At 70.5% G+C, this 55,994-nt stretch carries 56 protein-coding genes, 4 tRNA genes and 1 pseudogene (1 of these 61 cut by a window edge); 26 read left to right on the forward strand and 35 right to left on the reverse strand.

Translation table 11 applies throughout. From position 1 onward, the window contains the following. Positions 1-162, reverse strand: partial view of a hypothetical protein gene (locus AB8735_RS17605; protein ID WP_372408360.1) — the beginning only. It extends 306 nt beyond the left edge of the window; only the first 162 of its 468 coding nucleotides appear in the window; it begins with the start codon at positions 160-162; its stop codon lies off the left edge, out of view. A 102-nt stretch (positions 163-264) separates the two neighbouring features. Between AB8735_RS17605 and AB8735_RS17610 the strand changes: the two genes are divergently transcribed. The 15 genes and pseudogenes from AB8735_RS17610 (at position 265) to AB8735_RS17680 (ending at position 12,314) form a co-directional block, all read left to right on the forward strand. Beyond that, positions 265-1,005 (forward strand): hypothetical protein, encoded by a 741-nt coding sequence (locus AB8735_RS17610; protein ID WP_372408362.1) that lies wholly within the window; start codon positions 265-267, stop codon positions 1,003-1,005. A 40-nt stretch (positions 1,006-1,045) separates the two neighbouring features. Next, positions 1,046-2,128, forward strand: a complete 1,083-nt coding sequence (locus AB8735_RS17615) for a phage tail protein (RefSeq protein WP_372408363.1) — start codon at positions 1,046-1,048, stop codon at positions 2,126-2,128. 43 nt (positions 2,129-2,171) lie between these two features. Beyond that, complete coding sequence (locus AB8735_RS17620) at positions 2,172-3,359, forward strand: hypothetical protein (protein ID WP_372408364.1); 1,188 nt, start codon at positions 2,172-2,174, stop codon at positions 3,357-3,359. Positions 3,360-3,454: 95 nt separating this feature from the next. Beyond that, on the forward strand, positions 3,455-4,309 hold the full coding sequence (locus tag AB8735_RS17625) for a phage tail protein (RefSeq protein WP_372408365.1): 855 nt from the start codon (positions 3,455-3,457) through the stop codon (positions 4,307-4,309). A 54-nt stretch (positions 4,310-4,363) separates the two neighbouring features. Further along, entirely contained in the window at positions 4,364-5,497 is a 1,134-nt protein-coding gene (locus AB8735_RS17630) for a hypothetical protein (RefSeq protein ID WP_372408367.1), read from the forward strand. Then, positions 5,494-6,636, forward strand: a complete 1,143-nt coding sequence (locus AB8735_RS17635) for a hypothetical protein (RefSeq protein WP_372408368.1) — start codon at positions 5,494-5,496, stop codon at positions 6,634-6,636. The genes AB8735_RS17630 and AB8735_RS17635 overlap by 4 nt, the downstream gene beginning before the upstream one ends. Then, a complete protein-coding gene (locus AB8735_RS17640; protein ID WP_372408369.1) occupies positions 6,617-7,339 on the forward strand; it encodes a hypothetical protein in 723 nt (240 codons plus the stop codon). The genes AB8735_RS17635 and AB8735_RS17640 overlap by 20 nt, the downstream gene beginning before the upstream one ends. 29 nt (positions 7,340-7,368) lie before the next feature. Next, entirely contained in the window at positions 7,369-8,856 is a 1,488-nt protein-coding gene (locus tag AB8735_RS17645) for a phage tail protein (protein ID WP_372408371.1), read from the forward strand. 25 nt (positions 8,857-8,881) lie between these two features. Beyond that, on the forward strand, positions 8,882-9,202 hold the full coding sequence (locus AB8735_RS17650) for a hypothetical protein (RefSeq protein ID WP_372408373.1): 321 nt from the start codon (positions 8,882-8,884) through the stop codon (positions 9,200-9,202). 91 nt (positions 9,203-9,293) lie between these two features. Then, on the forward strand, positions 9,294-10,154 hold the full coding sequence (locus tag AB8735_RS17655; RefSeq protein ID WP_372408374.1) for a peptidoglycan-binding protein: 861 nt from the start codon (positions 9,294-9,296) through the stop codon (positions 10,152-10,154). A gap of 20 nt (positions 10,155-10,174) precedes the next feature. Next, a pseudogene (locus tag AB8735_RS17660) lies at positions 10,175-10,726 on the forward strand (glycoside hydrolase family 25 protein); the annotation flags it as partial. Next, complete coding sequence (locus AB8735_RS17665; protein WP_372411866.1) at positions 10,709-10,999, forward strand: peptidoglycan-binding protein; 291 nt, start codon at positions 10,709-10,711, stop codon at positions 10,997-10,999. The pseudogene AB8735_RS17660 and the gene AB8735_RS17665, both read left to right, overlap by 18 nt. Further along, positions 10,996-11,220, forward strand: a complete 225-nt coding sequence (locus tag AB8735_RS17670; protein ID WP_372408376.1) for a hypothetical protein — start codon at positions 10,996-10,998, stop codon at positions 11,218-11,220. The genes AB8735_RS17665 and AB8735_RS17670 overlap by 4 nt, the downstream gene beginning before the upstream one ends. Further along, complete coding sequence (locus AB8735_RS17675) at positions 11,217-11,468, forward strand: hypothetical protein (protein WP_372408378.1); 252 nt, start codon at positions 11,217-11,219, stop codon at positions 11,466-11,468. The genes AB8735_RS17670 and AB8735_RS17675 overlap by 4 nt, the downstream gene beginning before the upstream one ends. A gap of 144 nt (positions 11,469-11,612) precedes the next feature. Next, the gene (locus AB8735_RS17680; RefSeq protein ID WP_372408379.1) at positions 11,613-12,314 is read left to right on the forward strand and encodes a hypothetical protein; all 702 of its coding nucleotides are present in this window, start codon (positions 11,613-11,615) and stop codon (positions 12,312-12,314) included. 91 nt (positions 12,315-12,405) lie between these two features. Here the strand turns inward: AB8735_RS17680 and AB8735_RS17685 are convergent, their stop codons facing one another. From AB8735_RS17685 to AB8735_RS17730, 10 genes are all read right to left on the reverse strand, one after another. Continuing rightward, positions 12,406-16,305: a DNA-directed RNA polymerase subunit beta' gene (locus tag AB8735_RS17685; protein WP_344031100.1), complete on the reverse strand. Its 3,900-nt coding sequence runs from the start codon at positions 16,303-16,305 to the stop codon at positions 12,406-12,408. 127 nt (positions 16,306-16,432) lie between these two features. Then, the gene (gene rpoB, locus AB8735_RS17690) at positions 16,433-19,915 is read right to left on the reverse strand and encodes a DNA-directed RNA polymerase subunit beta (RefSeq protein ID WP_344031102.1); all 3,483 of its coding nucleotides are present in this window, start codon (positions 19,913-19,915) and stop codon (positions 16,433-16,435) included. A 639-nt stretch (positions 19,916-20,554) separates the two neighbouring features. Further along, positions 20,555-20,941, reverse strand: a complete 387-nt coding sequence (rplL, locus tag AB8735_RS17695) for a 50S ribosomal protein L7/L12 (RefSeq protein WP_344031104.1) — start codon at positions 20,939-20,941, stop codon at positions 20,555-20,557. A 107-nt stretch (positions 20,942-21,048) separates the two neighbouring features. Next, positions 21,049-21,579 carry a 50S ribosomal protein L10 gene (gene rplJ / locus AB8735_RS17700; RefSeq protein ID WP_030368424.1) on the reverse strand — a complete coding sequence of 177 codons (531 nt, stop codon included), beginning with the start codon at positions 21,577-21,579 and terminating at the stop codon, positions 21,049-21,051. A gap of 279 nt (positions 21,580-21,858) precedes the next feature. Beyond that, positions 21,859-22,821 carry a hypothetical protein gene (locus tag AB8735_RS17705; RefSeq protein ID WP_372408381.1) on the reverse strand — a complete coding sequence of 321 codons (963 nt, stop codon included), beginning with the start codon at positions 22,819-22,821 and terminating at the stop codon, positions 21,859-21,861. 148 nt (positions 22,822-22,969) lie between these two features. Continuing rightward, on the reverse strand, positions 22,970-23,686 hold the full coding sequence (gene rplA, locus AB8735_RS17710) for a 50S ribosomal protein L1 (protein WP_344031109.1): 717 nt from the start codon (positions 23,684-23,686) through the stop codon (positions 22,970-22,972). Between the two features lie 81 nt (positions 23,687-23,767). Then, positions 23,768-24,202 carry a 50S ribosomal protein L11 gene (rplK, locus tag AB8735_RS17715; RefSeq protein ID WP_128507227.1) on the reverse strand — a complete coding sequence of 145 codons (435 nt, stop codon included), beginning with the start codon at positions 24,200-24,202 and terminating at the stop codon, positions 23,768-23,770. Positions 24,203-24,344: 142 nt separating this feature from the next. Beyond that, positions 24,345-25,187: a transcription termination/antitermination protein NusG gene (nusG, locus tag AB8735_RS17720; protein WP_344031112.1), complete on the reverse strand. Its 843-nt coding sequence runs from the start codon at positions 25,185-25,187 to the stop codon at positions 24,345-24,347. A 98-nt stretch (positions 25,188-25,285) separates the two neighbouring features. Then, positions 25,286-25,573: a preprotein translocase subunit SecE gene (secE, locus tag AB8735_RS17725; protein ID WP_199892286.1), complete on the reverse strand. Its 288-nt coding sequence runs from the start codon at positions 25,571-25,573 to the stop codon at positions 25,286-25,288. Between the two features lie 105 nt (positions 25,574-25,678). After that, a tRNA-Trp gene (locus tag AB8735_RS17730) sits at positions 25,679-25,751 on the reverse strand. Between the two features lie 230 nt (positions 25,752-25,981). Here AB8735_RS17730 and AB8735_RS17735 point away from each other — a divergent pair. Together AB8735_RS17735 and AB8735_RS17740 are read left to right on the forward strand one after the other, a co-directional pair. Continuing rightward, entirely contained in the window at positions 25,982-27,229 is a 1,248-nt protein-coding gene (locus AB8735_RS17735) for a pyridoxal phosphate-dependent aminotransferase (RefSeq protein WP_344031116.1), read from the forward strand. 85 nt (positions 27,230-27,314) lie between these two features. Further along, the gene (locus AB8735_RS17740; RefSeq protein WP_372408382.1) at positions 27,315-28,358 is read left to right on the forward strand and encodes an adenosine deaminase; all 1,044 of its coding nucleotides are present in this window, start codon (positions 27,315-27,317) and stop codon (positions 28,356-28,358) included. Between the two features lie 18 nt (positions 28,359-28,376). Here AB8735_RS17740 and AB8735_RS17745 read toward each other — a convergent pair whose 3' ends face one another. The 8 genes from AB8735_RS17745 to AB8735_RS17780 form a co-directional block, all read right to left on the reverse strand. Continuing rightward, positions 28,377-29,432 (reverse strand): UDP-N-acetylmuramate dehydrogenase, encoded by a 1,056-nt coding sequence (locus tag AB8735_RS17745; RefSeq protein WP_344031120.1) that lies wholly within the window; start codon positions 29,430-29,432, stop codon positions 28,377-28,379. Positions 29,433-29,456: 24 nt separating this feature from the next. Continuing rightward, a complete protein-coding gene (locus AB8735_RS17750) occupies positions 29,457-30,878 on the reverse strand; it encodes an MFS transporter (protein WP_372408383.1) in 1,422 nt (473 codons plus the stop codon). A gap of 87 nt (positions 30,879-30,965) precedes the next feature. Beyond that, positions 30,966-31,508 (reverse strand): TetR/AcrR family transcriptional regulator, encoded by a 543-nt coding sequence (locus tag AB8735_RS17755; protein WP_344031124.1) that lies wholly within the window; start codon positions 31,506-31,508, stop codon positions 30,966-30,968. A gap of 61 nt (positions 31,509-31,569) precedes the next feature. Beyond that, positions 31,570-32,004: a MaoC family dehydratase gene (locus AB8735_RS17760; RefSeq protein ID WP_344031126.1), complete on the reverse strand. Its 435-nt coding sequence runs from the start codon at positions 32,002-32,004 to the stop codon at positions 31,570-31,572. Further along, entirely contained in the window at positions 32,004-32,456 is a 453-nt protein-coding gene (locus tag AB8735_RS17765; protein ID WP_344031128.1) for a MaoC family dehydratase N-terminal domain-containing protein, read from the reverse strand. Before AB8735_RS17765 ends, AB8735_RS17760 begins: the two co-directional genes overlap by 1 nt. Positions 32,457-32,540: 84 nt before the next feature. Then, the gene (rpmG, locus tag AB8735_RS17770; protein ID WP_004571794.1) at positions 32,541-32,705 is read right to left on the reverse strand and encodes a 50S ribosomal protein L33; all 165 of its coding nucleotides are present in this window, start codon (positions 32,703-32,705) and stop codon (positions 32,541-32,543) included. An 85-nt stretch (positions 32,706-32,790) separates the two neighbouring features. After that, positions 32,791-32,863: transfer RNA gene (locus tag AB8735_RS17775), tRNA-Met, on the reverse strand. Positions 32,864-32,914: 51 nt separating this feature from the next. Beyond that, positions 32,915-32,987: transfer RNA gene (locus AB8735_RS17780), tRNA-Thr, on the reverse strand. Positions 32,988-33,189: 202 nt separating this feature from the next. On the opposite strand from AB8735_RS17780, the gene AB8735_RS17785 reads away from it, so the two are divergent. Both AB8735_RS17785 and AB8735_RS17790 read left to right on the forward strand, forming a co-directional pair. Continuing rightward, positions 33,190-34,479 (forward strand): amidohydrolase family protein, encoded by a 1,290-nt coding sequence (locus AB8735_RS17785; protein WP_344031130.1) that lies wholly within the window; start codon positions 33,190-33,192, stop codon positions 34,477-34,479. Between the two features lie 31 nt (positions 34,480-34,510). Next, a complete protein-coding gene (locus AB8735_RS17790; RefSeq protein WP_372408386.1) occupies positions 34,511-35,176 on the forward strand; it encodes an NAD(P)H-binding protein in 666 nt (221 codons plus the stop codon). A gap of 51 nt (positions 35,177-35,227) precedes the next feature. On the opposite strand, the gene AB8735_RS17795 is transcribed toward AB8735_RS17790, so the two are convergent. Further along, positions 35,228-35,309, reverse strand: a tRNA-Tyr gene (locus AB8735_RS17795). A gap of 234 nt (positions 35,310-35,543) precedes the next feature. Here AB8735_RS17795 and AB8735_RS17800 point away from each other — a divergent pair. After that, positions 35,544-36,032 carry a YajQ family cyclic di-GMP-binding protein gene (locus AB8735_RS17800; RefSeq protein ID WP_344031134.1) on the forward strand — a complete coding sequence of 163 codons (489 nt, stop codon included), beginning with the start codon at positions 35,544-35,546 and terminating at the stop codon, positions 36,030-36,032. 105 nt (positions 36,033-36,137) lie between these two features. On the opposite strand, the gene AB8735_RS17805 is transcribed toward AB8735_RS17800, so the two are convergent. The 4 genes from AB8735_RS17805 to AB8735_RS17820 all read right to left on the reverse strand — a co-directional run bounded on the left by AB8735_RS17805 (position 36,138) and on the right by AB8735_RS17820 (position 38,462). Next, the gene (locus tag AB8735_RS17805) at positions 36,138-36,641 is read right to left on the reverse strand and encodes a cupin domain-containing protein (RefSeq protein WP_372408388.1); all 504 of its coding nucleotides are present in this window, start codon (positions 36,639-36,641) and stop codon (positions 36,138-36,140) included. Positions 36,642-36,754: 113 nt separating this feature from the next. Continuing rightward, positions 36,755-37,225 carry a DUF3574 domain-containing protein gene (locus AB8735_RS17810; protein ID WP_372408389.1) on the reverse strand — a complete coding sequence of 157 codons (471 nt, stop codon included), beginning with the start codon at positions 37,223-37,225 and terminating at the stop codon, positions 36,755-36,757. A gap of 111 nt (positions 37,226-37,336) precedes the next feature. Further along, on the reverse strand, positions 37,337-37,975 hold the full coding sequence (locus AB8735_RS17815) for a hypothetical protein (RefSeq protein WP_372408390.1): 639 nt from the start codon (positions 37,973-37,975) through the stop codon (positions 37,337-37,339). A 94-nt stretch (positions 37,976-38,069) separates the two neighbouring features. Next, positions 38,070-38,462 (reverse strand): YccF domain-containing protein, encoded by a 393-nt coding sequence (locus AB8735_RS17820; protein WP_344031139.1) that lies wholly within the window; start codon positions 38,460-38,462, stop codon positions 38,070-38,072. Between the two features lie 207 nt (positions 38,463-38,669). On the opposite strand from AB8735_RS17820, the gene AB8735_RS17825 reads away from it, so the two are divergent. The 3 genes from AB8735_RS17825 (at position 38,670) to AB8735_RS17835 (ending at position 40,865) form a co-directional block, all read left to right on the forward strand. Then, positions 38,670-39,596, forward strand: a complete 927-nt coding sequence (locus AB8735_RS17825) for an NADP-dependent oxidoreductase (RefSeq protein WP_372408392.1) — start codon at positions 38,670-38,672, stop codon at positions 39,594-39,596. 14 nt (positions 39,597-39,610) lie between these two features. After that, positions 39,611-40,582 (forward strand): AraC family transcriptional regulator, encoded by a 972-nt coding sequence (locus tag AB8735_RS17830; protein ID WP_372408394.1) that lies wholly within the window; start codon positions 39,611-39,613, stop codon positions 40,580-40,582. Between the two features lie 88 nt (positions 40,583-40,670). Then, entirely contained in the window at positions 40,671-40,865 is a 195-nt protein-coding gene (locus AB8735_RS17835) for a hypothetical protein (RefSeq protein ID WP_372408395.1), read from the forward strand. Here AB8735_RS17835 and htpX read toward each other — a convergent pair. From htpX to AB8735_RS17890, 11 genes are all read right to left on the reverse strand, one after another. Then, positions 40,862-41,725: a zinc metalloprotease HtpX gene (gene htpX / locus AB8735_RS17840; protein ID WP_344031147.1), complete on the reverse strand. Its 864-nt coding sequence runs from the start codon at positions 41,723-41,725 to the stop codon at positions 40,862-40,864. The genes AB8735_RS17835 and htpX overlap by 4 nt on opposite strands. Positions 41,726-42,052: 327 nt before the next feature. Further along, the gene (locus AB8735_RS17845; RefSeq protein WP_372408397.1) at positions 42,053-43,600 is read right to left on the reverse strand and encodes an NADH-quinone oxidoreductase subunit N; all 1,548 of its coding nucleotides are present in this window, start codon (positions 43,598-43,600) and stop codon (positions 42,053-42,055) included. Then, complete coding sequence (locus AB8735_RS17850) at positions 43,600-45,180, reverse strand: NuoM family protein (RefSeq protein WP_372408398.1); 1,581 nt, start codon at positions 45,178-45,180, stop codon at positions 43,600-43,602. Before AB8735_RS17850 ends, AB8735_RS17845 begins: the two co-directional genes overlap by 1 nt. A gap of 41 nt (positions 45,181-45,221) precedes the next feature. Beyond that, positions 45,222-47,213, reverse strand: a complete 1,992-nt coding sequence (locus AB8735_RS17855) for an NADH-quinone oxidoreductase subunit L (RefSeq protein ID WP_372408399.1) — start codon at positions 47,211-47,213, stop codon at positions 45,222-45,224. Next, a complete protein-coding gene (gene nuoK / locus AB8735_RS17860) occupies positions 47,210-47,581 on the reverse strand; it encodes an NADH-quinone oxidoreductase subunit NuoK (RefSeq protein ID WP_344031154.1) in 372 nt (123 codons plus the stop codon). Before nuoK ends, AB8735_RS17855 begins: the two co-directional genes overlap by 4 nt. Next, on the reverse strand, positions 47,581-48,171 hold the full coding sequence (locus AB8735_RS17865; RefSeq protein WP_344031156.1) for an NADH-quinone oxidoreductase subunit J: 591 nt from the start codon (positions 48,169-48,171) through the stop codon (positions 47,581-47,583). The genes nuoK and AB8735_RS17865 overlap by 1 nt, the downstream gene beginning before the upstream one ends. After that, positions 48,168-48,716 (reverse strand): NADH-quinone oxidoreductase subunit I, encoded by a 549-nt coding sequence (locus tag AB8735_RS17870; RefSeq protein WP_372408402.1) that lies wholly within the window; start codon positions 48,714-48,716, stop codon positions 48,168-48,170. The genes AB8735_RS17865 and AB8735_RS17870 overlap by 4 nt, the downstream gene beginning before the upstream one ends. Further along, positions 48,713-49,684, reverse strand: a complete 972-nt coding sequence (locus tag AB8735_RS17875; protein ID WP_344031160.1) for a complex I subunit 1 family protein — start codon at positions 49,682-49,684, stop codon at positions 48,713-48,715. Before AB8735_RS17875 ends, AB8735_RS17870 begins: the two co-directional genes overlap by 4 nt. Then, positions 49,681-50,958 (reverse strand): NADH-quinone oxidoreductase subunit C, encoded by a 1,278-nt coding sequence (locus AB8735_RS17880; protein WP_372408404.1) that lies wholly within the window; start codon positions 50,956-50,958, stop codon positions 49,681-49,683. Before AB8735_RS17880 ends, AB8735_RS17875 begins: the two co-directional genes overlap by 4 nt. Then, positions 50,955-51,575, reverse strand: coding sequence for an NADH-quinone oxidoreductase subunit NuoB (nuoB, locus tag AB8735_RS17885; RefSeq protein WP_344018471.1), 621 nt, complete (start codon positions 51,573-51,575; stop codon positions 50,955-50,957). The genes AB8735_RS17880 and nuoB overlap by 4 nt, the downstream gene beginning before the upstream one ends. Next, the gene (locus tag AB8735_RS17890) at positions 51,545-51,994 is read right to left on the reverse strand and encodes an NADH-quinone oxidoreductase subunit A (RefSeq protein WP_344018468.1); all 450 of its coding nucleotides are present in this window, start codon (positions 51,992-51,994) and stop codon (positions 51,545-51,547) included. The genes nuoB and AB8735_RS17890 overlap by 31 nt, the downstream gene beginning before the upstream one ends. A 143-nt stretch (positions 51,995-52,137) precedes the next feature. Here AB8735_RS17890 and AB8735_RS17895 point away from each other — a divergent pair, with 143 nt between their 5' ends. The 3 genes from AB8735_RS17895 to AB8735_RS17905 all read left to right on the forward strand — a co-directional run bounded on the left by AB8735_RS17895 (position 52,138) and on the right by AB8735_RS17905 (position 55,816). Then, on the forward strand, positions 52,138-53,316 hold the full coding sequence (locus tag AB8735_RS17895) for a sensor histidine kinase (protein ID WP_372408405.1): 1,179 nt from the start codon (positions 52,138-52,140) through the stop codon (positions 53,314-53,316). Between the two features lie 391 nt (positions 53,317-53,707). After that, a complete protein-coding gene (locus AB8735_RS17900; protein ID WP_372408406.1) occupies positions 53,708-55,042 on the forward strand; it encodes a sensor histidine kinase in 1,335 nt (444 codons plus the stop codon). Between the two features lie 114 nt (positions 55,043-55,156). Beyond that, positions 55,157-55,816 (forward strand): response regulator transcription factor, encoded by a 660-nt coding sequence (locus AB8735_RS17905; protein ID WP_344018480.1) that lies wholly within the window; start codon positions 55,157-55,159, stop codon positions 55,814-55,816. The last annotated feature ends 178 nt before the right edge of the window (positions 55,817-55,994 follow it).

The following is a 55,994-nucleotide window of genomic DNA, read 5'->3' on the forward strand; positions in this document are numbered from 1 at the left end:
ACCTGCGCAGCGCGCTTTGACGGTCACCCCACGCTTCCTCAATATTCGATCGGTGAAGAGCGGCCGAATCCCGAAGGGAAAGACCCCGACAGCAAGGATGACCAAAACTACGAAGACATCCACCACAATAAAAACGTTTTCAATGAACCCACTTTTCACCATCGCAACCCCCTAACAAGAAAACAATCTTCCCGAAGGTACCACAGGTGGGCCGACAAACAAAGACATGGCCGGAGAATACAACCCCGAACAGGCAGGTGAGAGATGCCCCCCGAAGGGCCGTCCGTCAATGATTCCCTACCTTCGCTACCCGAAGGGAGGAGGTGGGATTTCAAGTCAGAAAAACATAATGCGGCGGACCTAGTCGAGACCGTAAATGGCCTGACTCGCACGCAGAATAACATCAGCGAAACGGTCAATGGCCTCAGCAAGTCGGTGACCGAAATCAGCCTCAGCCTTACCGGTATGAGCGCCGGCGCAACAGGCCTCAGCGCGAGTGCAAGCGGCGCGGGCGTCAGCGCCGACGGCGCCAAGGTGTCCCTCGGGGCCCTGGCCGGAGGCTTCACCCTGGCAAAGGCGGATGCCACGGCCTTCAAGGTGGACGAAAAAGGTTACTACTTCTTCGGTAAGCAGGTAGTCACCTGGCCGTGGGCGCTGGACGAAAAATCCAGCGCCGCGCTGGCAGAAAAACGGATAGGCAAGCTGACACCGGAGAAATATCGCGATAAAGAAGCCTATGAAAAGGCTCGGAGAATCACCGAACAATCCCCACGCCCGGACACCCAGAAGAACGCCCAGAAAGCCCTAGGGCAGTACAGAAAAACCGTCACAAAGCTCCTCAAGGAATACGAGAGACTCGACAAGGCCGACAAGGATTCGAAGAAGAAGAGCGCCGACACCGATAAGGTCATGAAGGGCATGGAGAAGCAGGCAAAGGAGCTGGACTCAACGCTCAAGAAACTACCTACCTCGATATCCGGAGTCACCAACGCGATCGGCCACTAGGAACGATTTTCGCGGACAATATAACCGAATGGCTTGAACCATGACGACACTCGTCCAATCAATGCGCAGCGGCACGAATATCGCTCGCCCCTTCAAAGGAGCTGTCGACGGCCTGGGCAGGTCCACCCAGAATCTGAGCAACCGGACCGGTGCACTAAGCACCAACATGGGCAAGGTCAAGACGCCCGTGCAGCAGGTCGGCCGCGAGCTCAAAACCGCCAAGACCAATGCCGACCAGTCGGCCAGGGCCATCACCAAGAACGGCAAGGCAGCGGGTAACGCCGCCGCCCCCGTGGGCAAGTATGGCCGGGAGACCAAGGGCGCCGACCGCAACTCCAAGGGTCTGAACAAGACCATGAAGAGCAACGTCATCGGGATGTTGCTCGATCTCTTCACTCCGCTCATCGAGAAGGTCGTCGCCATGGCGTCCAAGTCGAAGACGATGAAGAAGATCATGAGGACCGCCTTCTCTGTAATTCAGAAGGCCGTCGAAAAGTCCATGACGGTCATCAAGCCCATCATGAAGGCCACGGGCAAACTCATGGACCTCGTCTGGAAGGGCATCAAGCTCGCGATCGCGCCCGTCCTTGCCTGGATCGTCAGTGACATCCCCAACGGGTTCCGGAGCGTCAAGGACGCTGCGAAGGCTGCCTGGGACTCCCTGCCCAAGTGGGCCCAAGATGTCTTCAAGGGCATTCTCAATGCCGCGACGTACCCGCTCCGAACGATGATCGACCTCATCAACTCGGCGATCAGGGCCGTAAACGGGATCCATGTCTCCGTCCCGAGTTGGGTGCCCCTCATCGGCGGTAAGGGCTTCACCATCAACATCCCGGAGATCCCGAACATCCCGACGTTCGCCGAAGGCGGCATCGTTTCGCCGCGCAGCGGTGGTCTGCCGGCCATCGTCGCCGAGGCAGGCGAGTCCGAGGCAGTCATGCCGCTGTCCAAGCTGGACAGGTTGCTGACCCGTACGGCTGTCGAAAGCCGACTGGCATCAGCCGGGGTGGGCGGGCCCGCCAACGGTGCCGGATTCCACATCGAGAACTACTACGCCACCCAGGTCAGCGATCCCCGGGAGACCGCCATGTCGCTGATGTTCCTCGCCAAGGCCCGCGGCTGACATAAACGTTGCCAATACCACCGAAGGAGGGAGGATCCTCACAGTGGCAGCTGCAACAGCGCTACCGGCCAATCCGCTCACCAATGCCCCCGCCGCCGCCTCCAATTTCGCCTCGGTGCTGAGGCAGTTGTCGCGGAGCCTGACACCGGCCACACAGCACATCATCTCCGCCGCCGGCGCCCTCGACCGTGCTCACCGCACGATGGGCACGGTCACACAGCCCTACAAACAGACCACGACACAGGGCGACGCAACAGCAGCCTCCTTTAAGAACTCCGGCAGACAGACCAACGCCGCCATTCCAGGGCTGCAAAAGAAGAAAACCTCGCTCCAGCAGACCAACCGCTGGGCCAAGGGCTTCGCCCTCCGAATCGCCGCCCTCTCCAAGGGCTTCGCCCTGTTCGGCAAACTGCTCGGCAAACTCGGCGGCATCGTCGGCAAGTTCTCCGGGCAGATCAAAATCGCCAGCGGCGTGATGCAGGCCGTGAACCTGGTCATGAAGGCCAGCCCTCTCGCCCTCCTCACCACCCTGCTCCTCCCCATGGCCGAGCAACTCATCGAGTTCGCCATGAACTCGGAGACGGGCAAGCGGATCACGAGCGCGGTGTTCGAGAGCGCCGAGCGGATGATCTCGCGCGCCATGACGGTGATCGAGCCGCACATCGAGTTCGCTCTCACCCTCGTCACCGGCGTGTTCACCGGCATCAAGCTCTTCCTCGAACCCGCGAAGAAGTTCCTCAAGGGCGACATCTCGGGCGGCATCAAGGACACCGGCAAGGCGTGGGAGCAACTCGTCCACGGCCTGGGCGAGTTCATCAAGACCGGATTCCTCATGGCCGTCGGCATCCTGAAGGCCCCGGTGAACGGGATCATCAGCTTCGCCAACATGGTGATCGACGCCCTGAACACGATCCACGTCAACTTCCTCGGCAAGAAGTTCGGCTTCGACCTGGACCGGATCCCGATGCTCGCCCAGGGCGGCGTCGTCTCCCCCCGCGACGGCGGCGTCCCCGTCATCCTCGCCGAGGCCGGAGAGGCCGAGGCCGTGCTCCCGCTCTCGAAACTCGACCGACTCCTCACCCGTACCCGGGAATTGGCGCATGCGACGGCCGAACGACGCGCCCCAGGCCGGCCCGCCCTGACCCACTACTACGAGCCCGAGGGCCGCGGCTCCCACAGCATCGCGGAGGAACTGCTCTTCCTCGCGCAGACACACAGCATCAGAAGGTGAGGCCCACCCCCATGCCACCGATCACCACAACTACAGAACAGCCCCCCGGCTCACTGATCACCCAAGACGGGCAGATCCAGTGGGCCGGACTTCTTATGGGCCCCGGTACCGACTACCAGATCGCCGACACCGGCCTGACCGGCTGGGCCGACCTCCCCGGCCTGGACAGCGGCGACGTGCTCCGCCCCGACCAGCACGGCGCCTGGCCCGGCGCGCAGTGGGCCCAGGCCCGTACCGTCACCGCGCCCGTCTGGCTGCTGCCGGAGGACCGCTCCCGCGCCGCCGCCGTCGCGCGCGCCTTCAACGCGGCGACCGGCGTCCACGCCGGCGAGCAGTGGCTGGCCGTCCGCCTCCACGGCGAGACGCTGGCCTGCCGGGCCCGGGTGACCCAGCGCGTCGTCCCGCACGACCGGATGTTCGCCACCCGGGGCGCGGCCAAGGCGACCGTGCAGTGGGTCTGCACCGATCCCCGCCGCTTCGGCACCGAGCAGCAGTGGGCACAGGCCGGCCTGCCGCTCCCGGAGAACGGCCTGTCCTGGCGGCGCGACAACGGCAACGGCGCGGACAGCCTGGCTTGGCCCCTCGGCTGGGGGCGGAGCGGCTCCGCGGGCCTGGTCACCGCGGTCAACACCGGTGACGCGCCGACCAGCCCCGTCATCGAGTTCCGGGGGCAGGTCACCCGCCCGTCCCTGGTCCGGCTCAACGACGGCCTCCGGATCGAATACGACATCACGCTCGCCCCCTCGGACGTACTGACCGTCGACACCAACACGGGCACTGTGACGCTCAACGGCACCGCCTCGCGCCTGCACACCGCGATGCCGTTCTCGACACCGGAACAGCTCTTCCAACTCTCGCCCGGAGAGAACGAGTTCGCGTTCCGCGCGACGCCGGGCGCCCCGGGCGACAGCGCCACGGTGACCATCACCTGGCGCAACGCCCATTGGTGAACAGCGGCCCCGTCAGGCCAAGTCCCGTACACACGAACCCTCTTGGAGAACGACATGAACATCGGCAGTGCGTGGCTGCTCAACACCGTCAACGGCGAGGGCGGCCAGACCCGCCTGGACACCCGGCTCTCCCCGCTCGGCACCATGGCCCCGACCGGCTCCCTGACCTCCCGCCCCGGTGTGATCCCCGGATCCCCCAACGGACGTGACACCATCACCGGCCTGGCCGTCGAGGCCGGCGGCAGCGGCATGAGCACCCGGGTCGCCCCGGGCCGCGCGATCGTCCAGGGCACCGCCGCCGCCGGCGCCTACCCGGTCTACGTCCCCGAGTACACCAGCATCACCTTCACCGACGGCGACGCGGGCAACCCCCGCATCGACCTGGTCGTCCTGCGCGTCTACGACGACCAGCAGGACGCCTCCGGCAACACCGCCGCCGTGATCGAGGTGGTCCCGGGCGTGCCCGCGGGCCTCCCGAAGGCCCCCGCGGCGCCGCCGGCCTCCCTGACGCTGGCCGAGGTCTTCGTCAAAGCCGGCGCCTCGGCCGGCACGGGCGGCATCGACTGGAAGAAGGCGGTGGTGGACCGCCGCCAGGCCACCGTCGCCGCCGGCGGCATCATCCCCGCCGACCGGGGGCTCGGCTTCGACGGCGCCTACCCGGGCCAGTACCGGGACTCCGGCACCGGGCTGCAGCGCTGGGACGGCAAGCAGTGGCAGGACCTGCAGCCGACCTGGCAGGACTACACCCCGGAGTGGGGTGCGGAGAGCGACATCCAGCCCGCGAACGGCCTGCTGACCGGCCGATTCCTCAAGGTCGGCGCCCAGGTCCAGTTCTACGCATCGCTCAAGATAGGACCGATGTCCAGCTGGGGAGGTTTCGCCGGCTTCACCAGCGACTGGTACGTGACCCTGCCCGTGCCACCGCGCGTCGCCCTGCCCGGCAACTTCCGGGCCCGCACCGGACAGGGCTCCGGCGCGTACTACTTCGGCGGCTGCTACATCTACCGGACCTCCCCGTCCGACAAGCAGTTCGCCGGCCTTCCGGCCGGCACGGGTGTCGCCCGGTGGTGGTCGTGCAACGACTCCGATGGAAAGCCCTCGTCGAAGCGGGTGGGCGGCGCGTACCCCGCCACGCCGTCGAGCAACTCCTGGTACGAGATCTGGGGCACCTACGAGGCCGCCGCATGAGCCTCGCGCCCCGGCCCTCCGAGATCGTCTACCGCGCGCTCTTCTGCGACCTGCGCACCGACCGGCTGATCGACGCCCTCCCGCTCATCGACGTCGAGTTCGACGACTACATCGGCAAGGCGGGATCGCTCCGCGGGACCGTCCCCCTCCCCGACGAGGCGCTGGCCCGGCGGGCCCGCGCCGCGCTCCGGCCCGGCCGTACCGCGGTCTGGCTGGAGCGCGGCTCCGATATCTGGTGGGGCGGCATCCTGTGGACGACCACGGCCAACGGCGACGAGCGGGGGCGACTCCAGGTCCAGATCCAGGCCGGGACGTTCGACTCGTATCTCGATCACCGGATGCTGTCCGAAAAGCAAGTCTTCACCAACCGCGACCAGTTCGACATCGTCCGCGAGCTGATCGACCACGCCCAGTCGCAGCCCGGCGGGGACATCGGCATCAGCTACACCGGCGAGAAGTCCGGAGTGGTGTACGCGCGGACCGAGTACGCCTACACCGAGCTGAGGAAGATCCACGAGATCATCGAGCAGCTCGGCAAGATGGAGAACGGCTTCGAATGGCGCATCCACTGCTTCCGTGACACGGTTTCGGGCGAGCGCGTCAAACGCCTTCAGCTGGGCAGCCCCAGGATCGAGGCCCTCGCCTCGGACATCGTGCTCGACCGCCCGGGCCAAGTGCTCACCTACAGCCTGCCCTCCGATGCGACCGTCCAGGCCAATGCCGTGGTGATGCGCGGCGATTCCGCCAACAACGACCAGGCGTCCCCGTCGCAGCCGCAGATGTCCGACCCCCAGGTGTGGGTGGAGGATCTCGCCGACGGTTGGCCCCGGCTGGAGTTCACGGACGACCGCAGCGGGGTCCGCGACAAGACCGTGCTCAACGACATGGCCCGCGCCGCGCTGGACCACAAGCACCGTCCCGAGTTCATCCCCGAGGTCACCATCCGCATGGACGGCCGGATCAACCCCGCCCTGATCGGCGCCTACATCCGGCTGCGCATCCGCGACGGCTGGCACGAGGAGATGCCGGACTCCCGCTACCGCGTCGTCGGCCTGTCCGTGACGCCCCCGGCCCGTGGCAAGGCCGAGACCGCGAAACTCATTCTGGAAGAAGACGTCTATGGCCGCGATTCCTCTTGATCTCCTGGACCGCATCCGTGCCCTGGAACGGCAGGTTCGCGCGGTAATGGGCAGCGCCAACACCCGCCCTGCCATGGACCGCGTCCAGGGCGGCAACGTCGTCATCAGCGACGGTGGGCAGCTGGCGGTCCGCGGCACCGAGGGCGAGAAGGGCGCCGAGCTCCTCTTCATCGGTCAGAGCACCGATGTCTTCCCCACCCGGCCCAACGGCGACGGGCAGAGCGGTTTCATGCTGCGCCGCGAGGACGGCTCCGTCGCCATGGCGGTGCGCGCCGACGCGCCCGACATCGAACCCCGGCAGTCGGTGAAGATCTTCGACGGCCGCAGCAACACCATCGTCGCGGACGACACCTCGGGCGAGGGCCTGGCCCGGCCCTACATCCCGTACCCGCAGCCGACCGCGGTGAACTCCGGCCGTTGGGAGTCCACTTCCGCCACGGACTGGACCACGCTCTACCGCACCGACGCCATCGTCCAGCACCCCAGCATCCACTGCCTCATGGAGGCGACGGAGGGCGGCGAGGTCCGCCTGCTGGTCAACGGCGTCCCGGTGGGACCCGTCGGCACCGGACGGCTGGAGTTCACCGAGCCCGTCGGGGTGCCCTTCGACACCCGCGTCACCTTCGAGGTGCAGGCCCGCGTCACCGCCCCCGGCGGCACCGTCGCCTGCTCGCCGGGCGCCCTCTACGGCCTCAAGTCCTGACTTCTCCCAACTCCCCTGGAGACACTCCCGTGTTGCCCAACTCCATCCCCACGGTGACCGTCACCGCCCGCTACCTCACCCCGGATGGCCTGCCGCTGAGCGGCAACGTCACCTTCCGGGCCCCGACGCTGCTCACCCACACCGGCAGCGACACCATCCTCGGCGGTCCGATCATCGTGCCGCTCGACGGCGACGGCCGCATCAAGGCCGTCCTGCCGGCCACGGACACCCCGGGCATGAACCCGGCCGGCTGGACGTACACCGTCGTCGAGCAACTGGCCGGACTGCCGGCGAACCGGACGTACGACATTGTCCTGCCCGCCGCACAGAAGACGGTCGACCTCGCCGATCTCGCCCCCGTCGACCCGGAGGCCCCGCACTACGTCGCCGTACCCGGCCCGCCCGGCCCGGCCGGCGCCCCCGGCGCGGCGGGTCCGGCGGGCGCGCCGGGCCTGGTGCAGTCCGTCAACGGCAAGAGCGCCGCGGCCGTCGAGCTGACCGCCGCGGACGTCAAGGCCGTGCCCGCCGCGTCCGTCGGCCAGGCGGGCGGCGTCGCCGCCCTCGACGCCTCCGGCAAGGTCCCCTCCGCCCAGCTGCCGCCGGGCGCCGTCGCCCCCGTGTCGTCCGTCAACGACAAGAAGGGCGAGGTGAAGCTCGTCGCCTCCGACGTGGGCGCCCTCGACCAAGCGGCAGCCGACCTGCGGTACGTCCAGCAGTCGGCGGCCGTGCTGTCGGTGAACGGCAGGACGGGCCAGATCGCTCTGGACGCCGCGGCGCTGGGCGCGGCGGCGTCCGGCTCGGTCGTCTCGCTCACCGGTGACCAGACCGTCTCCGGCACGAAGACCTTCGCCAACGTCCCGATGGCGAAGGCCGATCCGACCACGGGCGACCACCTGGTCCGCAAGAGCTACATCGACTCCCTCGGCGCGCCCGGCGTCTGGGGCCCGGTGGATCTCGGCTTCAAGGCCTGGACCTTCGATCCGGCGTCGGCGTCCATGTCGATGGCGGTTCCCGGCGAGAAGAACCCCATGCAGCCTCAGTACTGCTACTCCGGCCAGGTCTACCTGATGGGCGTCGTGCTGCACGCGCCCACCGAGATCAACAAGCTGGCTTTCTACGTCCACACTTACAAGACCGACACGCTCAGCGCCGCCTCGTATGCGGGCCTGTACGACGCCAACGGCAAGCGTGTCGCGGCGACTTCATCGCTGAAGGACATCTTCCCGCGCGTGCTCGAAGGCAACACTGTCGCCTTCCCGCTCTCGGCGACTTACACCGCGCAGCCCGGGTTCTACTGGGTGGCGTTCGTCCTCAACGGCCCTGCGGACAAGCAGGACGGCCCCGGCTTCGCCGTCGGGGCGAACTACGGCCTGCGCCCGTCCGGGGGCGCCCGTATGCCCGGCGCCTTCGTACGCCACGGCCGCCTCCCGGCCACCGGCCAGACGTCGCTGCCCGCGTCGTTCAACCCTTCCACCGTGATCGACGACACCAACGCCATCTGGGCCGCGGTCGCGTAACCCGGATTCCCGGAAAGGAAGCCCCATGACCACTCGTTCGATCTTCATCGGTGCCATCAAGTCCATCGAGACTGTCACCCGAAGCTTTACCTTCACAGCTCTGCAGCACCCGCGAACGTTCGAGATCGCTGTCCCCGAAGGCGGGCTGATTCTCAACGGCTGGGCTCATATGGAAGCCACGCAACCGGACGGACAGCACGAACCGAAGTCCGCCACGCACTCGTACATCTCGCCCTCGGGGCAGGCGTGGCAGTGCGAGGTGGAAGACGCCTGGCGCCCTTCCTTCCCCGGCTTCGCGTGGACCTGCGAGGTCACCCTCACCGTCGTCTACGCCGTCCCCGCCTGAGCCATCCCAGGCCCCCGCCCAACGGGCGTGCCCCGCACCGCTTCCGGCGGTCCGGGGCACGCCCGTTCCCGTACCCGAAGGAAACACCCGCATGGCGACTCCTCTCACCGCCGACCAGCTCCTCACCGCCCTCCGCGTCGAAGGCATCACCGTCGTCGAATACCGCGACTGGCGCGAGCACAACCGCAACCACATGGGCACCTGGGGCCCGGTGAACGGCGTGGTCATCCACCACACCGCCTCCAGCGGCACCCGCGACTCCGTCGATCTCTGCTACGACGGCTACGACAAGCTCCCCGGCCCGCTCTGCCACGGCGTGATCGACAAGGAAGGCGTCGTCCACCTCGTCGGCAACGGCCGCACCAACCACGCCGGACTCGGCGACGGCGCCGTACTCGACGCTGTCATCAACGAGTCCGCGCTCCCCCGCCCGACCGCCAAGGACACCGATGGCAACGTCCGCTTCTACGGCTTCGAGTGCGTCAACGAAGGCGACGGAAAGGACCCCTGGCCGGCTGCCCAACTGGAGGCCATCGAGCGCGTCTCGGCCGCCATCTGCCGTGCGCACGGCTGGGGTTCGGGCTCCGTGATCGGGCACAAGGAATGGAAGAACGACAAGATCGATCCGCTCGGCTTCACCATGGACGGAATGCGTGCCCGCGTCGCCGTCCGCCTCGGCTCGGCCCCCACCCCGCCGAGCGGCAACGAGCCCTTCCCCGGCGCCGACTTCTTCAGGAACTCGCCCGACTCCCCGGTCGTCGCGGCCATGGGCCGCCGTCTGACCGCCGAGGGCTGCTCCGCCTACACCGAGGGCCCCGACTCCCGTTGGACGGACGCCGACCGCGAGTCGTACCGCCGTTGGCAGCGCAAGCTCGGCTTCACCGGCTGCGACGCCGACGGCTGGCCCGGCAAGTCGTCCTGGGACGCCCTCAACGTCCCCCGCTCCTCCTGAAAGGCGGCAGAGGCAACTTCATGAGCACCATCAAGGGTATAGACGTCTCGTCCTACCAGTCGTCCTCCTACTCCACGGACGGCCTCGACTTCGTCTTCGTCAAGGCCACCGAGGGCCGCTCCTACGTCAATCCGCGCATGCGGGACCAGGCCGACCGCGCCCGCAACGCCGGACTCGTCCTCGGCTTTTACCACTTCCTCCACCCCGGCGACATCGACGCGCAGGCCGCGTTCTTCGTCGAGCGCTGCGACTCCGTCGCCGGCGACGTCCTCGCCGTCGACTGGGAGACCACCGACTCCGGCACCGCGTCCTGCGCGGAGAAGGACGCCATGCTGCGCAAGGTGAAGGCGCTGCGCCCCGATCACCGCGTGATCCTCTACTGCAACCGTGACTTCTGGCGGAACCGGGACTCCAGCAGCTACGCCGCGGACGGCCTGTGGATCGCCGACTATGTGGACGCGGGCGCTCCGAAGATCCAAGCCGACTGGCTCGTCCACCAGTTCACGGATGATCCTGTGGACACGAATGTGGCCCGCTTCGGTTCGCGGGCCGAGATGCGGGCCTGGGCGCAGGGCAGCAGCGGAACACCGGCGCCCGCCTATGTACCCTTCCCCGGCGGCGACTTCTTTCACGGATCGCCCAACTCATCGGTCATCACCGCCATGGGCCGCCGGCTCGTCGAGGAGGACTGCTCGGCGTACGTCCAGGGCCCGGGATCGCAGTGGACCGAAGCGGACCGCCGCTCGTACGCCAACTGGCAGCGCAAGCTGGGCTTCAGCGGCAGCGACGCCGACGGCTGGCCCGGCCGTACGAGCTGGGACGCGCTGAAGGTGCCGCGCTCATGACCGACGAGACGAAGCGCACCCTGCGCACGATCCTCCAGACCGCCGTCGCCCTCGCGGTCGCGCTCCCCGCGATCGTCGAGGTATCCGGCATCCCGGCGTCCCTCCCCTGGGTCGCCGGCGCGCTGGCCGTCGCCGGCGGGCTGGCTCGTGTCATGGCGCTGCCTGCCGTGCAAGTGTTGCTCCCTCGCTGGCTGCGCACGGACGACCGGGGCCGCCCATGAGCCAGTCCGCCCCGCACACCGATATCGCCCTCGAACTGGAGCGGCTGCGCGGCACGATGGAGGCCGGCTTTGCCCGCGTCGACGGAGCGCTCGCGCTGCTCGTCCAGCGCAGCGACCAGACCGATCGTCAGCTGGCCGATCATGAAACCCGTCTCGACGCCCTGGAGCGGGCCCGCTGGCCGCTTGCCAGTGTCGTGGCGCTGACGGCGGTCGCCGGGCTGATCGTCTCCCTCGTACAGCTCCGCTGACCGGCGGGATCACAGCACCGGCCCGGCCTGGACAACATTCTGACGCCCCATAAGGTCCATCGCAGGCGTCCCCCCACACCCATACGCCACACCAATCACACGACAGGAATCACCATGTTCCAACGCCAGGGGGGACTCCACCCCATGAGCCGTACTGCGATCGGCACGGTACTGGCTATCGCCGCCACCGTCGGACTCGCACTCCCGGCCTCCGCCGACGAGGGCGACACCGGTGCGGCGCCCACCAACGTCCAGGCCCTCTCGTACAACGGCCGGGTCCGCCTCTACTGGGACCAGCCGACGGCTCCGGTCCCGGCCGACCACTGGATGGTGTACCGGTCCACGACGCCCGTCCCCGTGGGGCAGCCGGACAGCGATGCCCGGTTCCTCTCCGAGACCGGCGGCCGAGGGAGCGGCGACATCCTCCCCGACGACTCCACTCCTTACTACTACTCGATCTGCGTGGTTCCCCAGCGGCCCATCGCCGGCTGGTTCTGCTCGACGCCGGTCACTCCCACCGCGATCACGCGCAAGTCCGATCAGCCCGACATCCCGTACGGCCTGTGGCACACCGAGGACGACGGAGCGATCACCCTGCGCTGGGAGAAACCGAAAGACGACGACGTGTCCCTCGCCGGCTACGTCGTCTACCGCTGGGACTCGGACTCCGCCCTGCGCAGCAAGGACACCGCGACACGGCTCAACAGCACGCCGCAGACCGGGCTGGAGTTCACCGACCGCACCGTCACCGGCGGCAAGGACTACTCCTACGCCGTTGTGGCGGTGAGCAAGGACGGGGCCGAGTCGGCGCTGGTGGAGTTCGAACGCGCCTGGGCGTGGGCCTGACCCCTGTCGGGGCCGCGCGGAAACGCCGCAGGGCGGCCACCCCGGAGAAACCCCGGGATGACCGCCCTGCCGAGCGTCACAGAGGACGCGACTACTGGTTGTACGGCCCGTAGTCGTAGTCCTCCAGCGGAACCGCCTGACCGGACCCCGTACCGAAGGGCGAGTAGTCGATGTCGTCGTAACCGACGGCCGAGTACATCGCGGCCTTCGCCTCCTCGGTCGGCTCGACCCGGATGTTCCGGTAACGGGACAGACCCGTACCGGCCGGGATGAGCTTACCGATGATCACGTTCTCCTTGAGGCCGATGAGCGAGTCGGACTTGGCGTTGATCGCCGCGTCCGTCAGCACTCGGGTCGTCTCCTGGAAGGAGGCGGCCGACAGCCAGGACTCCGTGGCCAGCGAGGCCTTGGTGATACCCATCAGCTGCGGACGGCCGGAGGCCGGGTGGCCGCCTTCCTGGACCACGCGACGGTTCTCCGTCTCGAAGCGCGAGCGCTCCACGAGCTCGCCCGGCAGCAGCTCCGCGTCGCCGGACTCGATGATCGTCACGCGGCGGAGCATCTGCCGGATGATGATCTCGATGTGCTTGTCGTGGATCGACACACCCTGCGAGTTGTAGACCTTCTGGACCTCGCCGACCAGGTGGACCTGGACGGCACGCTGACCCAGAATGCGCAGCACGTCGTGCGGGTTGGTGGCACCCACGGTGAGCTTCTGGCCCACCTCGACGTGGTCGCCCTCGGCCACCAGCAGACGGGCACGCTTCGAGATCGGGAACGCCGTCTCGTCGCTGCCGTCGTCCGGGGTGACGACGATCTTCTTGGTCTTCTCGGTCTCCTCGATCCGGACGCGGCCGGCGGCCTCGGAGATCGGGGCGACACCCTTGGGCGTACGGGCCTCGAAGAGCTCGACGACACGGGGCAGACCCTGGGTGATGTCGTCACCGGCCACACCACCGGTGTGGAAGGTACGCATCGTCAGCTGGGTACCGGGCTCACCGATCGACTGGGCGGCGATGATGCCCGCCGCCTCGCCGATGTCCACCAGCTTGCCGGTCGCCAGCGAGCGGCCGTAGCAGTAGGCACAGGTGCCGACCGCGGACTCGCAGGTGAGGACCGAGCGGGTCTTGACCGTCTCGACGCCGTGGGCGACGAGCTGGTCGATGAGCACGTCACCGAGGTCGACGTTGGCCGGCGCGATGACCTTGCCGTCGACGACGACGTCCTCGGCCAGCATGCGGGCGTACACCGACGTCTCGACATCGTCGGCCTTGCGCAGCACGCCGTCCTCGCCGCGGACCGCGATCGCCAGCTTGAGGCCACGGTCGGTGCCGCAGTCCTCCTCGCGGATGATCACGTCCTGGGAGACGTCCACCAGACGACGGGTCAGGTAACCCGAGTCGGCGGTACGGAGGGCGGTGTCCGCGAGACCCTTACGGGCACCGTGGGTGGAGATGAAGTACTCCAGCACGGACAGACCCTCGCGGAACGAGGCCTTGATCGGACGCGGGATGGTCTCGTTCTTCGCGTTCGACACCAGACCACGCATACCGGCGATCTGCCGCATCTGCATCATGTTTCCTCGGGCACCCGAGTCAACCATCATGAAGATGGGGTTCGTCTTGGGGAAGTTCGCGTTCATCGCCTCGGCGACCTCGTTGGTCGCCTTGGTCCAGATCGCGATGAGCTCCTGCGTGCGCTCGTCCTTGGTGATCAGACCGCGCTCGTACTGCTTCTGGACCTTCTCGTCCTGGGCCTCGTAACCCTTGACGATCTCCTTCTTGGCCTCGGGGACCACGACGTCGGAGATGGCCACGGTGACGCCGGAACGGGTCGCCCAGTGGAAGCCGGCCGCCTTCAGGTTGTCGAGCGTCGCCGCCACGATGACCTTGGGGTAGCGCTCGGCCAGGTCGTTGACGATCTCGGAGAGCTGCTTCTTGCCCACCGAGTAGTCGACGAACGGGTAGTCCTCGGGCAGCAGCTCGTTGAAGAGCGCACGGCCCAGCGTGGTGCGCAGGCGGAACGAGTCGCCCGTCTGCCACTCCGGCTCGCCCTCTTCCGCCACCGGCGGGGTCCAGCCACGCGGCGGGACGGTGCCGATCGGGAAGCGGATGTCGACCTTCGCCTGGAGCGAGAGCTCACGGGCGTCGAACGCCATGATCGCCTCGGCGACGGACGCGAAGGACCGGCCCTCGCCCTTGACCTCGCGCTCCTCCTCATCGGTGGTGAGGAAGAACAGACCGAGCACCATGTCCTGGGTCGGCATGGTGACCGGACGGCCGTCGGCCGGCTTGAGGATGTTGTTCGAGGACAGCATCAGGATGCGGGCCTCGGCCTGCGCCTCCGCGGAGAGCGGCAGGTGGACGGCCATCTGGTCACCGTCGAAGTCCGCGTTGAACGCGGTGCAGACGAGCGGGTGGATCTGGATGGCCTTGCCCTCGACCAGCTGCGGCTCGAAGGCCTGGATGCCGAGGCGGTGCAGCGTGGGCGCACGGTTCAGCAGAACCGGGTGCTCCGCGATGACCTCTTCCAGCACGTCGTACACGACCGTGCGGCCGCGCTCGACCATGCGCTTGGCGCTCTTGATGTTCTGCGCGTGGTTCAGGTCGACCAGGCGCTTCATCACGAACGGCTTGAAGAGCTCCAGCGCCATGGCCTTGGGCAGACCGCACTGGTGCAGCTTCAGCTGCGGGCCGACGACGATGACGGAACGGGCCGAGTAGTCGACGCGCTTGCCGAGCAGGTTCTGACGGAAGCGACCCTGCTTGCCCTTGAGCATGTCGGACAGCGACTTCAGCGGACGGTTGCCGGGGCCCGTGACCGGGCGACCACGACGGCCGTTGTCGAAGAGCGCGTCGACGGCCTCCTGAAGCATGCGCTTCTCGTTGTTCACGATGATCTCGGGGGCACCGAGGTCAAGGAGTCGCTTGAGGCGGTTGTTGCGGTTGATGACGCGGCGGTACAGGTCGTTCAGGTCGGAGGTCGCGAAGCGGCCACCGTCCAGCTGCACCATCGGACGCAGGTCCGGCGGGATCACCGGGATGCAGTCCAGCACCATGCCGCTGGGGCTGTTGCGGGTCTGCAGGAAGGCGGAGACGACCTTGAGGCGCTTGAGCGCACGGGTCTTCTTCTGGCCCTTGCCGGTGCGGATGATCTCGCGGAGGCGCTCGGCCTCCTCCTCCAGGTCGAAGGACTCCAGGCGCTTCTGCAGCGCGGCGGCGCCCATCGCACCCGAGAAGTAGGTGCCGAAGCGGTCGCGCAGCTCGCGGTAGAGCAGCTCGTCGCCCTCGAGGTCCTGGACCTTGAGGTTCTTGAAGCGGTTCCAGACCTCGTCGAGACGGTCGATCTCGCGCTGCGCACGGTCGCGCAGCTGCTTCATCTCACGCTCGGCACCCTCGCGCACCTTGCGGCGCACGTCGGCCTTGGCGCCCTCGGCCTCCAGCTCGGCCAGGTCGGACTCGAGCTTCTTGGCACGGGCCTCGAGGTCGGCGTCGCGGCGCTGCTCGATCTGCTGGCGCTCGACGGAGACGTGGGCCTCCAGCGACGGCAGATCGCGGGTGCGGCGCTCGTCGTCCACCCACGTGATCATGTAGGCGGCGAAGTAGATGACCTTCTCGAGGTCCTTGGGCGCGAGGTCCAGCAGGTAACCCAGCCGGCTCGGAACGCCCTTGAAGTACCAGATGTGGGTGACCGGGGCGGCGAGCTCGATGTGGCCCATCCGCTCACGGCGCACCTTGGCGCGGGTGACCTCGACGCCGCAGCGCTCACAAATGATGCCCTTGAAGCGGACACGCTTGTACTTGCCGCAGTAGCACTCCCAGTCCCGGGTGGGGCCGAAGATCTTCTCGCAGAAGAGCCCGTCCTTTTCCGGCTTCAGGGTGCGGTAGTTGATGGTCTCCGGCTTCTTGACCTCGCCGTGGGACCAGGTTCGGATGTCGTCCGCGGTCGCCAGGCCGATCCGCAGCTCGTCGAAGAAGTTGACGTCGAGCACTTTGTCGTCAATCCCTCTTTCAGGGTTCGTGCCCTCTCGCTTTCTCAGCGAGGTATGGGCTCTACATCAGTGGTCTGGGGGTCCGGGGACGACCGGGGGATCCTTGTGGATCCCCCGGTCAGACCCGTCAGACCTCTTCGACGCTGCTCGGCTCGCGCCGGGACAGGTCGATACCGAGCTCCTCCGCCGCGCGGAAGACGTCCTCGTCGGTGTCCCGCATCTCGATGGACATGCCGTCCGAGGACAGCACCTCCACGTTGAGGCAGAGGGACTGCATCTCCTTGATGAGCACCTTGAAGGACTCGGGGATGCCGGGCTCGGGGATGTTCTCGCCCTTGACGATCGCCTCGTAGACCTTCACGCGGCCGGTGACGTCGTCGGACTTGATGGTCAGCAGCTCCTGGAGTGCGTATGCGGCGCCGTAAGCCTCCAGCGCCCACACCTCCATCTCACCGAAGCGCTGGCCACCGAACTGAGCCTTACCACCCAGCGGCTGCTGGGTGATCATGGAGTACGGACCGGTCGAACGGGCGTGCAGCTTGTCGTCGACCAGGTGGTGGAGCTTGAGGATGTACATGTACCCGACCGAGATCGGGTCCGGGAACGGCTCGCCGGAGCGGCCGTCGAACAGCCGGGCCTTGCCGGACGGGAGCACCATGCGCTCGCCGTCGCGGTTGGGCACGGTGTGGTTGAAGAGGCCGGCCAGCTCGTCCTCGCGGGCGCCGTCGAAGACCGGGGTCGCGACGTTGGTGCCCGGGGCGACCTCGTCGGCGCCGATCGCCTTGAGGCGCTCCATCCACTCCTCGCTGCCCTCGACGTTCCAGCCCTGGCTGGCGAGCCAGCCGAGGTGGATCTCGAGGACCTGTCCCGGGTTCATTCGGGACGGGACACCCAGCGGGTTGAGGATGATGTCGACCGGGGTGCCGTCCTCCAGGAACGGCATGTCCTCGATCGGCAGGATCTTGGAGATGACGCCCTTGTTGCCGTGACGGCCGGCGAGCTTGTCACCATCGGTGATCTTGCGCTTCTGGGCGACGTAGACGCGGACCAGCTGGTTCACGCCCGGGGGCAGCTCGTCGCCCTCCTCGCGGTCGAAGACGCGGACGCCGATGACCTTGCCGATCTCGCCGTGCGGGACCTTGAGCGAGGTGTCACGGACCTCACGGGCCTTCTCACCGAAGATCGCGCGGAGCAGGCGCTCCTCGGGGGTCAGCTCGGTCTCACCCTTCGGGGTGACCTTGCCGACGAGGATGTCGCCGCCGATGACCTCGGCACCGATGCGGATGATGCCGCGCTCGTCGAGGTCCGAGAGGACCTCCTCGGAGACGTTCGGGATGTCCCGGGTGATCTCCTCGGGGCCCAGCTTGGTGTCACGGGCGTCGACCTCGTGCTCCTCGATGTGGATCGAGGAGAGGACGTCGTCCTGGACGAGGCGCTGCGACAGGATGATCGCGTCCTCGTAGTTGTGACCCTCCCACGGCATGAACGCCACGAGCAGGTTCTTGCCGAGCGCCATCTCGCCGTTCTCGGTCGCGGGACCGTCGGCCAGCACCTGGCCGGCCACGACCCGGGCGCCCTCGTCCACGATCACCTTCTGGTTGACCGAGGTGCCCTGGTTCGAGCGGGAGAACTTGGCGAGGCGGTACGTGGTGTACGTGCCGTCGTCGTTGGCGGTGGTGATGTAGTCCGCGGAGACCTCCTGGACCACACCGTCCTTGTCGGCCTTGGTCACGTCACCGGCGTCGGTGGCGCAGCGGTACTCCATGCCGGTGCCGACGAGCGGGGCCTCCGCCTTGATGAGCGGAACGGCCTGGCGCATCATGTTCGCGCCCATGAGGGCACGGTTGGCGTCGTCGTGCTCGAGGAACGGGATCATGGCGGTCGCGACCGACACCATCTGGCGCGGGGAGACGTCCATGTAGTCCACGTCGTCGGGCGCGACGTAGTCGACCTCGCCGCCACGACGGCGGACCAGCACGCGGGCCTCTTCGAAGCGCAGGTCCTCGGAGAGGGGCGCGTTGGCCTGGGCGATGACGAAGCGGTCCTCTTCGTCGGCGGTCAGGTAGTCCACCTCGTCGGTGACCTGACCCTCGACGACCTTGCGGTACGGCGTCTCGACGAAGCCGAACGCGTTGACCCGGCCGTACGAGGCGAGCGAACCGATCAGACCGATGTTCGGGCCTTCGGGGGTCTCGATCGGGCACATGCGTCCGTAGTGGGACGGGTGCACGTCTCGGACCTCGAAGCCCGCCCGCTCACGGGACAGACCACCCGGGCCAAGGGCCGACAGGCGGCGCTTGTGGGTGAGACCCGACAGCGGGTTGTTCTGGTCCATGAACTGGGACAGCTGGCTGGTGCCGAAGAACTCCTTGATGGAGGCGACGACCGGCCGGATGTTGATCAGGGTCTGCGGCGTGATCGCCTCGACGTCCTGGGTGGTCATCCGCTCGCGGACGACACGCTCCATACGGGCCAGACCCGTGCGGACCTGGTTCTGGATGAGCTCGCCGACGTTGCGCAGACGACGGTTGCCGAAGTGGTCGATGTCATCGGTCTCGACGACGATCGAGGTGCCGTTCTCGCCGACCGTCTCCAGCTCACCGGCGTGCAGCTTCACCAGGTACTTGATCGTCGCGATGACATCGTCGACGGTCAGCACACCGGCGTCGAGCGGGGCGTCGCCGCCCAGCTTCTTGTTGACCTTGTAGCGGCCGACCTTCGCCAGGTCGTAGCGCTTGGGGTTGAAGTAGAGGTTCTCGAGCAGCGTCTGCGCGGCCTCACGCGTCGGCGGCTCGCCCGGGCGCAGCTTGCGATAGATGTCGAGCAGCGCGTCGTCCTGGCCCTGGGTGTGGTCCTTCTCCAGGGTGGCGCGCATGGACTCGTACTCGCCGAACTCCTCGAGGATCTGCTCGGTGGTCCAGCCGAGAGCCTTCAGGAGGACGGTGACGGACTGCTTGCGCTTGCGGTCGATGCGGACGCCGACCATGTCGCGCTTGTCGACCTCCATCTCCAGCCAGGCACCCCGGGACGGGATGATCTTGGCCGTGAAGATGTCCTTGTCGGACGTCTTGTCGATGGAGGAGTCGAAGTAGACACCGGGGGAACGGACCAGCTGCGAGACGACGACACGCTCGGTGCCGTTGATGCAGAAGGTGCCCTTGGGCGTCATGAGCGGGAAGTCGCCCATGAAGACCGTCTGGGACTTGATCTCACCGGTCTCGTTGTTGGTGAACTCGGCGGTGACGAAGAGCGGGGCCGCGTACGTGAAGTCGCGCTCCTTGCACTCGTCGATCGAGTTCTTCGGGGGCTCGAAGCGGTGGTCACGGAAGGTCAGCGACATCGACCCGGAGAAGTCCTCGATCGGGGAGATCTCCTCGAAGATCTCCTCCAGACCGGACTTGGTGGGGACGTCCTGACCAGACTCCAGCGCAGCCTCGACGCGAGCCTTCCAGGCGGCGTTGCCGAGCAGCCAGTCGAAGCTCTCGGTCTGCAGCGCAAGGAGGTTCGGAACCTCGAGAGGCTCCTTGATCTTCGCAAATGAGATGCGCAGCGGGGCAGTGCTGGCGCCGTTGTTCGTATTGGCGGTCGAGGCGTTGCGCGAGGCGGCCAAGAGGGGGTCCTTCCGAGGGCTCGGACTCACTACGCGCGTACCGGCCCCACGCCGTGCATCGATAAGAAATCCCAGGTCAGAGGGTTTCCATCAGCAGTGCTCGACAGTGGGCATGCCCCTGGTGACGGGCAGGAGGCAGCTAACAGGCAGCGCAAAGGGTCAGTGTAGCCACTTGGCCCACTGATGTCCAGAGCGGATGTCCCGAGACCGGTGCGATACCAATCTCTCCCTCCGGGATCCTGTTGTCCTCGCCGTACTCGCCGGACGCGACCGAGGCCGCCCGGCTCCGTCCGGCAACCGCCTGGTGCCGGAAGCGCACGACGATACTTCCCTCTCCGCCGTCGTTCCATGCCTCGGACGGTGGACCGAAGACGGTGGTCGAGGTTCTGCGAGTCACTGCGTCCTGAGAATTGCGCGCGACGTGCCGTTCGTCAAGGCCCTCCGGCCCCCTGGCGGCCCGCCGACGGCCGCTCACGTGCCGCTCCCGGGCCCCTGCGACGGGGCAACAAAGATCACCATACTCGCCCCGGAGGCGGCGGTGTGCCGCCCGCCCGGGTACGCCGAAGGGCGACCACCCGCATGGGTGATCGCCCTTCGTTCGTCTGACGAGTCAGACAGGAGCCTTCAGGCCCCGTAAGGTCACTTGACCTCGACGGAGGCGCCGGCGCCCTTGAGGGCCTCGGCGGCCTTCTCCGCGGCGTCCTTGGCGACCTTCTCGAGGACCGGCTTCGGGGTGCCGTCGACGAGGTCCTTGGCCTCCTTCAGGCCGAGGGAGGTCAGCTCACGCACGACCTTGATGACCTGGATCTTCTTGTCACCGGCGGCGGTGAGGATGACGTCGAACTCGTCCTTCTCCTCAGCGGCCTCGGCGGCAGCGCCACCGGCGGCACCGGCGACGACGACCGGCGCGGCAGCGGCGGCGGTGACGTCGAACTTCTCCTCGAACGCGGCGACGAAGCCCGCGAGCTCGATGAGGGTCATCTCCTCGAACTGCGCGAGCAGCTCGTCCTGGGTCAGCTTCGCCATGATGGCGGTCCTTCCACTAAATCGGCAGGTGCCGGGATGTACATGTCGGCGGGCGTACGGCCCGCTGCGACCGGTGCCGGGTGGCACCGATCAATGCGCGAGCCGAATTACTCGGCACCGCCCTGCTCGGCGAGCTTGGCGCGCAGCGCGTCCGCAGTGCGGACGAGCTTCGTCGGCAGCGCCTGGAAGAGCGAGGCAGCCTGCGACTGCTTGCCCTTCATGGCACCGGCCAGCTTGCTGAGCAGAACCTCGCGGGACTCGAGGTCCGCAAGCTTCTTGATCTCATCGGCGGACAGCGCCTTGCCGTCAAGGACACCGCCCTTGATGATGAGATTCGGGTTCTCCTTGGCGAAGTCACGAAGACCCTTCGCCGACGCCACCGGGTCACCGGTGACGAAGGCAACGGCCGTCGGGCCAGCGAAGAGCTGGTCCTCCAGCGTGATCCCGGCCTCTCGGGCCGCGATCTGGGTCAGCGTGTTCTTCACCACGGCGTACTGGGCGTTCTCACCGAGCGAACGGCGCAGCGTCTTGAGCTGCGCCACGGTGAGACCGCGGTACTCGGTCAGCACAGCGGCGTTCGAGCTACGGAACTTGTCCGTCAGCTCGGCAACCGCAGCAGCCTTGGCGGACGTCGCCATGAGCCTCGGCCTCCTTCCGGGTGATTCGGACCGCTACGCGCGAAGGGACCTGGGCAAAACGAAACGCCCCGGCGCTGGCGCTCGGGGCGTGACTCGACCACGATGAACAGCTGGCATCCAGCGGCTCAGTGGGAGTTCAACCACAATCACCTGCGCAGGTCGCCCGCAGCTAGCGGATCCTTCGGCCACCACGCCTCCGGGACGGAGGCACAGCAACGACCAGCGGTCTTTGGCTTCCGGAACACCATAGGCGAGCGACCTGCGCGGAGGCAAATCGGGTCAGGACTGCTGCTTGGCGGCCTCGATGCTCTTCGCCAGGTCCTTCATCATCTGGCCGAAGTCGGCGGTCTCGCCGGCCGGCGGCGCCTTGACGTCGACCTTGGTGCCGTAGTCGGTGTAATCGGTGGTGATCTTCACCTTGCCCTGGGCGGTGTCCATTCCAATGATCATTTTCACCGGGAGGTCGTCACCATTGACCCAGAATTCGGTGTCATAACCCTTGATGCCGGCCTGCTTGGCGGTCTCCAGGAACTTCTCGCGCTCCTTGGCATCCATGACCTTGGCGGACTCGTTGCCCTTGAGCATTTCGTCGAGCGTCAGGGTGCCCTTGTAGTGCTGGGCCTGGACGCCGTTGACGTTCTCCGAGCCCACGCGCTTGAGGTTCGGGGAGTCCGTCAGGGCGGCCATCTGCTTGGCCGGGTCCTGGTTGGCACTGTCCATCTTCGAGGTCAGCTGCTGCTGCAGCGTCGCGTTGGGCGCGTCCTTGAAGTCGAGCTTCATCCACTTCTTGCCGCGCAGCCCCTCGGGGGCGTCCTTCATGGACTCGGCCGGCATCTGCGTGTAGACGACGCCGTCCAGCATGAGCATGCGGGTCTTGCCGCCGGCGGCGCCGGCGCCGGGCATCGCGGAAGAGGCACCGGACATCGTCATGTCCATCGCGGCGGGGTTCCAGCCCATGACGCCGTCCATGACCATCTCGCTGCCGTCGGCGGCCTTGGCGCCGGTCGCGGAGACGGTCATGTGGACCTTGGCCGACTTCACGCCGCTGGTCTTCTTGTAGGCCGCCTGGAGGGCCTGGACGGGGCTGCGGTCGTCGGAGGACTTCGCGGCGCCCTGGGAGGCGCTCTTGTCGCTCTTCTTGTCGTCCTTCTTGTCGTCGGAGTTGCACGCGACGGCGCCGACGAGAATCGCGGCCGCGGAAAGCGAAATGCCGATGCGACGGACCGTGGAGCTGCTGGACATGTCCCCCACCTTTTGGAGATTGCTTTGTCTTTACGTTCGCCCGAACGATAACCCAGGGCTCCGACAAGGCGACAACAAAAAAGGGGCGGCCCCGCATCCGGAAGGATGCGGGGCCGCCCCGTGAAGCTCACACGCGGGGTGCGGGTTCTCAGACGGTCTCGTCCTCGACCAGCAGGTTGCGGGTGCGGTTCGAGTCCAGCGGAATGCCGGCGCCCATGGTGGTGGTGAGGGTCGCCTTCTTGATGTAGCGGCCCTTGGCGGCGGACGGCTTCAGACGGAGGATCTCCTCCAGCGCCGCGGCGTAGTTCTCGATCAGCGCCTTCTCGTCGAACGAGACCTTGCCGATGATGAAGTGCAGGTTCGCGTGCTTGTCGACACGGAACTCGATCTTGCCGCCCTTGATGTCGGTCACGGCCTTGGCCGTGTCCGGGGTGACCGTGCCGGTCTTCGGGTTCGGCATCAGACCACGGGGACCGAGCACGCGGCCGAGGCGGCCGACCTTGCCCATGAGGTCCGGGGTGGCGACGACGGCGTCGAAGTCCAGACGGCCCTTGGCGACCTCGTCGATCAGCTCGTCGGCACCGACGATGTCGGCGCCGGCGGCACGCGCGGCCTCGGCACGGTCGCCGGTCGCGAAGACCAGGACCCGGGCGGTCTTACCGGTGCCGTGCGGGAGGTTCACGGTGCCGCGGACCATCTGGTCGGCCTTGCGCGGGTCAACGCCCAGACGCAGGGCAACCTCGACGGTGGCGTCGAACTTGGTGGCGGAGGTGTCCTTCGCCAGGCGGACGGCCTCGAGCGGGGCGTACAGACGCTCCCGGTCGATCTTCGCGTCCGTGTTGCGAAGAGTCTTGCTGCGCTTCACTGAAGCTCCTCAGTTGCTTGGAGTCGTGGTGCGGGCCAGCGCCGGCCCTTCCACGGGGATGTGCCTGAAGGCGGGGCTGAATCAGCCCTCGACCGTGATGCCCATGGAGCGGGCGGTGCCGGCGATGATCTTCGACGCGGCGTCCAGGTCGTTGGCGTTCAGGTCGGGCATCTTGGTGGTGGCGATCTCGCGGACCTGCGCCTCGGTGATCTTGGCGACCTTGGTCTTGTGCGGCTCGCCGGAGCCCTTCTCCACGCCCGCGGCCTTGAGGATCAGCTTCGCGGCCGGCGGAGTCTTGGTCACGAAGGTGAAGGAACGGTCCTCGTAGACCGTGATCTCCACCGGCACGACCATGCCACGCTGCGACTCGGTCGCGGCGTTGTAGGCCTTGCAGAACTCCATGATGTTGACGCCGTGCTGACCCAGCGCGGGGCCGACCGGCGGAGCCGGGTTGGCGGCACCAGCGCTGATCTGGAGCTTGATGAGCCCCGTGACCTTCTTCTTCTTGGGAGGCATTGCTCTCTCCGGGTCCTGGTGAGAATTTTTTGCCCACGACACACTGCTCGCGGGCATACCGCACCACGATAGCGGGTAACGTGGCCCGACCAAAAACCGAGAGGCCAGACCGTGATCGGTCTGGCCTCTCGGGCGTCTGTGGCTAGTTCTTCTGGATCTGGTCGAAGCTCAGCTCGACCGGGGTCTCGCGGCCGAAGATCTCGACGAGGCCCTTGACCTTCTTCGAGTCGGCGTTGATCTCGTTGATCGTGGCCTGGAGGGTGGCGAACGGACCGTCGGTGACGGTGACGGAGTCGCCGACCTCGAAGTCCAGCACCTGGACCTCGACCTTGCGGCTGGGGGCCGGACGGCCCTCGGCCTCGGCGGCCTCCTTGGCGGCCTTCGCCTCGGCCTCCGGGGCGAGCATCTTGACGATCTCGTCCAGCGTCAGCGGGTACGGGTCGTAGGCGTTACCCACGAAGCCGGTGACGCCCGGGGTGTTGCGGACGACGCCCCAGGACTCGTTCGTCAGGTCCATGCGCACCAGCACATAGCCGGGGAGCTTGTTCTGGCGGACGGTGCGGCGGTCGCCGTTCTTGATCTGGACGACCTCTTCCTGCGGCACCTCGGCCTGGAAGATGTAGTCCTCGACGTTCAGCGAGACGGCGCGCTGCTCGAGGTTGGTCTTCACACGGTTCTCGTAACCCGCGTAGGTGTGAATGACGTACCACTCGCCGGGCAGCCCGCGCAGCTCCTCGCGGAGCGCGGCGACCGGGTCGACGACCTCGGCCTCTTCGGTCTCCTCCGCGGCGGCAGCGGCGGCCTCGACGACCTCCTCGGCCTCGGCCGCGATCTCCTCGCCGGCGTCCTCGGCGGCCTCGGCCGGCTCCTGCTCGGCGGCAGCGGCGTCGCCCTCGACCTCGGCCGGGACAGCCGCGTCCACGTCGGCCTCTGCCGCCGCCTCGACGGGCTCGACGGCGTCGGGGTTCAGGTTCGGGTCAGACACGTGGCTGCTTCTTCCTGGTCTTCAAGAGGTGGAACGTGCAAAAAGGCGGCTCTCCGGAAGAACCTCCCGGAAACGACCGCCCCTGCGCGCGGACGGGCTCAGCCGAAGACGTACTTGACGGCGTTGCTGAACCCATAGTCAATCACGGTCACGAGACCAATGACGATGACGACGAAGACGATCACCACGGTGGTGTACGTCGAGAGCTGGCCGCGCGTGGGCCAGACGACCTTGCGGAGCTCCGCCACGACCTGGCGGTAGAACAGCGCGAGACGGCCCAGCGGGCCCTTCTTGCCGCGCTTGCCGCCACGGCGCTTCTTGACGGCGACCTCGTCCTCGGGACGACCGCTCTCAGGCGTCGCGGTGGAGCCCAGGGCTTCCGTCACTACGTCCTCACCTGAATCCGGGTCGTGGCCGTGCCGCGCCCGGTCGAGCCGCACGGCGGTGCTGCATCACTGCATACGCACGCACCTCGGTGACGATGCGTGTAGCAGGGCCGAAGGGACTTGAACCCCCAACCGCTGGTTTTGGAGACCAGTGCTCTACCAATTGAGCTACGACCCTTTGTGGTTCCCCCAACGTACCGCATCGGTCCGGAAGCACGGTGTGCCCGGGACTGATCCGCCGCGGAGGGGCCAACGACGAGTGAGTGTACGTGCTTCCCGCCTCCACGTCGAACAGTTACCGCCGCGACCTCCGGGGCGACCTCGCGGAACGGGGTCCCGCGGGCCCGTGGCGTACCGCTTCGTGGAACACCGCCGCCCGGTTCGTCCCGGGTCTGGGACGATGCCTGTATGACCGATGCCACCGCTCCCTTCCCCGCCGCGCAGGCGCCCACCGACCGCCGGGTCTCCACCCGCATCGGGTCGATCTCCGAGTCCGCGACGCTCGCCGTGGACGCCAAGGCCAAGGCCCTCAAGGCGGCCGGGCGCCCGGTGATCGGCTTCGGCGCCGGTGAGCCGGACTTCCCCACTCCGGACTACATCGTCGAGGCCGCCGTCGAGGCCTGCCGCGACCCGAAGAACCACCGCTACACCCCGGCCGGCGGTCTCCCCGAGCTGAAGGCCGCGATCGCCGCGAAGACGCTGCGCGACTCCGGCTACGAGGTCGAGGCGTCCCAGGTGCTCGTCACCAACGGCGGCAAGCAGGCCATCTATTCGGCCTTCGCCAGCATCCTCGACCCGGGCGACGAGGTCATCGTCCCGGCCCCGTACTGGACCACCTACCCCGAGTCGATCCGGCTCGCGGGCGGCGTCCCGGTCGAGGTCGTCGCCGACGAGACCACCGGCTACCGGGTCTCCGTCGAGCAGCTGGAGGCCGCCCGCACCGAGCGCACCAAGGTGCTGCTCTTCGTCTCCCCCTCCAACCCGACCGGCGCCGTCTACACCCGCGCCCAGGTCGAGGAGATCGGCCGCTGGGCCGCGGAGCACGGGCTGTGGGTGCTCACCGACGAGATCTACGAGCACCTGGTCTACGGCGACGCCGAGTTCTCGTCGCTGCCGGTGGTGGTGCCGGAGCTGCGCGACAAGTGCATCGTCGTCAACGGCGTCGCCAAGACGTACGCCATGACCGGCTGGCGCGTGGGGTGGATCGTCGGCCCGCAGGACGTGGTGAAGGCCGCGACCAACCTCCAGTCGCACGCCACGTCCAACGTCAGCAACGTGGCGCAGCGGGCCGCCCTGGCCGCCGTGTCCGGCGACCTGACGGCCGTCGAGGAGATGAAGGTCGCCTTCGACCGCCGCCGGCGGAAGATCGTCCAGATGCTCAACGAGATCGACGGCGTCGTCTGCCCGGAGCCGGAGGGCGCGTTCTACGCGTACCCCTCGGTCAAGGCGCTGCTCGGCAAGGAGATCCGCGGGAAGCGGCCGGCCACCTCGGTGGAGCTGGCGGCGCTGATCCTGGAGGAGTCCGAGGTCGCGGTCGTCCCGGGCGAGGCGTTCGGCACGCCGGGCTATCTGCGGCTGTCCTACGCGCTGGGCGACGAGGACCTGGTCGAGGGCGTCTCCCGGATCCAGAAGCTGCTGGCCGAGGCGCGGGACTGATCGACTCCTGGCGGAGGGCCGCCCCGGAAATTTCCGGGGCGGCCCTTCCCCCTTTGGGGAAAGTGCCTTCCGGTCGGCCTGCCCCATGCGGCAGGATCCCGGAATGGAGAACGTACGCGACGTCCGACTGCTGCCCAAGGCGCATTTGCACCTGCACTTCACCGGTTCCATGCGGTCCTCGACCCTGCTCGAACTGGCCGACAAGTACGGGGTGCACCTCCCCGAGGCGCTGAGCAGCGGCGAGCCGCCCCGGCTGCGGGCGACGGACGAGCGCGGCTGGTTCCGCTTCCAGCGGCTCTACGACATCGCGCGCTCCTGTCTGCGGACCCCCGAGGACATCCAGCGGCTGGTCTTCGAGGCGGCCGAGGAGGACGTCCGGGACGGCTCGGGCTGGCTGGAGATCCAGGTGGACCCGACGTCGTACGCGCCGCGGCTGGGCGGGCTCATCCCGACCCTGGAGGTCATCATGGACGCCGTGGACCGGGCGTCCCGGGACACGGGTCTGGGCATGCGCGTCCTGATCGCCGCGAACCGGATGAAGCACCCGCTCGACGCCCGGACGCTGGCCCGGCTCGCGGTGCGCTACGCGGACCGGGGCGTGGTGGGCTTCGGGCTCTCCAACGACGAACGGCGCGGCCTCGCCCGCGACTTCGACCGGGCGTTCCAGATCGCCCGCGAGGGCGGGCTGCTGGCCGCCCCGCACGGCGGCGAACTGTCCGGGCCGAGCAGCGTCCGGGACTGCCTGGACGATCTGCGGGCGGGCCGGGTCGGGCACGGGGTGCGGGCCGCGGAGGACCCGCGGCTGCTGCGGCGGCTGGCGGAGAAGGGCGTGACCTGCGAGGTCTGCCCGTCCTCGAACGTCGCGCTCGGCGTCTACGAGAAGCCCTCGGACGTCCCGCTGCGGACGCTGTTCGACGCGGGCGTGCCGATAGCCCTGGGCGCGGACGACCCGCTGCTCTTCGGCTCGCGCCTCGCGGCCCAGTACGAGCTGGTGCGGGAGCACCACGGTTTCACGGACGCGGAACTGGCGGAGCTGGCACGGCAGTCGGTGCGCGGGTCGGTGGCCCCGGGGGATGTGAAGGGGCGGCTGCTGGCGGGGATCGAGGCGTGGCTGGGGGCGGTGGGGTGAGCCCGCCCCCGCCCCGTCCTACAGGCTGACCCCGACCGTCACCGGCTCGTTCACCAGCGTCACCCCGAACGCCTCCCGCACCCCGTCGCGCACCTCGCGCGCCAGCGCCAGCAGGTCCTCCGTCGTCGCCGCGCCGCGGTTCGTCAGCGCCAGCGTGTGCTTCGTCGAGATCCTGGCCGGCCCGGAGCCGTAGCCCTTGGTGAAGCCGGCCTTGTCGATCAGCCAGGCAGCCGAGGTCTTCACCAGGCCGTCCCCCGCGGGGTACGCGGGCGGGACGACGTCGTCCCCGAGCCGCTCCGCGGCCCGGGCGAGGAACGCCGCGTGCTCGGCGTCCGTGAGGACGGGGTTGGTGAAGAACGATCCCGCCGACCAGGTGTCGTGGTCCTCGGGGTCGAGCACCATGCCCTTGCCGGCGCGCAGCCGCAGCACCGTCTCGCGGGCGGCGGCCAGCGGTACGCGGTCCCCGGCCGCCGCGCCCAGGGCGCGGGCCGTCTCGGCGTAGCGCAGGGGCGCCGAGAGCCCGCCCGCGTCCTCCAGCTCGAAGCGGACGCGCAGCACGACGTACCGCGAGGGGTCCTGCTTGAACCGGCTGTGCCGGTAGGAGAAGCCGCACTCCGCGTTCGGGAGGACGACGACCTCGCCGGCCCGCCGGTCGTACGCCACGACCTCGGTGATCGTGGTGGAGACCTCCTGGCCGTACGCGCCCACGTTCTGGATCGGTGTGGCGCCGGCCGAGCCGGGGATCCCGGCCATGCACTCGACGCCGGCGAGCCCGGCCCCGACGGTGCGGGCCACGGCGTCGGACCAGTTCTCACCGGCGGCGAGTTCGAGGCGGGTGCCGTCGAGCGAGAAGCCGGTGGTCGCGATGCGCAGGGCGGTGCCCTCGAACCCCTTGTCGGAGATCACGAGGTTGCTGCCGCCGCCGATGATCAGCAGCGGCACACCGGCGTCGTCCGCCTCGCGTACGGCCGCGATCACCTCGTCGTCGGTGACGGCCGTGATCAGCCGGGCGACGGGGCCACCGAGGCGGAAGGTGGTCAGGGGGGCGAGGGGGGTGTCGTGGAGTTCCTGCACGGCGACAAGGGTACGGGGCGGGCGTCAGACCCCGGCCGGCTCCCGGTCCGCGGCGGGCTCCGGCACTGCCGGAGCCGGGGCCGGGCGGAGCGCCAGGGCCGCCGCGACCGCCGCGAGGGCGACGCCTGCCGCGCCGGCCCACAGCGCGGGGGCGATCCCGTCCACGAAGCGCTGCGGCGACCCGTAGCCGCCCCGCGCCGCGAAGACCGAGCCGAGCACGGCGACGCCGAACGCGCCGCCCAGTTCGCGCAGGGCGCTGTGGGCGCCGGAGGCGATGCCCTGCTCGGCGGCCGGCACCGAGGCCATGACCAGGGCGGACGCGGGGGCGAAGTACAGGGCCATGCCGGTCCCGCCGGCGATCAGGGCGGGCAGCTGGGCGGCGTACGGGAGGTCGACGGAGACCGTCAGCGCGTAGAGCGTGAGACCGGTGGCCTGGAGGGCCAGTCCGCAGACGACGACGATCCGGCCGCCGAACCGGTCGGCGAGGCGGCCGGCGAGCGGGGCGACGAGCAGGGGCATGCCGGTCCACGGGAGCATCCGCAGCCCCGCCTCGGTGGGCGTCCAGCCGCCCACGTTCTGGAGGAACTGGCCGAGCAGGAAGATCGAGCCGAACATCCCGAAGAACATCAGCAGCCCGGCCGCGTTGACGCCGCTGAAGGCCCTGTTGCGGAAGAGGCGCAGGGGCAGCACGGAGTTCTCGCGGGCGGAGCAGTGCCGGACGAACGCGACCAGCAGCAGCCCGCCGGCGATCAGCCCGGTGAGGACCCGGCCGCCGGTCCAGCCATGGGCGTTGACGTTCACTACTGCGAAGACGATGCCGAAGAGCCCGGTGCTGACCAGGAGCGTCCCGCGGAGGTCGAGGCGGGCGCCCGGCGCATACGACTCGGCCGTCCGCAGCCGGACGAGGGGAAAGAGCAGGAGGCCGACGGGCACGTTGAGCCAGAAGATCCAGTGCCAGGAGACGTATTCGGTCAGCCCGCCGCCGACGAGCGGTCCGGCGGCCACGGCGAGGCCGTTGACGGCCCCCCAGATGCCGAAGGCGGTGCCGCGCCGCTCGGGCGGGGTGGCGGCGGTGAGCAGGGTGAGGGCGATCGGGGTCATGACCGCGGCGCCGGCGCCCTGGACGGCGCGGGCGGCGATCAGGCCCCCGATCCCGGGTGCGAGGGCCGCGGCGGCGGACGCGCCGGTGAAGACGAGCAGTCCGAGGCCGAACAGCCGGCGCCGGCCGAACCGGTCGCCGAGGGCGGCGCCGGGCATCAGGAGCACGGCGTAGGTGAGCGTGTAGGCGCTGACCGTCCATTCGAGGTCCTCCGGCGTCCCGCCGAGGTCGGCGCGGACGGAGGGCAGCGCGGTGGTGACGACGAGGTTGTCGAGCGCGGTCATGAAGCCGGCGGCACCGGCGATCACCAGGGCCCAGACGGCCCGGCGTGCGGCGTGACGATCCACTTTCTCCCCCTGGTTATTAAGTGGTCACTAACTTTTGTGGTCAAAAAAACACGCCGGCGGCCGGGCACTCCGTCCCGGCCCGGCGCATCACTCCTGCGGCAGGCCGTCCCACACCCGGTGGTCGGTGGGGAAACCCAGCGACACCAGGGCGTTGATGAGCATGCCGTGCCCCATGAACCGGGACGACGCCTTCGCGTCGTCGCCCAGGGCGGCGTGGACGTGGTCCCGCAGCCTCTCCCAGCCGGCCCGGATCGGGCGGCCGAACTCCGTGTCGCCCGCCGCCTCGGCGGCGGCGACCGCGACGCACATCTGGAGCAGCATCAGCAGCATGTCCCGGTCGCGGGCGATGAGGTCCTCGTACGCCAGACCCATGGTGCGCTTGGCGTCCTCGGGGGCGACCCCCTCGGACGCCTCCTCGAAGGTGCGCAGGATCTCCTGCTGGCAGCGCTCGACCGCGGCGAGGAAGATCGCCTGCTTGCCGGGGAAGAGCCGGAAGAGATACGGCTGGGAGACCCCCACCCGGCGGGCGATCGTCTCGGTCGAGGTGCCGTGGTAGCCACCCCGCGCGAACTCCGCGACCGCCGCCCGGACGACGCTCTCCCGCCGCTCCTCCGCGCTCATCCTGACCATGCCCGAGAGATTAGTGGCTGCTCACTAACCCGCACAACCCCCCGGAGCCCGGCCGGTCCGGCTACGCCAGCCGCACCACGGCCCGCGACATGCCCAGCACCTTCTGCCCCGCGCTCGTCGCCACCAGGTCCACCCGCACGGTCCGCGCCTCGTCGTCCAGCTTGGCCGCGACCTTGCCGGTGACCTCGATGACCGCGCCCTTGTCGTCGTTGGGCACGACGACCGGCTTGGTGAAGCGCACCCCGTACTCGGCGACGGCGCCCGGGTCGCCGGTCCAGTCGGTGACCACGCGGACCGCCTCGGCCATGGTGAACATGCCGTGCGCGATCACGTCCGGCAGTCCGACCTCCTTGGCGAACTTCTCGTTCCAGTGGATCGGGTTGAAGTCGCCCGAGGCCCCGGCGTAGCGCACCAGGGTGTCGCGCGTCACAGGAAAGACCGCGGCCGGCAGCTCCGTGCCGACCTCGACGTCGTCGTAGGAGATACGGGCGGTCATCACGCCTCCTCGGCGGCGCGCGCCACCAGCATCGTGTGGGCGGTCACGACGTGCTCACCGTGCTCGTCGTGCACCTCGCCGCGAATGGTCAGAAGATCGTTGCCGGCCATCGACTTGATCGCCTCGATGGTGGAGGTGACCGTCAGCCGGTCCCCCGCCCGCACCGGCCGGGTGTACGCGAAGCGCTGGTCGCCGTGGACGACCCGGCTGTAGTCCAGGCCCAGCTGCGGGTCCTGGATCACCTCGCCGGCGGCCTTGAAGGTGACGGCGAACACAAAGGTCGGCGGAGCGATCACATCCGGGTACCCGAGCGCCTGCGCGGCGGCCGGGTCGGTGTATGCCGCATTCGTATCGCCGACGGCCTCGGCGAATTCACGGATCTTCTCGCGGCCGACCTCGTAGGGGGCGGTGGCCGGGTAGGTCCGTCCGACGAAGGACTGGTCGAGCGCCATCGGCTCGGCACCTCCTGAATGGGGATACGCCATGAGGCCGCCCCCGGAATCGGGGACGGCCTCATGAACGAGACTGTTACGTCTTTATCGCGTTTCGCGGTGCGCGGTGTGCGCGTTGCAACGCGGGCAGTGCTTCTTCATCTCAAGACGGTCCGGGTCATTACGCCGGTTCTTCTTGGTGATGTAGTTCCGCTCCTTGCACTCCACGCAGGCCAGCGTGATCTTCGGGCGGACGTCGGTGGCAGCCACGTGAGTGCTCCTTGACGGATGGACGGATGAAACGCAGACAAGAGTAGCCGATCGGAGGACCGACCCCGCAATCGGCTACTATGTGTAGCGGTGACCGGACTTGAACCGGTGACACAGCGATTATGAGCCGCTTGCTCTACCGACTGAGCTACACCGCTTTGATGTGGGAGAACTTCCCCGCCCGAAGGCGGGGAAACCTCTCACACCAGAGCCCCAAAACGGAATCGAACCGTTGACCTTCTCCTTACCATGGAGACGCTCTGCCGACTGAGCTATTGGGGCGAGCGAGGAAGACATTACACGGTCTGCGGCCGAAGGTGAAATCCGTATGCCGCGGCCCCCACGAGGCACCGTCCCGCCCGTCCCGCGAGCCGCTCCGGTACGACTATTGCCCGCCCGCCGCCGCCCTCCCCGAACCCGCTCCGTACGCGGCCTACGCTCGGACCACGCTGCGTGAACGCCTGCCCCGGCCCGTAGGAGCGCAATGCCCGACAACCAGCCGCAGCCCGCACGCAACCCCGACGGCGACGCCACGTCCCCGCCCGGCGGCGGCCCCGGCGAGAACCCCCTGATCCTGTGTGACGCGCACCTCGCCGACGGCCGCGTGGTGGACGTCCGGCTCAGCGGCGGCCGCATCGAGGCCGTCGGGACGGCCGGCAGCCTCGCCCCGGGCGTGCGCTGCGATCTGACCGGCTATCTGCTCCTGCCGGCCCCCGCCGACCCGCACGCGCACTGCGACACCGCGCTCACCGCCGACCTCGACGGCCCCGTCCCCGACGGCGTCGAGGACGTCCAGCGGCGCGTCACCGAGGCCGCCCTGCTCCAGCTCGGCCACGGCGCCACCGCGCTCCGCTCCCACGTCCGCATCGGCGACGTCCAGGGCCTGCGCCCCCTTGAGGGCGTCCTGGCCGCCCGGCGCACCCTGCGCGAGCTCACCGACCTGACCGCCGTCGCCGTCCCCCGGCTGCTCACCGGCGTCGCCGGGGCCGACGGCCTGGCCATGCTGCGGGACGCGGTCAAGATGGGCGCCACCGCGGTGGGCGGCTGCCCCGACCTCGACCCGGACCCCACCGGCTACGCCGAGGCCGTCCTGCGGATCGCCGCCGAGCACGGCTGCGCCGTGGACCTGCACACCGACGCCGACGACCCGCCCCGGCTGGCCCGGCTGGCCGCGATGGCCGGCGGGCTCCGCCCCGCCGTCACCCTCGGCCCCTGCGGCGGCCTCGCCCGGCTCCCGCGCGAGAGCGCCGTGCGCGCCGCCGAACAGCTCGCCGCCGCCGGAGTGACCGTGGCCTGCCTGCCGCAGGGCGACTGCGGGGTGACCGCCGGGTCCCGCTACCGCGTCTCCCACTCCGCCCCCGTCCGGCTGCTGCGCGCCGCCGGGGTCCGCGTCACCGCCGGCAGCGGGGCCGTGCGCGACGCCGCCAACCCGGTCGGCCGCGGGGACCCCCTGGAGGCCGCCTTCCTGCTCGCCTCGCGCGGCGAGCTGGACCCCGAGGAGGCGTACGAGGCCGTCAGCGGCCGGGCGCGGGCGGCGATGGGCCTGGCCGAGGTACGGGTGGAGGCCGGCTTCCCGGCCGAGCTGCTGGCCGTCCGCGGCGGCGGGATCGCCGGCGTGCTCTCGCTCGGCTACAGCCGGCTGGTGGTCCACCGCGGCCGGGTGGTCGCCCGCACGAGCGCGATCCGCGAGTTCCGGCACTGCGCGGGCACCACTCCCCTGGAGCTGCCCCGTCAGTCGCCGCGCCAGTCGCCGCGCGGCGGCGAACCCTCCTGACCCCCGCCGCACCCCGGCGTACGGTCGGATCATGCGCATTGTGATCGCTGGTGGACATGGACAGATCGCGCTGCGGCTGGAGCGGTTGCTCGCCGCGCGCGGTGACGAGGTGGCCGGCGTCATCCGCCGGCCCGAGCAGGCGGGCGACCTGCTCGCCGCCGGGGCCGAACCCGTCGTCTGCGACCTGGAGTCGGCCTCCGTCGCGGACGTCGCCCGGCATCTGGAGGGCGCCGACGCGGCCGTCTTCGCGGCCGGCGCGGGCCCCGGCAGCGGGGCCGCCCGCAAGGACACCGTGGACCGCGCCGCGGCGGTGCTCTTCGCCGACGCGGCCGAGGCCGCCGGGGTACGGCGCTTCGTGGTCGTCTCCGCGATGGGCGCCGACCGCGAACCCCCGGCCGGCACCGACCCGGTCTTCGCCGCCTATCTGCGCGCCAAGGGCGCGGCCGACGCGGAGGTCCGCTCCCGGCCCGGCCTGGACTGGACGGTCCTGTGCCCCGGCCGGCTGACCGACGATCCCGGCACGGGACTGGTCGCCCTGGCCGGATCCACCGGCCGCGGCGACGTGACCCGGGACGACGTGGCGGCCGTCCTGGCCGCGCTGCTGGAGGAACCGGCCACGGCGGGCCGCACGCTGGAGCTGATCGGCGGCACGGTGCCGGTGGCCGAGGCCGTACGGGCGGCCGCCGCGGAGAACTAGGGCCGCATACGGAAAGGCCCCCGTCCTCGAAAGGACGGGGGCCTCAACCGGTGGCGGCGCCAGGATTCGAACCTGGGTAGGCTAAGCCGACGGATTTACAGTCCGCTCCCATTGGCCACTCGGGCACACCGCCATGGGTTCGTCGCCTCGGATTCCCTTTCGAGTCCCCTTGGCAACGACGTAAACCATACCCGATGACCAGGGGTGCTCCGCCACTCGGTTCGCAGCCGCCCGATCCGCCCCCGGGTGACTAGGCTTGCGGGGCGGCCGTCCCCGGCCCGGTCCGGCGTCCCGCCGGGCGGCGCTCCCCGGGACGCCCCCACGCCGCGCCCCCTGACGGAATCTACGCACGAGGAGCCAACTCAATATGGCCGACTCCAGTTTCGACATTGTCTCGAAGGTCGAGCGGCAGGAGGTCGACAACGCCCTCAACCAGGCCGCCAAGGAGATCTCGCAGCGCTACGACTTCAAGGGCGCAGACGCCTCGATCGCCTGGTCCGGCGAGAAGATCGAGATGCGCGCCAACGGCGAGGACCGCGTCAAGGCGATCCTCGACATCTTCCAGTCCAAGCTCATCAAGCGGGGCATCTCGCTGAAGTCGCTGGACGCGGGCGAGCCGCAGCTCTCCGGCAAGGAGTACAAGATCTTCGCCTCCATCGAGGAGGGCATCTCCCAGGAGAACGCGAAGAAGGTCGCCAAGATCATCCGCGATGAGGGCCCCAAGGGCGTCAAGGCCCAGGTCCAGGGCGATGAGCTGCGCGTCTCCTCCAAGAGCCGCGACGACCTCCAGGCCGTCCAGGCCCTGCTCAAGGGCAAGGACCTGGACTTCGCCCTCCAGTTCGTCAACTACCGCTGACGCAAGGGCGCCTGAGGACCCGATACGAGGGCGCGCCGGGGAAGGTTCCCGACCTTCCCCGGCGCGCCCTCGTGCACTTCGGGCGCTTCGGGCGCTTCGAGCACGTCAGGACGAGCGCTCCTCGAGCGCGGCGCGCCAGACCGGGCTGTCCACATAGTGGTTGTCGAAGCGCTCGGAGGACTCCCGGATCTCGCGCGGGTCCGCCTCGCCGCGCATGACCCGGCCCAGCAGGCGCAGGTAGTCGAAGCGCGGCAGCCCGGGCGTGAAGACGAACAGCACGTCCGCCTCGTGCCCGGGCGCCGCGGCGAAGGCGTGCGGGGTGTGCGGCGGTACGACGAGGAAGTCGCCGGCGTGCAGCACGGTGACCTCCTCGTCCACCAGGACCCGCAGCGCCCCGTCGAGGACGAAGAACAGCTCGGAGGCGCGGGTGTGGAAGTGCGCCGGGGCCCCGACGGCGCCCTTCGCGAACCGCGAGCGGTAGCTGGTGAGTTGCCCGCCCGTGGCGTCGGCGTCGGCCAGGAGGGTCATGACGCTGCTGGGGTCGCTCGTGGTCTCCGCCCCGGCGGCACGGGTCAGCACTGCGTCGTTCCTGCGGATCGCGTCCGGCATGGTCGGGTCTCCCGGTGTCACTCGCTCCATCGTTGCGAGAACGACCCTATGAAGCCGAAAGACCTCGGCCGCGGTGCAATTCCACCCGGGAATCCGAGGTCAATCACGGTCGCTCAGAAGTCGACGTTCGCCGCCTCGTCCGCCCTCATCACCGACTCCTGGTGGAACTCCTTCTTGTAGGCGGAGCGGATGGCCTCGATGCCCGAATCCTTCGTCCGTGCCTGGGACTTCGGGTAGAGCAGCGTCAGTTCGTAGGAGCGTTCGCGGATGACGACACCCTTGGCGTTGCGCCACTGACCGCGGGCGTCCTCGATGGTCAGGCCGTCCGGGAATCTCGGCGTGACGGCCTTGGTGACGAACGCCAGGAACTGCTTCTCCGTCACGTCCGGCTTGCCGTCGTTGCGCCCGGTGCCGAAGTAGAGGTGCGTGCCGACGTAGGGCTTGCCGCGCACGGCGGCGGACTGCGCGGTGGTGGACGTGTCGCCGCCGGGGTCGAAGGCGGCGTACGCGGTGGGCGCGCCCACGGCGAGGACGGCGGCGGTGGTCACGGCAGCGGCACGCAACCGCGGCTTGCTGATGGGCACGTGAACGATTCCCTTCCGTCGGGCCGCGCGGACGGTGCGCGGCTCCCCAACTCTGCTGGGAGCCGGGGAGCTTGGCAGGGAAAGGTCTGATGTTGGCCGAAAGTGGACTGCCTACAGGGGCAGGGTGTACTCCACGGCCCGCCGCGACGTCGGGGCGAAACCGGCCGCGGACAGCGCCGCGTTGAGGTGGTCGTCGTCCGGGGCGGCGTAGGCCAGGACCTCGTGCGTCCCGGGGTGCTCGGCGCGCAGCTTCTCCATCACGGCGGCGGTGAGCTCGGCGAGCCCCGCGGCGGTGCCCTCTTCCTCGCGGTCGTGCGCCAGGACCGCCGTACCGTCCTCGAACTCGACGTCGAACAGGGCGTCTTCGCGCGTCAGGCGGAAGGCGGCGGCAGCGTCGGGCGCGGGCCCGGCGGGCTCCAGCTCCAGCCGCCACCAGCGGTGGACCTCGTCGCCCTCGACGGCGCCGAGCTCCTCCAGGGCCGGCCGGTCCGTCTCCTCCGACTCCGTGACCCACCGCAGGGCCGTCCCGCCGGCCTCCCGCGCGATCGCCGCGGCCTCCCTCATCAGCGGCACGAGGGCGCTGCCGGAGGCCTCCGGCAGTGCGACGATCCGCAGGGCGGGGTCGTCGGCGCCCAGGTCGAGCAGGGTCACCGATCCGGTGAGTGCGTGGGTCTCGGTGTCGTGCGCCAGGACGACCGCGAGGGTGCCTTCGTCGCCCGCGTCCCGGACGATCTCGGTGGAAACAGCCATGAATCGATCCTCTCACCCCCCACCGACAACGAAGGGCCCGGCGGAAGGTCCACCGGGCCCCGGCCGTCCGTACGCGGTCGTCCGTACGCGGTCGTCAGCGCGTCGCGAACGGTGCGTCCGTCGGGACGATCTCGCGGCCCAGCGGCATCAGCGAGATCGGGATCAGCTTGAAGTTCGCGATCCCCAGCGGGATGCCGATGATCGACAGGCAGAGCGCGATGCCGGTGACGATGTGCCCCAGCGCCAGCCACCACCCCGCGAAGACGATCCAGATGACGTTGCCGATCAGCGACCCCGCCCCCGCGTCGCGCCGCTCCACCGTCGTCCGCCCGAACGGCCACAGCGCGTAGGAGGCGATGCGGAAGGAGGCGATGCCGAAGGGGATGGTGATGATGAGGACGCAGCAGATCAGTCCTGCGACGACATAGCCGATCGCCATCCAGAAGCCACAGAGGACCAGCCAGACGAGATTCAGGATGAGCCTCATGAAAACAGCCTTCCACGCGAACGATTCTTCGGCCACTGAGACGCGGGACGGTGACGCACGGTTGCCATTACTCCCGGTACAGGGAGATCAAGACGTCGGGACATGTTTACGAGACGGAAGGCCATTCGGACGCTCGCCCCGGCTGCCTACGGTGATCACACCAGGTCGGTCGGCCGGTTCAGGGCCAGTCAGTTCAGGGAGTGTCGTATGCGTGCCGTGGTGCAGAAGTCCTTCGGTGGTCCCGAGGTGCTCGAGGTCGTGGAGGCCCCGCGGCCCGTGCCGGGCGCCGGTGAGGTGCTCGTCAGAGTGCACGCGAGTGCCGTGAACCCGGTGGACGTGGCCGTGCGGGCGGGGACGTTCCCGCTGCTCGGCGAGCCGCCGTTCGGGGTCGGGTGGGATGTGTCGGGCGTGGTGGAGGAGGTGGGAGAGGGAGCCGGATTCGCCGTCGGGGACGAGGTGTTCGGGATGCCGCTCTTCCCGCGGGCGGCCACCGCGTACGCCGACTACGTGGCCGTTCCCGCCGCGCACCTCGCCCGCAAGCCCGCCTCGCTCGACCATGTGCACGCCGCCGCACTGCCGTTGGCCGGACTCACCGCCTGGCAGGGGCTGGTGGACGCGGCGGGCGTCGGCGAGGGGCAGCGGGTGCTGGTCCACCGGGCGGCCGGCGGGGTGGGCCATCTCGCCGTACAGATCGCCAAGGCGCGCGGCGCGTATGTGATCGCGCTGGCCAGCGAGGGGAAGCACGGGTTCGTGCGCGGCCTGGGGGCGGACGAGGTGATCGACTACCGGGCCGTGGACTTCACGGAGGCCGTACGGGACGTGGACGTGGTCCTCGACTCGACGTCCACGAGCGCCCGTTCGCTGACCGTGCTGCGCCCCGGCGGCACGCTCGTCACGATCATGGAGCACCAGGACGCCGAACTCGCCGCCCGTACCGAGGCGGAGGGCTTCCGCTTCGCGGGGGTCCTGGTGGTGCCGGACGGCCCGGCGCTGGCGGAGATCGCCGCACTCGTGGACGCCGGACGGATCCGGCCGTACGTCCGCGACACGTTCCCGCTGGCGGAGGCGGGCCGGGCGCACGAGCTCGTGGGGTCGGGGCGGGCCCAGGGCAAGGTCGTACTGACCGTCGTCTGACTAGGGTTGACGCCGTGGACGTACTCACCGAGGCCGTGGCCTCCATGCGGACCGGACGGCCGGCCTCCGTGCGCACCGACGGCCGCGCGCCGTGGGCCCTGCGGCTGCCGGCGGTCGAGGGCGCCGGCTTCCACGTCGTCCTGGAGGGCGGCTGTTGGCTGCTGTCGCCCCGGGACGCGGCCTCGCACCGGGAGCCCGTCCGGCTGGAGACCGGTGACGTGGTCTTCCTCCGGGACGGGCGGGCGCACATCCTCGCCGACGACCCGTCGACGCCCCCGGTGGACGGGAACTCCGCGTCGTTCCGGCCCGGTTCGCCCATCGGCACGCTGTCGCTGGGCGGCGACGGGCCGCGGACCGGCCTGCTGTGCGGCGCCTACCACCTGGACCAGGGGCGGCCGCACCCGCTCGTCCGGCAGCTGCCCGCGATGATCCGGCTGACGACGCGGGACGGGCGTCACCCGGAGCTGAGCGCGGCGGTGCGCCTGCTCGGCGCGGAGGTGGGGGACGCGCGGCCCGGGGCCGACGGCATCGTGCCCTCGTTGATCGACGCGTTGCTGCTGTACATCCTCCGGGCGTGGCTGGAGGAGTGCCCGAAGGAGTCCGCCGGAGGGTGGGCGGCGGCCCTCGGCGACCCCGCCGTCGCCCCGGCGCTGACCGCCGTCCACGAGGCGCCGGAGGCGGCGTGGACGGTGGAATCGCTGGCCGAGCGTTCCGGGCTGTCCCGTGCGGCCTTCGCCCGGCGGTTCACCACGCTGGTCGGGGAGCCGCCGGTGGCGTATCTGACGCGCTGGCGGATGACGGTGGCGGGGCGGTTGCTGCGGGAGTCGGACGCACCGCTGGCGGTGGTGGCGACGCGGTCGGGGTATGGGTCCGAGTTCGCGTTCGCGAAGGCGTTCAAGAGGGCGTACGGGCAGGCGCCGGGGGGTTACCGGCGGGCGGCGCGGGGGCGGGGTGACGGCCCGGGGTCCGTCCCTCGTTCGGCGTAACGCAGCGCGCTGCGGGGCGGGTGGGCGGTCATGGTGGGGCGTGCCGCCGTTCGGCGGATGTCGTCACTCTCGTTAACCGGGAGGAATCATGCGTAGAGCGATCGTTGCAGCGGCGCTGGTCGTCGTGAGCGTGCTCGGGGCCCCCACCGTCGCCCAGGCCCGGCCGGCCGACGGCGACCCCTTCGACACGTGCCTCCTCAACGGCGGAAACGTCGATTGGGACGACGAGCTCGGGACCATCTACTGCGTGGGCGACGACGGGGTGAAGATCCCCGCTCGCTAGCCCCGGCCCCCGGCCATCCGCTCCAGCCGACTGATCCGCTCCGCCATCGGCGGGTGCGTGGAGAAGAGCTTGGACATCCCCTCGCCCGGGCGGAAGGGGTTCGCGATCATCATGTGGCTCGCGGTTTCGAGGCGGGGCTCCGGCGGGAGAGGGAGCTGCCGGGTCCCCGCCTCGAGCTTCCGCAGGGCCGAGGCGAGGGCGAGCGGGTCGCCGGTGAGGCGGGCCCCGGACGCGTCGGCCTCGTACTCGCGGGAGCGGCTGACGGCGAGCTGGATGAGGGAGGCCGCGATCGGGCCCAGCAGCATGATCATGATCATGCCGACGATGCCCGGGCCCTCGTCGTCGTCCGAGCGTCCGAAGGGGATCAGCCAGGCGAAGTTCACCAGGAACATCACGACGGAGGCGAGGGCGCCCGCGACGGAGGAGATGAGGATGTCGCGGTTGTAAACGTGGGACAGCTCGTGGCCGATGACGCCGCGCAGCTCGCGCTCGTCGAGGAGGCGCAGGATGCCGTCGGTGCAACAGACGGCGGCGTTGCGCGGGTTGCGGCCCGTCGCGAAGGCGTTGGGGGCCTCCGTCGGGGAGATGTAGAGGCGGGGCATGGGCTGGCGGGCGGCGGTGGAGAGCTCGCGGACCATGCGGTAGAGCTGTGGCGCCTCGAACTCGCTGACGGGGCGGGCGCGCATGGCGCGGAGGGCGAGCTTGTCGCTGTTCCAGTACGCGTAGGCGTTGGTGCCGAGGGCGACGAGGACCGCGACGATCAGGCCGGTGCGGCCGAAGGCGCTGCCGATGACGATGATGAGCGCGGACAGCCCCCCGAGGAGCACGGCAGTCCTGAGCCCGTTGTGCCGGCGGTGCACGGTACGCCCTCCAAGTGGTGCGGCAGGGGAACCCTTGAACCAGTGGAACCTTTCGCTCTGGTCAACGCGAGGCGGGGGGAGCTAGTTCCCTTGTGCACGGGGGTGGGCGATCGGCGTTCAGGTGAACGCCGGGGGGAGTTTGCCCCTGGCCCGCCCTTTCACCGTTTCTTCCGGGGAGACCCCGGACCCCATTCGCCCTTCGGGCGAAGTCCTCAAACGCCGGACGGGCTGGATTCGGCGCGCCAATCCAGCCCGTCCGGCGTTTGAGGACACCCGCGCGGCAGCGCGGCGAGAAACGGTGAAAGGGCGGGGCGGGGAGAAAACCCCCTACAGCAGCGTCCCCGACGCGAAGCGCAGCACCAGCTGCGGCGCACCCGACAGCACCACACCCGCCACGGCCGCCAGGCCGATCGCCGCGCCCAAGGGCGCGGGCACCTTGAGTGCACCGGCGCCGTCGCCCTCCGCCTCGCGGAACAGCAGCGCCGCCCACTGCAGGTAGTAGTACAGCGCGATCACGACGTTCACCGCCATGACCACCGCCAGCCACCCCAGCCCCGCGTCCACCGCCGCCGAGAAGACCGTCACCTTCGCGAACAGGCCGATGACGCCCGGCGGCAGGCCGGCCAGGCAGAGCAGGAAGAAGGCCAGGCAGAGGGCCGGGAGCGGGCGGCGGGCGAAGAGGCCGCGGTAGTCGGCGAGGCGTTGGGCGGGGCTCGTCCGGGAGACCAGCGCGGCGACCGCGAACGCGCCGAGGTTCACGGCCGCGTACATCAGCGCGTACGCCACGGTGGAGCCGATCGCCCGCCCGGGCTCCTGCGCGTACCCGGCCGCGGCCAGCGGGACGAGCAGGTAGCCCGCCTGGCCGACCGAGGACCAGGCGAGCAGCCGGACCGCGCCGTGCCGCCGGTCGGGCCGCTGGCGCAGCGCCGCGACATTGCCGGCGGTCATCGTGACGGCGGCGAGGACGGCCAGCACCGGTCCCCACACGTTCGCGTACGACGGGAACGCGACGACCGTCACGAGCGCGATGCCGGTGAAGCCGACCGCCTTGCCGACGACCGACAGATAGCCGGCGACGGGCAGCGGCGCACCGACGTACGCCTCCGGCACCCAGAAGTGGAAGGGCACGGCGGCCGTCTTGAAGGCGAAGCCGACGAGGGTCAGCACGACGCCGGTGCGGGCGAGGACGGCCAGCCGGGGGTCGACGTCGCCGAGGCTGTGGGCGATGTCCGTCAGGTGCATCGTGCCGGTGGCCGCGTAGACGAAGCTGACGCCGAGCAGTGTGACGGCCGTGGCGGTGACCGAGGAGAGGAAGAACTTCAGCGCCGCCTCGGAGGAGCGCCGGTCGCCGCGGCGCAGGCCGACGAGGGCGAAGGCGGGCAGGGAGGCGACCTCCAGGGCGACGACGAGGGTGGCGAGGTCGCGGGCGGCGGGCAGCAGGGCGGCACCGGCGGCGGAGGACAGCAGCAGGAACCAGTACTCGCCCGCGGGCAGCCGGTCGTCGCGGACCGCGTCGTGGGACAGCAGGGCGGTCAGCAACGCACCGCCGAGTACCAGCAGCTGGATGACGAGGGTGAAGCGGTCGGCCTCGTAACTGCAGGTGTGGCTGCCGGTGGTGAGGCAGAAGGTGCTGCGGGTGCCGCCGTGCAGCGGGAGCAGGGAGAGACCGGCGAGGACGATGCCGCCGATAGTGACCGCGCCGAGCACGGGCTTCCGCGCCTTGGGGAGGAAGAGGTCGGCGACGAGGACCGCGAGCGCCGCGAGGGCGAGGAGGGTCGGCGGGGCGACGGCGAGCCAGTCGACGGACTGGACGACGCGGGGGGTCAACGCGGCCACGGAGATGGGCGCTTCGGCGAATTCGGTGGGGAGACCCATCAGTTGCCCCCTCCGAGGAGCTGCTGGACGGCCGGGTCGGTGAGGCCCAGGAGGGCCGCGGGCCAGAGTCCGGCGAGGACGGTGAGGACGACGAGCGGCGTCCAGGCGGCGAACTCGTACGGGCGGACGTCGGGGAGCGCCGGCCCGACCGCCCCGGCCGGGTGCTGCTCGCCGTTGCCGCCCATGCAGACCCGGCGCACGACGACGAGCAGATAGGCGGCGGTGAGCAGGGTGCCGAGGCCGGCGAGGACCAGGAAGACCAGGTAGGCCGGGCGGCTGAGCCCGTCGGCGGGGCGGAAGGAGGCGAACATCGCGAGCATCTCGCCCCAGAATCCGGCGAGTCCGGGCAGGCCGAGCGAGGCGACGGCGCCGAAGGCCAGGAGACCGCCGAGGCGGGGCGCCCGGCCGTAGAGGGCGGCGCCGGTGGGGCCGGAGAGGTGGTCGAGGTCCGTGGTGCCGTAGCGGTCCTTGATGCCGCCGACGAGGAAGAACAGCAGGCCGGTGACGAGGCCGTGGGCGATGTTGGCGAACAGCGCGCCGTTGACCCCGGTGGGGGTGAGCGTGGCGATGCCGAGCAGGACGAAGCCCATGTGGCCGACGGAGGAGTAGGCGATGAGCCGTTTCAGGTCGCCGTTCGCCCCGCGGCGGGCGAGCGCCAGGCAGACCAGCGAGCCGTAGACGATGCCGACGGCGGCGAGGGCGGCCAGACAGGGCGCGAGGGTGTGGGCGCCGTCGGGGGTGATGGGCAGCAGGATGCGGACGAGACCGTAGGTGCCCATCTTCAGCAGGACGCCGGCGAGCAGGACGGAGCCGGTGGTCGGGGCGGCGGTGTGCGCGTCGGGCAGCCAGCTGTGCAGGGGCCACACCGGGGCCTTGACGGCGAGTCCGGTCCCGATGGCCAGAGCGGCGATGACCTGCGTGGAGTGGCTCAGACCGGACCCGTTGTCAGTGGCGAGTGCCACCATGTCGAACGTGCCGCCCTTGATGCCGACGAGGAGGAGGCCCAGCAGCATCACCACGGACCCGAGCAGGGTGTAGAGGATGAAGCGCCAGGCGCCGCGCTCCCTTCCCTCGCCGCCCCAGCGGGAGATCAGGAAGTACATCGGGACGAGCACCGTCTCGAACGCCAGGAAGAACAGCACGAGGTCGAGGACGGCGAAGCTCGCGAGGGAGCCGCCTTCGAGCAGGAGCAGCAGCGCCACGTACGCCTTGGGTGACGGGCCATCGGGTACGCGGAAGTAGCTGTACAGCGCGCAGAGGAAGGTGAGGAGCGAGGTCAGGACGAGGAGGGGGAGCGAGACCCCGTCGACGCCGAGGTGGATCCGGACACCGAGGGCCGGGATCCAGCTGACGTCGGTGGTGGCCTGCATCCTGGCCGGGTGGTCGTGGTCGAAGCCCACGGCCAGGGCGACGGACAGGGCGAGCACGGCGCCTGTGACGGTGACGCCGTGCCGCAGGACGGCCTGTTCGGGGCTGCGGCCCCCCAGGCCGGGCGGGGCCGGGAGCAGGGCGGCGACGGCTCCGAGGAGGGGGACGACGACGATCGCGGCGAGGAGGATCTGCAGGACGGTGGTGCTCACGGTCGGGCTCCGGAGGCTACGGGGGCGGTAGTGCTCACGGTTCAGGCTCCGGAGGCTGCGAGGACGGCGGCGACGGCCAGGACGACGGAGCCTGCGAACAGGACGGTCAGATAGGTCTGGGTGTTGCCGGTCTGGGCGCGGCGGACGGCCGCGCCCAGCAGCCCGGGCGCGGTGCCCGCGCCGCGCACATAGCCCTCGACGACCTCGCGGTCGAGGAAGCGGGCGAGGCGGGCGGCGCCGAGCACGGGCCGGACGACGAGGGCGCGGACGACGGCGTCGAGGTGGAAGCCCGCGGCGGCGTGCCGGTGGAGGGGGCCGAGCAGGAGCCGGCCGGGGTCGGCCGGGTCCTGGGCGCCGGAGACACTGCCGTACGCCGCCTCGTGGGTGGCGATCGCCTCCTCCTCGGAGATGGCGGGGGCCGCCTCCGGGTCGGCGGCGACGGCGCCCATGGGGGTGCGGGCGGCGAGCGCGTGCGTGCGCCGCCAGGCGGCGAGGACGACGAGCGCGCCGGCGAGGGCGCAGCCGGTGCCGAGGAGGGAGGTGGTGGCGGTCGGGGCGAGGGAGTGCCCGTCGAACCAGTCGGGGAGCCGCCAGGCGGCGAGGCCCAGGGCGAGGGTGGGCACGAGGAGGACCCATAGGACGGCGGTCATGGCGCGGGGTTCGCGACCGTGGTCGGCGGCCTCGGGGCCCCTGCCGTGGAAGCCCATCAGCCACAGGCGCATCGCGTAGCCGGCGGTGAGGACGGCGGTGGCCAGCCCGGCGACGAGGACGAGCCAGCCGGCCGCGCCGGGGATGCCGTCGGCCTGGCCGCGGGCGGCGTGCTCGGCGGCGCCGAGGACGGCCTCCTTGGAGAAGAAGCCGCTGAAGGGCGGGATCGCGGCGAGCGCGAGGAGGGCGACGGTCATCGTCCAGTACGCGTCGGGGACGCGCCGGGCGAGCCCGCCCGTGCGGGAGGTCGCGGCCAGCGAGTTGGTGCCGGCGGCGTGGATGACCACGCCCGCCGCGAGGAAGAGGAGGGCCTTGAACGCACCGTGGGAGATCAGGTGGAAGACGGCCGCGCCGCGGTCGCCGACGGCCAGGGCGCCGGTCATGTAGCCGAGCTGGCCGACCGTCGAATAGGCCAGGACGCGTTTGATGTCGTCCTGGGCGAGCGCGGCGAGGCCCGAGCCGACCATGGTGACCGCGGCCATGACCGCGAGCACCACCAGGGCCGCCGTGGAGGCGGCGAAGACGGGGAGGAGCCGGGCCACGAGGTAGACGCCGGCCGCGACCATCGTCGCGGCGTGGATCAGCGCCGAGACCGGTGTGGGGCCGGCCATCGCGTCGGGCAGCCAGGTGTGCAGCGGGAACTGGGCGGACTTGCCCGCCACCCCGGCGAGCAGCAGCAGCGCGACGAGGGTGGGGTGGGCCAGGCCGCCGGACGCGGCGGTGGTCACGATCTGGTCGATCCGGAAGGTCCCGGCGTCGGCGGCGAGCGCGAAGACGCCGATCAGGAACGGGACATCACCGGCCTTGGTGACCAGGAACGCCTTGAGGGAGGCGGCCCGGGCGGCCTCGGTCTCCCAGTAGTGGCCGACGAGGAAGTAGGAGCAGATGCCCATGACCTCCCAGCCGACCAGCAGCACCATCAGGTCGCCGGAGTAGACGACGAGCAGCATCGCGGAGGTGAACAGGGACACCAGCGCGGCGTAGGAGGGGTAGCGCGGGTCGTCGCGCAGATACGCCGTCGAGTAGACCTGCACACAGGTGGCGACGGCGCCGACGAGCACGGCGACGAGGACGGCGAAGCCGTCCAGGTGCAGGGCGAGGTCGATGGGGACGGAGCCGGTCGGGGTGAGCCGGGTCGCCGCGTCCAGCGACGTGCCGCCGCCCTGCTGCCAGGCCACCACCACGGCCAGCACGGCGGCGACGGCGGTCGGCAGGACGGCGAGCGGGCGGACGAAGCCGGGCGCGCGGCGGCCGGCCAGGATGCCGCCGACGGCGCCGAGGAAGGGCAGCAGCGGGACGAGCGCGGCGGTGGTCGTGGTCGTCACGCGGCGGCCTCGGCCTTCTCCCCGCGCGCGGCGTCCTCGCCGACAGGCCGGGGGTCGTTCGCGTCCTCGCGCAGGTCGCGGAGCCGGTCGAGGTCGGCGGTGCCGCGGTTGCGGTGGACGAGCAGGACGATCGCCAGGCCGATGCCGATCTCGGCGGCGGCGATGGCGATGGTGAAGAGGGTGAGCGCCTGTCCGGCGTGGAGGGTGTCCCTCAGCCACACGTCGAAGGCGACGAGATTGAGGTTGACGGCGTTGAGCATCAGCTCGACCGACAGCAGGACGAGGATCGCGTTGCGCCGGGCGAGGACGCCGTACAGGCCCGTGCAGAAGAGGAGGGCGGCGAGGACCGCGGGGTAGACGAGGTGCATCAGCTCTTCTCCTCCTTCTCCTGCTCGTTTCCGGCCTTCTCGGCCTCGGCGGCGCGCCTGCGGGACAGCACGATCGCCCCGACGAGCGCGGCGAGCAGCAGGACGGACAGCGCCTCGAAGGGCAGCACCCAGTACCGGAAGAGCATCTCGCCGGTGACCTTCGTGGAGCCCTGGACCTCGCCGTGGACGTCGATCCACGACCTCCGGAAGGCGTCCGCGACCACCCAGACGAGGGTGACCGCGGCGGCCCCGGCCACCGCGAGCGCCGCCGGGCGGTTGCCCGAGTCGGCGTCCGGGGAGGGCCCGATGGGCGCCTTGGTGAGCATCAGTCCGAACAGCAGGAGGACGACCACGGAGCCGACGTAGATCAGCACCTGCACCCAGGCGATGAACTCGGCCGTCAGCAGCAGGTACTCCACCGCCAGCCCGCCGAGCGCCACGACCAGCCACAGGGCGGCGTGCACCAGCTGCTTCGTCGTCACGGTCAGGACGGCCGCGCCGAGGACGACGACGCCGACCAGCAGGAAGGCGATCTCGATGCCGCTCGGGGAGAGGAAGCCGTGGGCGCCCGCGGCGAGCGTGCTGCTCATGCGCCGTCCTCCTTGTCCTTGTGCTGCGCGGCGGCCAGTTTCTCGGCCGCCTTGCGGGCCGCCGCGACCTCCTTGGGCTCCTCGGCCGCCGGGTCGAGTGCGGGCGGCTCGGGCACCGTCCACATCCACTCGCGGAGCCGGTCCCGTTCATGGGTGAGGTCGCGGATGTCCGTCTCCGCGTACTCGAACTCCGGCGACCAGAAGAGTGCGTCGAACGGACACACCTCGATGCAGATGCCGCAGTACATGCACAGCGCGAAGTCGATCGCGAACCGGTCCAGCACGTTGCGGCTGCGCTCACGGCCGCCGGGCGCGGCGGGCGGGACCGTCTCCTTGTGGGAGTCGATGTAGATGCACCAGTCCGGGCACTCGCGGGCGCACAGCATGCAGACCGTGCAGTTCTCCTCGAACAGGCCGATCACCCCGCGGGTGCGGGGGGCCAGCTCGGGCTGTGCGTCCGGATACGGGACGGTCTCCGCGCGGCGGGTGAGCGTGCGAAGGGTGACGGCCAGCCCCTTGGCGAGGCCGCTGCCGGGGATGTTCATGAGATCGCCACCTTGACGACGCCGGTCAGCGCGATCTGCGCGAGGGCGAGCGGGATGAGGACGGTCCAGGCGAGCTTCTGCAGCTGGTCCTCGCGCAGCCGCGGGTAGCTGACCCGCAGCCAGATCACGACGAAGGCCAGCACCGCCGCCTTCAGCAGCATCCACACCCAGCCGAGCCCGTCGGCCCCGAACGGGCCGTGCCAGCCGCCGAGGAACAGCGCCGACGTCAGGGCGCACAGCACGACGATGCCCGCGTACTCGGACAGCAGGAACATCGCGAACCGCAGGCCCGTGTACTCGGTGTACGCGCCGAAGATGATCTCCGAATCGGCCACCGGCATGTCGAACGGCGGCCGTTGCAGCTCCGCGAGGCCCGCGGTGAAGAACACCAGCCCGCCGACGATCTGCCACGGCACCCACCACCAGTGGAAGGCATCCACGATCCCCGGCAGCGAGACCGTGCCCGCGGCCATCGCCACGGAGGCGGCGGCGAGCAGCATCGGCAGCTCGTACGCCATCAGCTGGGCGGCCGTCCGCAACGCGCCCAGCAGCGAGAACTTGTTGGCCGACGCCCAGCCGCCCATCAGCGAGCCGAGGACGCCGACGCCCATCACGGCGAGGACGAAGAAGACGCCCGCGTCGATGTACCAGCCGACGGCCCGGCCGGGGCCGATCGGGATCGCGACCAGGACGAGGAGGTACGGCAGCAGCGCGACGGCCGGGGCCAGCTGGAAGATCCGCCGGTCGGCGTCGGCCGGGACGATGTCCTCCTTCTGCGCGAACTTCACCCCGTCCGCGACGAGCTGCGCCCACCCGTGGAACCCACCCGCGTACATCGGCCCGAGCCGACCCTGCATATGGGCCATCACCTTGTGCTCCGTCTGCCCGACGAGCAGCGGGAACACCAGGAAGACGGCGAACAGGGCAACGAGGCGCAGCACCACGTCGAGGGTGTCGCTGCTGCTCATGCGGGGTCGCCTCCGGCGGGGTCGGGGTCGTTCTCGGCGCGGGGTTCCGGCTCGCGGCCGCCGTCGTCGCCGGTGCGGTCCGCCGGGCCGGCGGCGGGGCCGGCGCCCGGGGCCTCGCCGGCCTCCGGCGCGGGGGCAGGCTTCTCCTGCGACTCGTCGAAGGCGGGACGTGCGTGGTGCCACGGCGCGTCGGACGAACGCGGCGCCGTGCGCCGGGGGGCGGGCCGCTCCTCCGCCGACGAGGCGTCCGCCGCGTCCGTGGCATCCGCGGTGCCTTCGGCCCGCTGACTCGCCGAGCCGCTGCTCGCGCTGCGCGCACGGCGCGGCGCAGGGGCGCCGCCCGGCCGGCCGGCCGGTCCCTCGCCCGCGTCGGCGGCGGCCGCACCGCCGGCCTGCTGACTCGCCGAGCCCTCGCTCGCACTCCGCGCCCGCCGGGGCGCGGCGGGCGCACCGCCCTGTTGGCTCGCGGAGCCGTCCGCCGCACTGCGGGCACGACGCGGCGCCGGAGCGCCGCCCTCCGCCTGGCTCGCCGAGCCGTCCGCCGCGCTCCGCGCGCGGCGCGGGGCGGGGGCACCGCCCTCCGCCTGCTGCGTCGCCGAGCCCTCGGCCGCGCTGCGCGCCCGCCTCACGGGGCGTTCGCCCTCGGCTCCCGCCGCCGCGCGGGCGGCGCGGGCCGGACGGGCCGGGGCCGGGGGGAGCTGGCCCTTGAGCGGGCCCCACTCGTTCGGGTCCGGGACGCCGGGCGGCAGCATCTGGCGCCGCTTCGGGCCGCCGTGCTCGGATTCGCCCGGCTCCTTGGCCCCGGGCCACGCCTTCGCCACCCGGGCCGCCAGCACGAAGTCCTTGCGCAGCGGGTGGCCCTCGAAGCCCTCGGGCAGCAGCAGCGGGACCAGGTGCGGGTGGCCCGTGAAGTCGATGCCGAACATCTCGTGCGTCTCGCGCTCGTGCCAGGCGGCCCCGGCGTACAGGGACACCGCCGTCGGCAGGGCGGGCGCCTCGTGCGGCACGGTGGTGCGCAGCAGCAGCCGGCGCGGCGGGGTGCCGTCGCCCGACGGCAGCGCCACCACGTGCGCGCAGACGCGGAAGCCCGTGCCCGGCTCGTCGACGGCGCTGAGCCAGTCGAAGAAGGCGCAGCCCAGCGTGGAGCGCGCGGTGTCGAGCGCGGTGAGCCAGGACGCGGCGGGGACGTCGACGGTGAGGAGGCCGTACGCCTCCTCGGCCGTGGCGCCGGCACCGAAGAGCTCCTCGGCGGGGGCGGGCAGCCAGCCGGTCATCGGGCGCCCTCCGCGGGGGAGGCGGGGGGAGCAGGGGGAGCGACGAGCCCGCTGCGGAGCTCGGCCACCGACGCGGCGCCGGATCCGTACCGCTCCGCGGTCGACTCCCGGGCGATCTTCTCCTGGAGCTTGAGGATGCCCTGGAGGAGCGCCTCCGGCCGCGGCGGGCAGCCGGGGACGTAGACGTCCACGGGGATGATCTGGTCGACGCCCTTGGTGACGGCGTACGAGTCCCAGTAGGGCCCGCCGCAGTTGGAGCAGGCGCCGAAGGAGATGACGTACTTCGGCTCGGGCATCTGCTCGTAGAGCCGCTTGACCGCGGGCGCCATCTTGTCCGTCACCGTGCCGGAGACGATCATGAGGTCGGCCTGGCGGGGGCCGGGCGCGAAGGGGATCACGCCCAGCCGGATGAAGTCGTGCCGGGCCATCGACGCGGCGATGAACTCGATCGCGCAACAGGCGAGTCCGAAGTTGAAGACCCAGAGGCTGTAGCGGCGGCCCCAGTTGAGGACGACCTTCATGGGCTCGGGGGCCAGCCGGGCCAGCGCGCCCAGCCGACGGGGTTCGGGAAGATCGACGGAACGTGTCACGTCCACTCCAGGACGCCCTTCTTCCATGCGTACAACAGGCCCACGGCGAGGAAGCCGAGGAAGACGAACATCTCGACGAGCGTGGCGGCGCCGTAGCCCGGGGCGGCGAAGACCGTGGCCCAGGGGAACAGGAAGACCGAGTCCACCGCGAAGATCACGTACAGGAAGGCGTAGACGTAGTAGCGCACCTGGGTGTGCGCCCAGCCCTCGCCGACGGGGTCGACGCCGCACTCGTAGGCCATCAGCTTCTCGGGCGTCGGCACGACGGGCCGCAGCAGCCGTCCGGCGCCGAAGGCGAGGGCGACGAAGAGCACGCCGAGGACGGCGAGCAGGGCGACGAGGCCGTATCCGTCGAAGTACGCGGTCGTCCCATCGGTCGCAGCGGTCGCCTCCGGCACGTCCGGCCCCTCGCTCCCTGTGAACCTGTGCGGCGGTTTCGTCCGCATTCGACGATCTGTACGCACAGGAGTCTAGGTGGTGCCGGGCCGGGAACGGGCCGCGCTGCCCGCCCGGGGGTGGGGTTCTCCCCACCCGGCGGCTCCCGGGGCCCCCATGGCGGACGGCGGCCGGCGCCGGGCAGGCTGGTGCCATGACCACCCGCACCACCAGCACGGCCGCCGACGACGAGGCGCTGCCGCCCGCCCGGTTCGCCTTCGACGCCCGGACCTGGAAGGAGGTCGCCCATCTGCTGGCCAACGTGGCGACGGGCCTGATCGGGTTCGTGTACACCGTGCTGTGGCTGTTCCCCGGCCTGGTGCTGTCGTTCACGGTGGTGGGCCTGCCGCTGCTGGCAGCGGGGCTGGCGGGCATGCGCCCCCTCGCACGGCTGGAGCGGGGCCGGGCCCGGCGGCTGCTGGGCCTGCGGATCGACGAGCCGAGCCCACTGCCGCGCGGCCGCCGCGGGGGGTTCGCGCGCCGGGTCTGGGAGACCCTCAAGGACACGGTGGCCTGGCGCTCCACCCTGTACGCGATGATCCGGCTGCCCTGGGGCGTGCTCACCTTCGGCGTCACCCTGGCGGCGCTCTTCGTCGCCTGGCCGGTTCTCGGCCATCTGGCCCGGGGGCTGACGACGGTGGACCGGGCGATGGCGCGCGGTCTGCTGTCCCCGTCCAGCGAGCTGGAGCGGCGGGTGGCGGAGCTGGAGCAGGACCGCGGCGTGGTCGTCGACACCGCCGCCGCCGACCTCCGCCGCATCGAACGCGACCTCCACGACGGCGCCCAGGCCCGCCTCGTCGCCCTTGCGATGGGTCTGGGTCTGGCGAAGGAGAAGGTGCTGGAGGACCCGGAGGCGGCGGCGAGGATGGTGGACGAGGCGCACGGCGAGGTGAAGCTCGCCCTCCAGGAACTCCGCGATCTCGCCCGCGGCATCCACCCCGCCGTCCTCACCGACCGCGGACTCGACGCCGCCCTCTCCTCGGTGGCGAGCCGCTGCACGGTGCCGGTCGCCGTGCACGTGGACCTCGGCTCCCGGCCGGCGCCGGCGATCGAGGGCATCGCCTACTTCACCGTCTCCGAACTCCTCCAGAACATCAGCAAGCACAGCCGCGCCCGCACCGCGCAGGTCGAGGTCTGGCGGGCGGGCGACCGGCTGCTGCTCCAGGTGCGGGACGACGGGCAGGGCGGCGCGTCCACGGCCGAGGGCAGCGGACTGGCCGGACTCGCCGAACGCCTCGGCTCGGTGGACGGACTGTTCGAGGTGGACTCCCCCGCCGGCGGCCCGACCGTGGTGACGGCCGAACTGCCCTGGCGGTCGCGCGGGTCGTCCTGACGGACGGTCACCTGAACGCCGGCCCGGCGGGCCGGCGTTCAGGCGCTCCCCGCCGGGGCGCCGGACGACCCCACGCGGTCCGGTCCGGCGGCCCAGCGGTGACCCCGACCGCCCGACCCACCGCCCCGGCCGCACCCTGCGCACTGGCCGGTGGCACCCGCCGGCACCGGCCCGCCGTACCCCGGCCGCCCCGGCCCAAGGGGACGCCCGGCCGCCCGTCCCGCCCCCGAGGCCCGCCCCCGAGGTAGGGACAACCCCACCCCCGGAACACCCACTCCCCACATGGCCGTGCCCCCGCCGCCCGGGAGAAGCTGGGCGAACGGAGACGACGGGCTCCCGGCACGGGGGCAGGGCGCAGCGGCGCGAACGAGCGGACGACAAGAGGACCCAGATGGCCATCGAGCACGGATACCTGTCGGGGGCGGCACCCCGGACGCACCGGCTGCCCCTCGTACTGCGGGCGCCCCTCTCGGGCCGCACCTGGCGCGAGTTCCTCCACGCCCAGCTGAGTCTGCCGATCGCGCTCGCGGGGTTCACCTGGGGCGTCGTCACCGTCTCGCTGGGCCTCGGCCTGCTGGTCACCTTCATCGGGCTGCCCGTCCTGGCGCTCGGCCTCGCCGGCGCGCGGCTGCTCGGCGCCGTCGAGCGGACGCGGGCCCGGGTGCTGCTCGGCGTCGAGGTGGAGGCGCCGCACCCGGTCCAGGCGGGCAACCGCGGCGGCGGGCCGCTGGGCTGGACCTGGTCGCTGCTGCGCAGCGGCGCCTCATGGCGGCAGCTGATCCATGCGGTGGTGCAACTGCCGTGGGCGGTCTGCACCTTCACCGTGTCGCTGGTGTCGATGCTCGTGGGCTGGGCGCTGTTCCTCTACCCGGCGTACCAGTGGATGTACCCCACCTGGTGGGGCACCCCGGGCATGGGGCTCTACAGCGACACCCGAGGCGTCCAGATCTACCTCGACAACCCCTTCGAGATCGCCGCCACCTGCCTGGTCGGCCTGGTGGTCGTGCTCGTCACCCCGTGGGTGCTGCACGCGATGGCCTGCGTGGACGGGCTGCTGGTGCGCTCGCTGCTCGGCCCGTCCCGGCTCGACGCCCGGGTGGCGGAGCTGGAGCAGGACCGCGGCGTGGTCGTCGACACCGCCGCCGCCGACCTCCGCCGCATCGAACGCGACCTCCACGACGGCGCCCAGGCCCGCCTCGTCGCCCTCGCCATGGACCTCGGCCTGGCCAAGGAGAAGCTGCTGGAGGACCCCGAGGCCGCGGCGAGGATGGTGGACGAGGCGCACGGCGAGGTGAAACTCGCCCTCCAGGAACTCCGCGACCTCGCCCGCGGCATCCACCCCGCCGTCCTCACCGACCGCGGACTCGACGCCGCCCTCTCCTCCGTCGCCGGCCGCTGCACCGTCCCCGTCGCCGTCCAGGTCGACCTGGACACCCGCCCCGCCCCCGCCATCGAGGGCATCGCCTACTTCACCGTCTCCGAACTCCTCCAGAACATCAGCAAGCACAGCCGCGCCCGCACCGCCCGCGTGGAGATCTGGCGTTCGGCGGACCGGATCATGCTCCAGGTGCGGGACGACGGGCAGGGCGGCGCGTCCACGGCCGAGGGCAGCGGACTGGCCGGACTCGCCGAACGCCTCGGCTCGGTGGACGGACTGCTGGTCGTCGACTCCCCCGCCGGCGGCCCGACAACGATCACGGCGGAACTGCCCTGGCGCGACCGGTGAGCGGCGGCCTTCAGGCGGCGGCCGACAGGCGGCGCACCCCCACTTGCTGCGATGCTGTGGGCTCCAACAGCCGAGCAGTGAGCCAGGGGGCCGGACGTCGTGGTCGAGGACAGGGTGCGAGTGGTCATCGCCGAGGATTCAGTGCTGCTCCGCGAGGGCCTGACCCGGCTGCTGACCGACCGCGGGCACGAGGTCGTGGCCGGTGTGGGGGACGCGGAGGCGCTGCTGAAGGCGGTGCGCGAGCTCGCCGACGAGGGCGCCCTGCCGGACGTGGTGGTCGCGGACGTCCGGATGCCCCCGACCCATACGGACGAGGGCGTCCGCGCCTCCGTACGGCTCCGCCGCGACTTTCCGGAGCTGGGGGTCCTGGTCCTTTCGCAGTATGTCGAGGAGCAGTACGCGACCGAATTGCTGGCCGGCAGCAGCAGGGGTGTCGGCTACCTCCTGAAGGACCGGGTGGCCGAGGTCCGCGAGTTCGTCGACGCGGTCGTCCGGGTCGCCCGGGGCGGCACCGCGCTGGACCCCGAGGTGGTCGCCCAGCTGCTCGGCCGCAGCCGCAAGCAGGACGTGCTGGCCAACCTCACCCCGCGCGAGCGGGAGGTGCTCGGCCTGATGGCGGAAGGGCGGACGAACTCCGCCATCGCCCGGCAGCTCGTCGTCAGCGACGGAGCGGTGGAGAAGCACGTCAGCAACATCTTCCTGAAGCTCGGGCTGTCGCCGAGTGACGGGGATCACCGTCGCGTTCTCGCGGTGCTGACCTACCTGCGCTCCTGATCCAAACCCGCCCGCCCGACGATCTGTCAGGTCGTGGCTGCGCCGCTGGTGGGAGGGCTGGTCCCGGGGACCTGCGACCGCGGTCGCAGCCCCGGCGGCAGCCTGTGGCCATTCCGTACGGCCCTCCGGCGGCGGCGTGCCAGGATGGATGACGGCCGCGGGGCCCTCCCTTCCCGTG

Source organism: Streptomyces luteireticuli (assembly GCF_041519305.1).
GTDB lineage: Bacteria > Actinomycetota > Actinomycetes > Streptomycetales > Streptomycetaceae > Streptomyces > Streptomyces luteireticuli.

Coding starts and splice junctions, on each gene's coding strand:
- rplL (WP_344031104.1), bottom strand. CDS start 20,941: ATGGCGAAGCTGACCCAGGACGAGCTGCTCGCGCAGTTCGAGGAGATG.
- AB8735_RS17900 (WP_372408406.1), top strand. CDS start 53,708: ATGGCCATCGAGCACGGATACCTGTCGGGGGCGGCACCCCGGACGCAC.
- AB8735_RS17640 (WP_372408369.1), top strand. CDS start 6,617: ATGGCCGCGATTCCTCTTGATCTCCTGGACCGCATCCGTGCCCTGGAA.
- AB8735_RS17895 (WP_372408405.1), top strand. CDS start 52,138: ATGACCACCCGCACCACCAGCACGGCCGCCGACGACGAGGCGCTGCCG.
- nuoK (WP_344031154.1), bottom strand. CDS start 47,581: ATGCACCTCGTCTACCCCGCGGTCCTCGCCGCCCTCCTCTTCTGCACG.
- AB8735_RS17805 (WP_372408388.1), bottom strand. CDS start 36,641: ATGCCGGACGCGATCCGCAGGAACGACGCAGTGCTGACCCGTGCCGCC.
- AB8735_RS17890 (WP_344018468.1), bottom strand. CDS start 51,994: ATGCGGACGAAACCGCCGCACAGGTTCACAGGGAGCGAGGGGCCGGAC.
- AB8735_RS17630 (WP_372408367.1), top strand. CDS start 4,364: ATGAACATCGGCAGTGCGTGGCTGCTCAACACCGTCAACGGCGAGGGC.
- AB8735_RS17825 (WP_372408392.1), top strand. CDS start 38,670: ATGCGTGCCGTGGTGCAGAAGTCCTTCGGTGGTCCCGAGGTGCTCGAG.
- AB8735_RS17675 (WP_372408378.1), top strand. CDS start 11,217: ATGAGCCAGTCCGCCCCGCACACCGATATCGCCCTCGAACTGGAGCGG.
- AB8735_RS17740 (WP_372408382.1), top strand. CDS start 27,315: ATGCGGCAGGATCCCGGAATGGAGAACGTACGCGACGTCCGACTGCTG.
- AB8735_RS17845 (WP_372408397.1), bottom strand. CDS start 43,600: ATGGGTCTCCCCACCGAATTCGCCGAAGCGCCCATCTCCGTGGCCGCG.
- AB8735_RS17865 (WP_344031156.1), bottom strand. CDS start 48,171: ATGAGCAGCACGCTCGCCGCGGGCGCCCACGGCTTCCTCTCCCCGAGC.
- AB8735_RS17680 (WP_372408379.1), top strand. CDS start 11,613: ATGAGCCGTACTGCGATCGGCACGGTACTGGCTATCGCCGCCACCGTC.
- nuoB (WP_344018471.1), bottom strand. CDS start 51,575: ATGGAAGAAGGGCGTCCTGGAGTGGACGTGACACGTTCCGTCGATCTT.
- rplJ (WP_030368424.1), bottom strand. CDS start 21,579: ATGGCGACGTCCGCCAAGGCTGCTGCGGTTGCCGAGCTGACGGACAAG.
- AB8735_RS17760 (WP_344031126.1), bottom strand. CDS start 32,004: ATGACCGCCCGTATCTCCTACGACGACGTCGAGGTCGGCACGGAGCTG.
- AB8735_RS17765 (WP_344031128.1), bottom strand. CDS start 32,456: ATGGCGCTCGACCAGTCCTTCGTCGGACGGACCTACCCGGCCACCGCC.
- AB8735_RS17625 (WP_372408365.1), top strand. CDS start 3,455: ATGGGCCCCGGTACCGACTACCAGATCGCCGACACCGGCCTGACCGGC.
- AB8735_RS17800 (WP_344031134.1), top strand. CDS start 35,544: ATGGCCGACTCCAGTTTCGACATTGTCTCGAAGGTCGAGCGGCAGGAG.
- AB8735_RS17875 (WP_344031160.1), bottom strand. CDS start 49,684: ATGAGCAGCAGCGACACCCTCGACGTGGTGCTGCGCCTCGTTGCCCTG.
- AB8735_RS17790 (WP_372408386.1), top strand. CDS start 34,511: ATGCGCATTGTGATCGCTGGTGGACATGGACAGATCGCGCTGCGGCTG.
- AB8735_RS17815 (WP_372408390.1), bottom strand. CDS start 37,975: ATGGCTGTTTCCACCGAGATCGTCCGGGACGCGGGCGACGAAGGCACC.
- AB8735_RS17665 (WP_372411866.1), top strand. CDS start 10,709: ATGCGGGCCTGGGCGCAGGGCAGCAGCGGAACACCGGCGCCCGCCTAT.
- AB8735_RS17785 (WP_344031130.1), top strand. CDS start 33,190: ATGCCCGACAACCAGCCGCAGCCCGCACGCAACCCCGACGGCGACGCC.
- AB8735_RS17670 (WP_372408376.1), top strand. CDS start 10,996: ATGACCGACGAGACGAAGCGCACCCTGCGCACGATCCTCCAGACCGCC.
- AB8735_RS17880 (WP_372408404.1), bottom strand. CDS start 50,958: ATGACCGGCTGGCTGCCCGCCCCCGCCGAGGAGCTCTTCGGTGCCGGC.
- AB8735_RS17655 (WP_372408374.1), top strand. CDS start 9,294: ATGGCGACTCCTCTCACCGCCGACCAGCTCCTCACCGCCCTCCGCGTC.
- AB8735_RS17835 (WP_372408395.1), top strand. CDS start 40,671: ATGCGTAGAGCGATCGTTGCAGCGGCGCTGGTCGTCGTGAGCGTGCTC.
- AB8735_RS17635 (WP_372408368.1), top strand. CDS start 5,494: ATGAGCCTCGCGCCCCGGCCCTCCGAGATCGTCTACCGCGCGCTCTTC.
- AB8735_RS17650 (WP_372408373.1), top strand. CDS start 8,882: ATGACCACTCGTTCGATCTTCATCGGTGCCATCAAGTCCATCGAGACT.
- AB8735_RS17610 (WP_372408362.1), top strand. CDS start 265: ATGCCCCCCGAAGGGCCGTCCGTCAATGATTCCCTACCTTCGCTACCC.
- AB8735_RS17705 (WP_372408381.1), bottom strand. CDS start 22,821: ATGTCCAGCAGCTCCACGGTCCGTCGCATCGGCATTTCGCTTTCCGCG.
- AB8735_RS17735 (WP_344031116.1), top strand. CDS start 25,982: ATGACCGATGCCACCGCTCCCTTCCCCGCCGCGCAGGCGCCCACCGAC.
- AB8735_RS17870 (WP_372408402.1), bottom strand. CDS start 48,716: ATGAACATCCCCGGCAGCGGCCTCGCCAAGGGGCTGGCCGTCACCCTT.
- rplK (WP_128507227.1), bottom strand. CDS start 24,202: ATGCCTCCCAAGAAGAAGAAGGTCACGGGGCTCATCAAGCTCCAGATC.
- AB8735_RS17820 (WP_344031139.1), bottom strand. CDS start 38,462: ATGAGGCTCATCCTGAATCTCGTCTGGCTGGTCCTCTGTGGCTTCTGG.
- AB8735_RS17615 (WP_372408363.1), top strand. CDS start 1,046: ATGACGACACTCGTCCAATCAATGCGCAGCGGCACGAATATCGCTCGC.
- AB8735_RS17755 (WP_344031124.1), bottom strand. CDS start 31,508: ATGGTCAGGATGAGCGCGGAGGAGCGGCGGGAGAGCGTCGTCCGGGCG.